At 35.4% G+C, this 57,671-nt stretch carries 58 protein-coding genes, 2 tRNA genes and 1 pseudogene (1 of these 61 running past the window's edge); 19 read left to right on the top strand and 42 right to left on the bottom strand.

The genetic code is table 11. The features are described from left to right. From A2290_05460 to A2290_05445, 4 genes are all read right to left on the bottom strand, one after another. A protein-coding gene (locus tag A2290_05460) for a hypothetical protein (GenBank protein ID OGC15768.1) crosses the window boundary here: on the bottom strand, positions 1 to 209 show its start. 424 nt of this gene lie to the left of the window's left edge; only the first 209 of its 633 coding nucleotides appear in the window; it begins with the start codon at positions 207 to 209; its stop codon lies off the left edge, out of view. 49 nt (positions 210 to 258) lie between these two features. Further along, positions 259 to 513, bottom strand: a complete 255-nt coding sequence (locus A2290_05455; GenBank protein ID OGC15767.1) for a hypothetical protein — start codon at positions 511 to 513, stop codon at positions 259 to 261. A gap of 152 nt (positions 514 to 665) precedes the next feature. Next, positions 666 to 1,169, bottom strand: a complete 504-nt coding sequence (locus tag A2290_05450) for a biotin--[acetyl-CoA-carboxylase] ligase (protein OGC15766.1) — start codon at positions 1,167 to 1,169, stop codon at positions 666 to 668. Between the two features lie 167 nt (positions 1,170 to 1,336). Continuing rightward, complete coding sequence (locus A2290_05445; protein ID OGC15765.1) at positions 1,337 to 2,755, bottom strand: hypothetical protein; 1,419 nt, start codon at positions 2,753 to 2,755, stop codon at positions 1,337 to 1,339. Positions 2,756 to 2,866: 111 nt separating this feature from the next. On the opposite strand from A2290_05445, the gene A2290_05440 reads away from it, so the two are divergent. Beyond that, positions 2,867 to 3,160 (top strand): hypothetical protein, encoded by a 294-nt coding sequence (locus A2290_05440; GenBank protein ID OGC15764.1) that lies wholly within the window; start codon positions 2,867 to 2,869, stop codon positions 3,158 to 3,160. A 2-nt stretch (positions 3,161 to 3,162) separates the two neighbouring features. Continuing rightward, positions 3,163 to 3,675: a hypothetical protein gene (locus A2290_05435; protein OGC15763.1), complete on the top strand. Its 513-nt coding sequence runs from the start codon at positions 3,163 to 3,165 to the stop codon at positions 3,673 to 3,675. Between the two features lie 23 nt (positions 3,676 to 3,698). On the opposite strand, the gene A2290_05430 is transcribed toward A2290_05435, so the two are convergent. Then, positions 3,699 to 4,571 carry a hypothetical protein gene (locus tag A2290_05430; GenBank protein OGC15762.1) on the bottom strand — a complete coding sequence of 291 codons (873 nt, stop codon included), beginning with the start codon at positions 4,569 to 4,571 and terminating at the stop codon, positions 3,699 to 3,701. 97 nt (positions 4,572 to 4,668) lie between these two features. Here A2290_05430 and A2290_05425 point away from each other — a divergent pair, with 97 nt between their 5' ends. The 3 genes from A2290_05425 to A2290_05415 all read left to right on the top strand — a co-directional run bounded on the left by A2290_05425 (position 4,669) and on the right by A2290_05415 (position 7,834). After that, positions 4,669 to 6,393: a hypothetical protein gene (locus tag A2290_05425; protein OGC15761.1), complete on the top strand. Its 1,725-nt coding sequence runs from the start codon at positions 4,669 to 4,671 to the stop codon at positions 6,391 to 6,393. A 92-nt stretch (positions 6,394 to 6,485) separates the two neighbouring features. Then, complete coding sequence (locus tag A2290_05420; protein OGC15760.1) at positions 6,486 to 6,647, top strand: rubredoxin; 162 nt, start codon at positions 6,486 to 6,488, stop codon at positions 6,645 to 6,647. Positions 6,648 to 6,649: 2 nt separating this feature from the next. Then, a complete protein-coding gene (locus A2290_05415) occupies positions 6,650 to 7,834 on the top strand; it encodes an MBL fold hydrolase (protein ID OGC15759.1) in 1,185 nt (394 codons plus the stop codon). Positions 7,835 to 8,037: 203 nt separating this feature from the next. On the opposite strand, the gene A2290_05410 is transcribed toward A2290_05415, so the two are convergent. The 11 genes from A2290_05410 to A2290_05360 form a co-directional block, all read right to left on the bottom strand. After that, the gene (locus tag A2290_05410; protein OGC15758.1) at positions 8,038 to 9,192 is read right to left on the bottom strand and encodes a hypothetical protein; all 1,155 of its coding nucleotides are present in this window, start codon (positions 9,190 to 9,192) and stop codon (positions 8,038 to 8,040) included. 62 nt (positions 9,193 to 9,254) lie between these two features. Next, positions 9,255 to 9,327, bottom strand: a tRNA-Gly gene (locus tag A2290_05405). A 168-nt stretch (positions 9,328 to 9,495) separates the two neighbouring features. Next, positions 9,496 to 9,577, bottom strand: a tRNA-Leu gene (locus tag A2290_05400). Between the two features lie 62 nt (positions 9,578 to 9,639). Continuing rightward, complete coding sequence (locus A2290_05395) at positions 9,640 to 10,224, bottom strand: flavin reductase (protein OGC15757.1); 585 nt, start codon at positions 10,222 to 10,224, stop codon at positions 9,640 to 9,642. 206 nt (positions 10,225 to 10,430) lie between these two features. Next, a complete protein-coding gene (locus A2290_05390) occupies positions 10,431 to 10,823 on the bottom strand; it encodes a hypothetical protein (GenBank protein OGC15756.1) in 393 nt (130 codons plus the stop codon). 22 nt (positions 10,824 to 10,845) lie between these two features. Further along, complete coding sequence (locus A2290_05385; GenBank protein OGC15755.1) at positions 10,846 to 14,157, bottom strand: hypothetical protein; 3,312 nt, start codon at positions 14,155 to 14,157, stop codon at positions 10,846 to 10,848. Positions 14,158 to 14,353: 196 nt separating this feature from the next. Beyond that, positions 14,354 to 16,618 (bottom strand): hypothetical protein, encoded by a 2,265-nt coding sequence (locus tag A2290_05380; protein OGC15754.1) that lies wholly within the window; start codon positions 16,616 to 16,618, stop codon positions 14,354 to 14,356. A gap of 38 nt (positions 16,619 to 16,656) precedes the next feature. After that, positions 16,657 to 17,985 carry a hypothetical protein gene (locus tag A2290_05375; GenBank protein OGC15753.1) on the bottom strand — a complete coding sequence of 443 codons (1,329 nt, stop codon included), beginning with the start codon at positions 17,983 to 17,985 and terminating at the stop codon, positions 16,657 to 16,659. Continuing rightward, entirely contained in the window at positions 17,982 to 18,557 is a 576-nt protein-coding gene (locus A2290_05370; GenBank protein ID OGC15752.1) for a hypothetical protein, read from the bottom strand. The genes A2290_05375 and A2290_05370 overlap by 4 nt, the downstream gene beginning before the upstream one ends. A 289-nt stretch (positions 18,558 to 18,846) precedes the next feature. After that, the gene (locus tag A2290_05365) at positions 18,847 to 19,566 is read right to left on the bottom strand and encodes a hypothetical protein (GenBank protein OGC15751.1); all 720 of its coding nucleotides are present in this window, start codon (positions 19,564 to 19,566) and stop codon (positions 18,847 to 18,849) included. Position 19,567: 1 nt separating this feature from the next. Then, positions 19,568 to 20,302 (bottom strand): hypothetical protein, encoded by a 735-nt coding sequence (locus A2290_05360; GenBank protein ID OGC15750.1) that lies wholly within the window; start codon positions 20,300 to 20,302, stop codon positions 19,568 to 19,570. A gap of 83 nt (positions 20,303 to 20,385) precedes the next feature. Between A2290_05360 and A2290_05355 the strand changes: the two genes are divergently transcribed. Both A2290_05355 and A2290_05350 read left to right on the top strand, forming a co-directional pair. Further along, complete coding sequence (locus A2290_05355) at positions 20,386 to 21,618, top strand: homocitrate synthase (protein ID OGC15749.1); 1,233 nt, start codon at positions 20,386 to 20,388, stop codon at positions 21,616 to 21,618. An 18-nt stretch (positions 21,619 to 21,636) separates the two neighbouring features. Beyond that, on the top strand, positions 21,637 to 22,083 hold the full coding sequence (locus A2290_05350; GenBank protein OGC15748.1) for a 5-(carboxyamino)imidazole ribonucleotide mutase: 447 nt from the start codon (positions 21,637 to 21,639) through the stop codon (positions 22,081 to 22,083). Positions 22,084 to 22,145: 62 nt separating this feature from the next. Here A2290_05350 and A2290_05345 read toward each other — a convergent pair whose 3' ends face one another. After that, complete coding sequence (locus A2290_05345) at positions 22,146 to 22,478, bottom strand: hypothetical protein (protein ID OGC15747.1); 333 nt, start codon at positions 22,476 to 22,478, stop codon at positions 22,146 to 22,148. Between the two features lie 7 nt (positions 22,479 to 22,485). On the opposite strand from A2290_05345, the gene A2290_05340 reads away from it, so the two are divergent. Beyond that, positions 22,486 to 22,743 carry a hypothetical protein gene (locus A2290_05340; GenBank protein ID OGC15746.1) on the top strand — a complete coding sequence of 86 codons (258 nt, stop codon included), beginning with the start codon at positions 22,486 to 22,488 and terminating at the stop codon, positions 22,741 to 22,743. Further along, positions 22,740 to 23,951, top strand: coding sequence for a cofactor-independent phosphoglycerate mutase (locus A2290_05335; protein OGC15745.1), 1,212 nt, complete (start codon positions 22,740 to 22,742; stop codon positions 23,949 to 23,951). Before A2290_05340 ends, A2290_05335 begins: the two co-directional genes overlap by 4 nt. A 121-nt stretch (positions 23,952 to 24,072) precedes the next feature. Here A2290_05335 and A2290_05330 read toward each other — a convergent pair whose 3' ends face one another. Next, complete coding sequence (locus A2290_05330; GenBank protein ID OGC15744.1) at positions 24,073 to 24,495, bottom strand: hypothetical protein; 423 nt, start codon at positions 24,493 to 24,495, stop codon at positions 24,073 to 24,075. 384 nt (positions 24,496 to 24,879) lie between these two features. Between A2290_05330 and A2290_05325 the strand changes: the two genes are divergently transcribed. Beyond that, complete coding sequence (locus tag A2290_05325; GenBank protein OGC15743.1) at positions 24,880 to 25,335, top strand: hypothetical protein; 456 nt, start codon at positions 24,880 to 24,882, stop codon at positions 25,333 to 25,335. Positions 25,336 to 25,357: 22 nt separating this feature from the next. Next, on the top strand, positions 25,358 to 26,290 hold the full coding sequence (locus A2290_05320; protein ID OGC15742.1) for a hypothetical protein: 933 nt from the start codon (positions 25,358 to 25,360) through the stop codon (positions 26,288 to 26,290). Here A2290_05320 and A2290_05315 read toward each other — a convergent pair. The 5 genes from A2290_05315 to A2290_05295 form a co-directional block, all read right to left on the bottom strand. After that, positions 26,277 to 27,200, bottom strand: a complete 924-nt coding sequence (locus A2290_05315) for a hypothetical protein (protein OGC15741.1) — start codon at positions 27,198 to 27,200, stop codon at positions 26,277 to 26,279. The genes A2290_05320 and A2290_05315 overlap by 14 nt on opposite strands. A gap of 83 nt (positions 27,201 to 27,283) precedes the next feature. Next, on the bottom strand, positions 27,284 to 27,571 hold the full coding sequence (locus A2290_05310; protein OGC15740.1) for a hypothetical protein: 288 nt from the start codon (positions 27,569 to 27,571) through the stop codon (positions 27,284 to 27,286). Positions 27,572 to 27,649: 78 nt separating this feature from the next. Then, positions 27,650 to 28,864, bottom strand: coding sequence for a hypothetical protein (locus A2290_05305; protein OGC15739.1), 1,215 nt, complete (start codon positions 28,862 to 28,864; stop codon positions 27,650 to 27,652). Positions 28,865 to 29,071: 207 nt separating this feature from the next. Then, complete coding sequence (locus A2290_05300; protein ID OGC15738.1) at positions 29,072 to 29,836, bottom strand: hypothetical protein; 765 nt, start codon at positions 29,834 to 29,836, stop codon at positions 29,072 to 29,074. A 31-nt stretch (positions 29,837 to 29,867) separates the two neighbouring features. Further along, positions 29,868 to 30,680, bottom strand: a complete 813-nt coding sequence (locus A2290_05295; protein ID OGC15737.1) for a hypothetical protein — start codon at positions 30,678 to 30,680, stop codon at positions 29,868 to 29,870. Between the two features lie 296 nt (positions 30,681 to 30,976). Here A2290_05295 and A2290_05290 point away from each other — a divergent pair, with 296 nt between their 5' ends. Continuing rightward, entirely contained in the window at positions 30,977 to 31,480 is a 504-nt protein-coding gene (locus A2290_05290; GenBank protein ID OGC15736.1) for a hypothetical protein, read from the top strand. 172 nt (positions 31,481 to 31,652) lie between these two features. After that, a complete protein-coding gene (locus A2290_05285) occupies positions 31,653 to 32,078 on the top strand; it encodes a hypothetical protein (GenBank protein ID OGC15735.1) in 426 nt (141 codons plus the stop codon). A gap of 22 nt (positions 32,079 to 32,100) precedes the next feature. Here A2290_05285 and A2290_05280 read toward each other — a convergent pair whose 3' ends face one another. Then, entirely contained in the window at positions 32,101 to 32,994 is an 894-nt protein-coding gene (locus tag A2290_05280; GenBank protein ID OGC15734.1) for a hypothetical protein, read from the bottom strand. Between the two features lie 163 nt (positions 32,995 to 33,157). On the opposite strand from A2290_05280, the gene A2290_05275 reads away from it, so the two are divergent. Continuing rightward, entirely contained in the window at positions 33,158 to 34,075 is a 918-nt protein-coding gene (locus A2290_05275; GenBank protein OGC15733.1) for a 16S rRNA (cytosine(1402)-N(4))-methyltransferase, read from the top strand. On the opposite strand, the gene A2290_05270 is transcribed toward A2290_05275, so the two are convergent. After that, complete coding sequence (locus A2290_05270; protein ID OGC15732.1) at positions 34,044 to 34,271, bottom strand: hypothetical protein; 228 nt, start codon at positions 34,269 to 34,271, stop codon at positions 34,044 to 34,046. The two genes, A2290_05275 and A2290_05270, sit on opposite strands and share 32 nt — an antisense overlap. A 148-nt stretch (positions 34,272 to 34,419) precedes the next feature. On the opposite strand from A2290_05270, the gene A2290_05265 reads away from it, so the two are divergent. Together A2290_05265 and A2290_05260 are read left to right on the top strand one after the other, a co-directional pair. Then, on the top strand, positions 34,420 to 36,003 hold the full coding sequence (locus A2290_05265) for an L-aspartate oxidase (protein ID OGC15731.1): 1,584 nt from the start codon (positions 34,420 to 34,422) through the stop codon (positions 36,001 to 36,003). Next, positions 36,000 to 37,037: a hypothetical protein gene (locus tag A2290_05260; protein ID OGC15730.1), complete on the top strand. Its 1,038-nt coding sequence runs from the start codon at positions 36,000 to 36,002 to the stop codon at positions 37,035 to 37,037. Before A2290_05265 ends, A2290_05260 begins: the two co-directional genes overlap by 4 nt. Here the strand turns inward: A2290_05260 and A2290_05255 are convergent. Genes A2290_05255 through A2290_05225 form a run of 7 tightly spaced genes read right to left on the bottom strand, consistent with a single transcriptional unit; the run spans position 37,025 to position 42,566 of the window. After that, positions 37,025 to 38,548: a single-stranded DNA-binding protein gene (locus A2290_05255; GenBank protein OGC15729.1), complete on the bottom strand. Its 1,524-nt coding sequence runs from the start codon at positions 38,546 to 38,548 to the stop codon at positions 37,025 to 37,027. The genes A2290_05260 and A2290_05255 overlap by 13 nt on opposite strands. A gap of 10 nt (positions 38,549 to 38,558) precedes the next feature. Further along, positions 38,559 to 38,852 (bottom strand): DNA-binding protein HU, encoded by a 294-nt coding sequence (locus A2290_05250; GenBank protein ID OGC15728.1) that lies wholly within the window; start codon positions 38,850 to 38,852, stop codon positions 38,559 to 38,561. A gap of 12 nt (positions 38,853 to 38,864) precedes the next feature. Beyond that, on the bottom strand, positions 38,865 to 39,794 hold the full coding sequence (locus tag A2290_05245) for a pyruvate ferredoxin oxidoreductase (protein ID OGC15727.1): 930 nt from the start codon (positions 39,792 to 39,794) through the stop codon (positions 38,865 to 38,867). A 3-nt stretch (positions 39,795 to 39,797) separates the two neighbouring features. Continuing rightward, complete coding sequence (porA, locus tag A2290_05240) at positions 39,798 to 40,958, bottom strand: pyruvate ferredoxin oxidoreductase (GenBank protein ID OGC15726.1); 1,161 nt, start codon at positions 40,956 to 40,958, stop codon at positions 39,798 to 39,800. Next, entirely contained in the window at positions 40,959 to 41,219 is a 261-nt protein-coding gene (locus A2290_05235; GenBank protein ID OGC15868.1) for a hypothetical protein, read from the bottom strand. A gap of 37 nt (positions 41,220 to 41,256) precedes the next feature. Beyond that, a complete protein-coding gene (locus A2290_05230) occupies positions 41,257 to 41,838 on the bottom strand; it encodes a pyruvate synthase (protein OGC15725.1) in 582 nt (193 codons plus the stop codon). Positions 41,839 to 41,882: 44 nt separating this feature from the next. Beyond that, entirely contained in the window at positions 41,883 to 42,566 is a 684-nt protein-coding gene (locus A2290_05225) for a hypothetical protein (GenBank protein OGC15724.1), read from the bottom strand. 138 nt (positions 42,567 to 42,704) lie between these two features. Between A2290_05225 and A2290_05220 the strand changes: the two genes are divergently transcribed. Beyond that, the gene (locus tag A2290_05220; protein OGC15723.1) at positions 42,705 to 43,274 is read left to right on the top strand and encodes a hypothetical protein; all 570 of its coding nucleotides are present in this window, start codon (positions 42,705 to 42,707) and stop codon (positions 43,272 to 43,274) included. 63 nt (positions 43,275 to 43,337) lie between these two features. On the opposite strand, the gene A2290_05215 is transcribed toward A2290_05220, so the two are convergent. Beyond that, the gene (locus A2290_05215; GenBank protein OGC15722.1) at positions 43,338 to 44,597 is read right to left on the bottom strand and encodes a hypothetical protein; all 1,260 of its coding nucleotides are present in this window, start codon (positions 44,595 to 44,597) and stop codon (positions 43,338 to 43,340) included. Between the two features lie 39 nt (positions 44,598 to 44,636). Further along, positions 44,637 to 45,278 carry a nicotinate (nicotinamide) nucleotide adenylyltransferase gene (locus tag A2290_05210; GenBank protein OGC15721.1) on the bottom strand — a complete coding sequence of 214 codons (642 nt, stop codon included), beginning with the start codon at positions 45,276 to 45,278 and terminating at the stop codon, positions 44,637 to 44,639. Positions 45,279 to 45,412: 134 nt separating this feature from the next. Here A2290_05210 and A2290_05205 point away from each other — a divergent pair, with 134 nt between their 5' ends. Next, a complete protein-coding gene (locus tag A2290_05205) occupies positions 45,413 to 46,192 on the top strand; it encodes a hypothetical protein (protein OGC15720.1) in 780 nt (259 codons plus the stop codon). A gap of 82 nt (positions 46,193 to 46,274) precedes the next feature. Here the strand turns inward: A2290_05205 and A2290_05200 are convergent, their stop codons facing one another. The 8 genes from A2290_05200 to A2290_05165 form a co-directional block, all read right to left on the bottom strand. Beyond that, positions 46,275 to 47,519, bottom strand: a complete 1,245-nt coding sequence (locus A2290_05200; protein ID OGC15719.1) for a glutamate-5-semialdehyde dehydrogenase — start codon at positions 47,517 to 47,519, stop codon at positions 46,275 to 46,277. Next, on the bottom strand, positions 47,516 to 48,571 hold the full coding sequence (locus tag A2290_05195) for a glutamate 5-kinase (protein ID OGC15718.1): 1,056 nt from the start codon (positions 48,569 to 48,571) through the stop codon (positions 47,516 to 47,518). The genes A2290_05200 and A2290_05195 overlap by 4 nt, the downstream gene beginning before the upstream one ends. Before the next feature lie 25 nt (positions 48,572 to 48,596). After that, complete coding sequence (locus A2290_05190) at positions 48,597 to 48,839, bottom strand: 50S ribosomal protein L27 (protein OGC15717.1); 243 nt, start codon at positions 48,837 to 48,839, stop codon at positions 48,597 to 48,599. Beyond that, entirely contained in the window at positions 48,840 to 49,148 is a 309-nt protein-coding gene (locus tag A2290_05185) for a 50S ribosomal protein L21 (protein OGC15716.1), read from the bottom strand. An 86-nt stretch (positions 49,149 to 49,234) separates the two neighbouring features. Further along, positions 49,235 to 50,896 carry a hypothetical protein gene (locus A2290_05180; protein ID OGC15715.1) on the bottom strand — a complete coding sequence of 554 codons (1,662 nt, stop codon included), beginning with the start codon at positions 50,894 to 50,896 and terminating at the stop codon, positions 49,235 to 49,237. Between the two features lie 92 nt (positions 50,897 to 50,988). Further along, complete coding sequence (locus A2290_05175; protein OGC15714.1) at positions 50,989 to 53,112, bottom strand: polyribonucleotide nucleotidyltransferase; 2,124 nt, start codon at positions 53,110 to 53,112, stop codon at positions 50,989 to 50,991. Continuing rightward, positions 53,113 to 53,379 (bottom strand): 30S ribosomal protein S15, encoded by a 267-nt coding sequence (locus tag A2290_05170; GenBank protein OGC15867.1) that lies wholly within the window; start codon positions 53,377 to 53,379, stop codon positions 53,113 to 53,115. Between the two features lie 150 nt (positions 53,380 to 53,529). Continuing rightward, complete coding sequence (locus A2290_05165; protein OGC15713.1) at positions 53,530 to 54,498, bottom strand: hypothetical protein; 969 nt, start codon at positions 54,496 to 54,498, stop codon at positions 53,530 to 53,532. An 80-nt stretch (positions 54,499 to 54,578) separates the two neighbouring features. Between A2290_05165 and A2290_05160 the strand changes: the two are divergent. Further along, a pseudogene (locus tag A2290_05160) lies at positions 54,579 to 57,671 on the top strand (hypothetical protein).

Genomic DNA, 57,671 nt, shown 5'->3' with positions numbered 1-57,671 from the left:
TTTATCTTTCCACTTCTCTCTTCTGTCATCTGGTCAATTTCTTTTAAGGTATAATTCCCCTGTCCAAATCCGGATAAAGCATAGTCAGAAAGATTAAGAACTTTAATAACATCTTCTGTAAACTTATACTCCAAAGATCCACCACCAGAACACCCAACCAACAAAGAAATAAAAAAAACAAAAAGAGACAAAAATACAATTTTCTTCATACAAACAACCCCCTATTTGCCAATTTGTTATCATTCCAAAAACTTAGGATTAACCATATTTAATTTTTAAGTAAATTAAATATCCAATCAACAATAATGTTACAGAATTTGCCAAAATTATAGGCAAAGAAAAAAGCAATATACCGTAAACCAACCAAAGAATTAAACCAACGGAAAGAACAATACACATCATAAAAGAGATATCTTTTGTATGCTTTGTTTTATAAGCCTTTATAACCTGAGGTAAAAAGGCGCTCGTTGTTAATACCGCAGCTACTATTCCTATCCAAAAAATATAATTCATAGACAAATTATTTTTTTACAAATCAGCATTTAATTTATAAATTAACATATTGTGTCAATATGTCAAGAAAAAGTTTATTAACCCCGATTATTCACCCCAGAATCAATAACCAACAAATTGTCAAACATTACTTACGGTATGAATAATCGGGGTTAATGACAGTAGGCTAAATCAAAAAGCTCTAAAAATTGGTTTAAAAAAATTTCCGGATCTATCTCTTTACCTGTCAACAATGTAACCGAAGTTGCAAGAAACCCCTCTGGAAAACTTAAAATATTTAAGTTAATGCCAACTCCTATGATAAGCCCCTCTTTTGTTTTTTCCGTCAAAATACCGCAAATTTTCATATTTGCCACAAAAACATCGTTAGGCAATTTAATCTCAGCTGTAATATTATATTTGGAAAGAAGATCAACAACAACATCCGCTACAAGTTTAGTAATAAATAAAATATCTTTAACAGGTTTTGTAGGTTTTAAAATAAGTGAAAAATAAAGCCCCCCACTAGGAGAATACCACTTATTTCCAGGTTTACCCCTCCCCATAGTCTGTTTTTCAGCCCAAACCACAGTCCCCTCATCCACTTTAAAGGCTTTGCGTTTGGCTTCATCTTGTGTTGAATCTAAAATTTTTAATTTTATAATATTGTAATTCACATCAAAAATTTTTAAAGGTAGATAACAACAAATTTTAGCGTTAAGGCCGATTAATATCTATAATCGGTTTAGATTTTGCGAAATGTCACCCTGAGCCCTTCGATAAACTCAGGGCAAGCTTTGTCGAAGGGTGCGAAAGCCTTAAAATTACAGTTTATCAAAACCGTCTAAAACTTATAAATTAACCCCATAGCAGCTAGATCTGTAGTCTCTCCGACTGTAGGATCTTGCTCAACGCGATAAAAAGTATCTAGGGTAGTTAGCGGCGCTATTTCGTATGCAAAACCGACCTGACCTGTGGCCCTGGACTTAGCTTTGTCTGATCCATACCCATAATCAGGAGAGAGTCTTAAATCGCCTTTACCTTGAAATTCAAGCTTATCCCCCAATTTTTGAGAAACCAAACCACCAAAGTTAACAGTAGAAGATTCTAATGGTCTGTTAAAGAAATCAAATCCGGCAGCATCAAAAACTTCAGCAGCAAAAGAGCTGGGTATAAATAAAGCCCCCACTTTTGATCCTTTGAACACCACATTGGTTCCACTATTTAAAACATTAGCAACTGACAATTCTCCCCCCACCATCCATCCTTTAGAATCTGTAGAAGTAAGCCCCAATTTTGTTTTTATACCAATATTATCTGAAATAGAAGTAGCAAGATCAATTATCCCTCTTGTCTCTACGCCTTCAGTTCCATGCTTTTGGAGATAATCTCCGCTGGCTTTGACCTTAAGTACTTCTAATAATGGAACACCTGTCAAATTATAAGCAATAGATCCTGTAAAATCGCTGGTTAAAGAAGCTCCGGCATTGGTTTTTAACGCCTGTTTATACCCACCTAAAACATCAAATCCCAACAAATTTGTCCCCACATACACCCCGGAATCCGGCCTCAAATATGTATATCCGGTTTCAGAAGGGATAAAACCGGTAGAATCAACGTGCCGAATATTCCCAGGCCCCATTGCAAATGTCAAATCAAGATTATTTTCAAGACCAAAATCAGAAAGGATTGTATCTACAGGATCAATTTTGACCGTCCCAACAACATCAATAATCTCTTTTGCCAAATCTCTGGTAGTTCCGTCAAACCCGGAATCCATGGTATCAAACCCAACCTTTAAATTGGTTGAATCGTTGAGATCATAATCAATATTGGTTTTTAAACGATAAACCATAATTGGCCCGCGGCCGTTGACTCCTCCGGTTGCCAAAAGATTTGACACTTTGGAAAACATTTCATACTCACCTGTAATTGGAATACTCCCACCTTTACGAACCTTTGCTATTTCATTTTTGAGGCTGTTTAATTCAGATTGAATGCTTGTAACATCCATCTCCGGAAGTTTCTCCGCAAGCTTGGCGATAAGAATTGCCGTTTCATATCTTGTAATATTGTTTTTCCCGCGAAAAGTACCGTCAGGGTAACCACTCGTTACACCTAAACGGACTAAATCATAAACAGAACTTGCCGCCCAATGATCGGCAGGAAGATCTTTAAACTTTACCTCCGCATAACAAGAACCAGAGATTAACAAAATTAAAATTAAAAGAGTAAGACCCCTTATCATTAAATTTTTTGCCATATTATCCTCCTAAATATTCAAATCCAGATTATTAGATCAGGTATAAAGGCTAACACACACTAAAACGTTTTGTCAAGACGCCGTGAATAAGGTATAATCTAATTCAAAACAATGAAACTCGCATTAGGATTTTTTTCGGCTTTTTTTGTAGGTTCAGGGCAAATATTAAAGGGGGAGACAGAAAAAGGGCTCAAATTCATGTTGACCTTTTATTTTGGTATCCCTACCCTTCTATATGTAACTCTGGCTTTTTCCGGTGAAGTTTTTCTTATCGCATTTGGTATTGCAATTATATTTATCATTCTATTTTGGGCATATAATGTATGGGACGCTACAAAAATAAACAACAAAACTCCTTTAGCAAACTTAAATCACAAACAAAAATATCAGGAAGAGACAGATTAACCATGAAACAAGCAGTTATAATTATAGCAAAACAAGGATTTAGAGACGAAGAATACAAAAACCCTAAAGAAGTATTAACAAACAATGGCATTAAAGTAATTACCGCTTCAACAGAAACAGGTCAAGCTATAGGAAAACTCGGAATGGAGACGAACGTAGATATAAATTTACAAAGTTTAAATGTCGCGGAATACGACGCTGTAATATTTGTCGGCGGCCCTGGATCATACAATCTTTTTGACAATCAGGAAGCGCACAAAATCGTAAAAGAGGCTCTGGAAAAGAATAAGGTCTTAGGAGCAATTTGCGCGGCCGTAGGAATTTTGGCAACGGCAGGAATTTTGAAAAATAAAAAGGTGACATCTTTTTCAGGTGTTGCCGATCTTATAAAGAGCAAAGGAGCAATTTATACAGGGAGAGGAGTAGAAAAAGACGGAAACATTATAACAGCCGATGGGCCACAAAGCGCCACATTATTCGGAGAAAAAATACTTAGAAAAATAAGCACTTTTTGATTTCTTATTTCCTTTTCCATCTCTTAAATATCTTCAAAGCTATACGACTGCACAGGTTCAGACCAACGATCAGTTATTCTTCTAAGCTCCTTAACCACATTAGACATCTTAGTATCCATATCTCCGCTACCTATTAAACTTTTTCCACCCTTGTTAGGATCCACCCTAAGATCTCGAAGTCTTGAAATTTCTGGAGGAATTCCTACACAGTTTCTAAACATCAAAGGAGCACAAATTGTCCCTTCAGGAAGTTGAGAGGTAAACATTGCAAGTCTAGTTCCAAATTCAGCCAGCAAATTAGAAGAAAGAACAGGAACAACAATTCTCTTGGAAAAACGGGTTGAAGTAAGATATATTGAAAAAAGAGAGTCAACAGAAAGCAATATAGAAGTTTCTTGGGAAGGATCTGATGATGATATATCAATTCTTTCAACCTGCCCTGTTACTCTATCAGGCAAATAAAATCTTAATAATTCCATATCTGTGCTAAAAGTAGAACACCTTAAAAAAGCCTTTAAATGATTTAAAGCAGAGCTATCAAAACTCTCCATATCTCTAGTTTGAATCAAAAACCATATCTGCGGAGTTTCAATCTTAGGCAAACTGCCAGCTACAGCAGATACAGGCTGGGCGCTCGCTGTTCCACTTACTGTACCCTGATTTACTGCTGATGCCTCTCTTGGCAACTGACCTTTCAATATAGATTCAATAGATCCATTATTAACTGCTTGAATAAGGCGAGTTCTTATAAGAGGAAAACCGAAATTTTGCAGTCTGCTTATTAATCCATCAGATGGATTTGCCTGTTCCCTCTTCACATCTGCCAATAATGTTCGTAAATCTTCACGAGAAACACTTTTTGATAAATTAAACGAAACAACTTTTCTTTTAAACATTTTTTAATCTCACTCCTATAGTTTTATTTCGAACAAATTTTTAATATATTTCACACTTTTTTTATCCAAATTTATGCTAATATTTTAAGCAGAATATATGCAAAACAACGAAATTGCCAAAATATTTTGGGAAATCGCTGAACTTCTTGAGTTAAAAGAGGAGAATCGTTTTAAGATCCACGCGTATCAAAACGCCGCGCGAAATATTGAGAACCTCCCCCACCATCTTGATGAAATCTACAAAAAACAAGGATTAAAAGGTCTAAAAGAACTGGAAGGTGTAGGAGAATCGATTGCGCATAAAATTGAAGAGTATATAAAACATAAGAAAGTTAAAAAACATCAGGACTTATTGAAAGAATTTCCCAAAGGATTTCTTGCTCTCATTAACATCCCCGGTATGGGACCAAAAACAGCAATGAAACTTCACAAAGAGCTCAAGATTAATTCCATGGACGATCTTGAACGTGCGATCAAAAAAGGTTTTCTGAAAGATTTGCCGGGATTTAAAGAGAAAAAACAAGAGAATATTAAAAAAGGGATAGAACTTAAAAAGAGGAGCCATGGCCGTTTTTTGATTTCAGACGCGGATGAACTCGCACAAACGCTTACCTTACAGCTTGCAAACTTAAAAGAGATAAAAAAGCTTACAGTTGCAGGCTCTCTCAGGCGAAGGGAAGAGACAATCGGAGATATAGATATTCTCGTAATTTCGGAGAGACCCAAAGCAGTGATGGATTATTTTACAAAACTTGCGCAAGTAAAAAGAATTCTGGCAAAAGGAGAGACAAAATCATCCGTAATTTTAAACAATGACATGCAGGCTGATCTGCGGGTTTTAAAGCCCGATGAATTCGGATCCGCCCTCCACTATTTTACGGGGAATAAACAGCACAATATAAAAATACGGGAGCTTGCAATAAAAAAAGGACTCAAGGTTTCAGAGTATGGCCTCTTTAAAAAAGACAAAAAGATTGCGGGAAGAACCGAGGAAGAACTCTTTGAGGCGTTGGGACTTAACTATATTCCTCCTGAACTGCGGGCGGGAGAAGATGAGCTTGAAATAGCAAAAGACAAAAAGATCCCGAGGCTGATCGAGTTATTCGATATAAAAGGCGATCTGCAGATGCATTCCAAACATTCCGACGGAAAAAACCCCATAGAAGAGATGGCAGAATACGCCAAAAAACTCGGTTATTTATATATTGCAATTACCGACCATTCAAAATCACAAAGAATAGCCCACGGACAAACAGAAAGAGAAATTTTAAAAGCTTTTAAAGAAATTGACAAGATAAATGCAAGGATTAAAGGATTAAAAGTATTAAAGGGGGTTGAAGTAGACATCCTTCCTGATGGATATCTTGATTTTAAAGACGAGATACTTAAAGAGTGTGATGTCGTTTTGGCCGCTGTCCATTCCGTCTTTAAAATGCCGCAGGATAAAATGACAAAGAGGATTATAAAAGCCATGCAGAACAGATATGTAAACATTCTGGCCCACCCCACGGGACGCCTTATCAACGAAAGAGAACCTTACAATGTTAATGTAGAAGAGATGTTAAAAGCGGCCGCTGATACGGGAACTTTTATGGAGATAAATGCCCATCCCAAAAGGCTTGATTTAAAAGATACGCATATCAAAATGGCAAAGGAGATGGGGATTTTATTCGCAATAAATACAGATTCCCATGCAACTTTTTCTCTTGAAAATATGAAGTTTGGAGTTTCGATGGCGAGGCGGGGATGGATAGAAAAAAAAGATGTTATAAACACACTTACCATAAATAAACTGATGAAGAAACTTTATCAAAAAAGATAAATTATCCTCCCAAAAAGATCATAGCGTGACGAAAAAAGATATTTAAAAAACCAATTTAATACTGTAAACTATTTAATATAGGGGTGATTTAAATGGATAAGTATGTTTGTAAAGTTTGCGGATATGTTTATGACCCTGAAAAAGGAGATCCTGATGGTGGGATATCCCCAAGAACCGCTTTTGAGCAGATTCCGGATACGTGGGTATGTCCAGTTTGCGGAGCGGATAAATCTCAATTTGAAAAGGTGATATAGAGATGAAAGAACAAGAAATAAAAAAAGATATACATTATGTAGGAGCTCCCGATTCCGAAAGAGGGCTTTTTGATGAATTAATCCCCCTCCCCGACGGGACAAGCTATAACGCTTATCTTATAAAAGGGAGTGAAAAAACAGCCCTTTTAGATACTGTCGATCCTTCAAAAGAAAAAATCTTAATAGAAAATTTAAAAAAACTAAAAATAGACCACATCGATTATATCGTCTCTCATCACTGTGAACAGGACCATTCAGGATCTATTCCGACAATCCTAGAAATTTATAAAGAGGCAAAAGTTGTAACAAATCCAAAATGCAAGGTTATGTTAATTGACCATCTATCTATTCCTGAAGAAAAATTTATTGCGATAAATGACAGAGAGACAATTTCTATCGGAGGAAAAACATTAGAGTTTATTTATATTCCTTGGGTACACTGGCCGGAAACCATGTCTACATATATAAAAGAAGATAAAATTCTGTTTTCTTGTGATTTTTTTGGTTCACACATAGGGATAGGAGATATATTCATAAACGACGAAAAACATGTATATAATTCAGCAAAAAGATATTATGCAGAAATTATGATGCCTTTTAGAACCAATATAAAAAACAACCTGGAAAAGATTAAGGATCTGGAAATAGAGATGATATGCCCAAGCCATGGGCCTGTATATACAAAGCCTTCATTTATAATCGATGCCTATAAAGACTGGATTTCCGACACAACAAAAAATGAAGTAGTTATCCCTTATGTTTCAATGCATGGGAGTACATCGATAATGGCAGATTATCTGACCGAAAATCTTGAAAAAAGAGGGATAAGAGCAAAACCCTTTGATCTTGCAAAGATGGATTTGGGAGAGCTTGCGATGGCGCTTGTTGATGCCACAACCATTATCATAGGTTCACCTACGGTTTTAGCAGGCCCCCATCCCCTGGCAATTTACGCGACATATTTAGTCAACGCATTAAGACCCAAAACCAAATTTATATCTATTATCGGCTCTTACGGGTGGGGGGGAAGAATGGTCGACCAGTTAAAAGGGATGGTTAATAATTTAAAAGTTGAAATAATAGATCCGGTCATTATAAAAGGGATTCCTAAAAAAGAAGATTTTGGAATGCTGGATGATTTGATCTCAAAGATAGAGACCAAGCATAAAGAAATACAAGTTATTTAACCACGATTATCCTAATCGGGGTTAAGATGGATCCCCGCTTTCGCGGGGATGACAAATTGCAAAAACTGTCATTACACAACAAGCCCGAGATAGAAGTTATTTAAGGGGACTGTTGCAAAATTCACCTTTAAATCTTAGAAAACCGCCCCAACTATGATAATCAGGGTTCAGTCGCAGGGTTCTTCGACAAAAACATGACAGCATCAAAAGCTAGGCTTTTTAATTATCAAAAACTTATATTGCATATACTCAACTCCCTCATCAATTTCGAAATCCAAAAACCTATAAAAAGAGTCTCTTTTCAACTTTTGTATTACAGTCTCAATCATTTCATTGCTATAATCCAGAACGCCTACACGAACCTCCCAAAAACCAGGCAAAAAATCAATTACCGAATCCCCGGGCCTAGGAACACGATTTTTAGCTTTAATCTCCATATCTATCCTTCTATAAAGTTCTTCTTCTCGCCATTCTATTAGTTCTCTTATTGCTTGAGTAGAAGGTCTCATTATTAAAAACCTTCCCTCTCTCCCACCATCTTCAATTCTAAGGAATGTCCATCCGTCAAATTCAAGTGACTGTCGCGCTAAATTTATTATACTATCAGTAGTAGTTCCTGCTGATATATATAATTCACCACCTCTCCCACGGTCTCTCTCCAATGTATTTCTAGCTTCTGCTAAGACTGTAGCAAGGTCTCTAGCCCGTTGAGCTTCGACCTCTTCCCGCGAAGGGAGAGTTTTCAGAATTTGATAGAGAGCGCTTTCAACTTGAGCACAAATCATAGGATGAAACAATCTCCGAACAACATTCAAAAATTGGGCCTCTTTACCTTTTTGCATGGCAACTGCAAGCAATTTTTTAAGCAATAAAACATATCCCTCAGCTTTAAGTTTCTTTTCTATAATTTTTTCAAAAATTATCTTATACCAGTCATTTGAATCTCTTGTAGGCATACCTCGACCATTTAAAGCATACTCTTCAAAAAATAAAACTTTGTGATACACAACTTCAAATTCATCCGGCGGGAAAATAGATCTAAATTCTGCGGCAACATTATCATCCCACCTCAATAATCTATCATCAGATAGTCCTGATGCCGCCGAAGACTGAGTAATCTGACTTCTTAATAATTTTCTAAAAGGATGTTCTGAATCTCCTACATTACTATTTAAAAGGACTTTTTTAAGCACTGTATTCGTAAAAGGAAAGCCAACTCTTTGTACATCTTGAATAAATCTATCGACAGCTGTGGGTGAAGATGTATCCAATCGTTCAAATTTAATCAGCAGAGAACTGGCAGCTTCTTTATCCACCGTAGAATTCATTGAAAATGAGACTAACTTTTTAAAAATCAATTTTGCATAACCTCTATATTTATTCTTCGAGAGAAAAATCGTGGAATTTCAGAGGAAATAAAAGCGGGAGACGAGTCTCGAACTCGCGACCTCAACCTTGGCAAGGTTGCGCTCTACCAACTGAGCTACTCCCGCTTGTATAGCTAATAGCCTATAGCTATCAATTAAACTCAAAAATATTATAGCATACAAACAATCAAGCCATAAGAGACGCCCAACAAATTCAGACAACTTTTTTAACATTAACGCCATTAGCCATAAGCCATTAGCCATAAGCTATAAGCTATAAGCTATAAGCTATTATGGGCGAGAGAGGACTTGAACCTCCAAGGGTTGCCCCGCATGATCCTAAGTCATGTGCGTCTGCCAGTTCCGCCACTCGCCCGAGTAGCTGATAGCTTATAGCTTATAGCAGGAAATACATCCTCCACCAACTCCGAATATTAGTTACCTTCTTTTTTTCTTTGTAACTGAATATCCATAAAACCCCAGATACTTGCCCAATGCGTAATAGTTGCCATGAGAATACGCAATAGGATCCGCTTTTCGCAAATCAAACTTCCCGTCACGTCTTATATATTTCTTGTCCGCATGAATACACATAACTTTTGCAATAAACATATCGTGAGTTCCAAGCTTTTTAACCTCTGTCACTTTGCATTCTATATTCACAGGAGATTCTTTGATTAAAGGGGCCTTGACATGCTCTCCTTTTACAGGTGTCAAATGAAATTCTTTAAATTTATTGATATCACGTCCCGACTTAACTCCACAAAGATCAGTAACATAAACAAGTTCTTTTGTTGTCAAATTAATTACAAACTCGCCCGTCTTCTTGATTATTCCATGAGAATGCCTGTGGGGTCGAATAGAGACATAAGTCATTGGAGGCTCCGAACAAATTGTCCCTGTCCATGCGATTGTAATTATATTATAATTATCAGGTCTATCCCCACAGGAAACCAGAACTGCAGGGACAGGATAAACCATAGTCCCGGGCTTCCAAACAACCTTATCTTTATCTTCTTGCATGACATTATTATAACATAGCCGCAACAATGTAAGCTAAACCCCGATTATTAACCCCGATTATTCATCCCTCGAGTAAATGTTTGACAATTTGTTGATTATTGATTCTGGCGTGAATAATCGGGGTTCATTATTTGTTGTCCATATGGCTCTCTTATGGCACAAAAAACAAGTTTGGTCTTATAAATAAGCTTTTGATAAAAAAATAATCATTTTTGCAACAAGGCAACAACTTTTGCTTTTGAAAATTTATCTGAGGCTTTTTTATCGTATAAATACATCAAAATAAAACTAACAATCAAAAACAGAAACGCAAAAATTATCCCACTTTCAAAAAGTTCTCCTAAAAAATATCCAAAACCAAAAAGAATTATAGGGAAAATATATATAATGGCAGAAAACCAAATAAAATTATTGTATTCAATGTCCAAAATAACATTATCGCCAATCTTTGCCCCAATACTATTAATAGCTTCAACACCAAAAAAGCCATCGGATAAAACTTTGCAAGCGCCACAACGCCCGCAACCACCACTTCTTTGAAGCGCTACTTCAACTATATCCTTAGAAACGACTCTCTTTATTATCCCTTGCTCTCTCATAGCACTTCCTATTTTCTCCGACTTACATATTGCTTTCCTGTTTTATCGGTAAATCGATAATAAATGTAGTTCCTTCTCCAACAGTAGAAACAACATCTATTGTCCCTCTATGGCTATCAATTACACAATGTGCAATAGTTAAGCCGAGTCCGGTTCCTGCATATTTTGTAGTAAAGAAAGGATCAAAAAGTTTTTTAATTATATCTTGAGGTATTCCATGCCCCGTATCAGAAATTGCGATTCTAACGGTTTCTAATATATTTTCAACTCTTCGTCCTTCTGTTGTAGAAATTGTTAGTTTTCCACCAGCATCCATAGACTGAATAGCATTTAATAAAAAATTAGAAAAAGCTTGCATAAGCTGATCAGGATCTCCGGATATCTGCGGAATCCTTCCATAATTGGTAACAATATCAATCTTTGACTCACTTACTTGTCCTTTATAAGCATCAATGTTTTGAGCTATTAATTGATTCAAATTAAGCGGAATAAATTTAGGAGATGTAGCTCGAGCAAACCCAAGCAAAGATTCAACTATTCTATCAACTCTATTTATTTCTCTAGGCATTATTTCTATAATTTTCTCTCTAAAATCGAGGTCATCATACTTTGTCGGCAAAAGTTGAGCTAAAACTTTCATAGAAGATAAAGGATTTTTTATCTCATGGGCCATTCCGGCGGCCATCGTTCCCAATGCGCTTACTTTATCAGCCTGGCGAGCCTTGTCCTGTAAAATCTTAACTTCAGTAAGGTCAGATAGTACAATAAGTACGCCAGTTTTTCTGCCTTGAGCATTTCTAAGCAAGGTGCTATTTAAAGAGACAGGAATGAGATTGCCTTCGCTGGATACCAAACTCGTCTCAAAATTACTAAAACATCTATTATGAAGAGTTGCCTCTATAGTCTGTCGCATGGCGCTTTTAGCGGAAAAAACCTCTTTAAAATCTTTATCAACGATATCCTTCCCCGACAGTTTTGTGATTTTTTCCGCCATAGGATTAAAAGTAATTATTCGACCATAAACATCAACAGTTAAAACCCCTGAGACCATTGCATCCAAAATATCCTGAATATAATTTTTAACGCTCAACACTTCTTCATAAATTGCAGTATTTTCAATGGCTATACCAACATGTCCTGCAAGAACAGTTAAAAGTTCTATATCTTCAACTGTATATATATCGCCTGATATTTTATCTCCCAGGAATATAATCCCAACCAATTCTTCTTTTAACATTATTGGAATCCAAAGTGTTCCACCAAATTTGTCAATTTCTTCTTTTAGTTTTAATAAACTTTTAAGTTTAAGCTCCCCTTCTTCATAATATGTTTTCTTCCTTGCTATTTCATCGTTAAGCTCATCCAAAGAAATAACATCTTTAACCGTCCTTAAACACTCAGCAAGAGAACTATTAACATCAATTTCAAGGTTTTTATATTTTTTTTCAGTTTTCATATAATCAAGCGGCGCCGCATAAAACTTCTTTTTGGCTTTATCCAGTAATAACAAAGAAGCTACTGAGACTTTCATATCGTCAATAAAAGTTGAAATAATCAGCTTTGTTAAATCTTCCAAACGAATTTGGGTTGTAATTTCCTGGCTGACGGTGCGAATCTTTTTCTGATAATCATAACGTCCTTTAAGAAAAAACTTGCCTGTAAAATTTTCAAGAAAGCTTATTGTCGGTTGAAACACAACAGCAATACCCAAAGCAAAAACAGCAGAAATTAAGATTGTAATAAAGCCAAACTCCTCTTCAAAAAAATTCTCTGAAATAAAAATAATCAAAGCATATATCCCCATAATGATTGACCCAACAAAACAATAAATAATGCTTTTTTGGATAATAATCTCAACGCCCATTAAGCGGTGTTTCATTATTGCATACAAGGTAAAACCAATAAAAAACAATGTAGAATACGGGCCAAAAACTGCAAAATGGGTGTAACCAAACCAAGGCAAAATAAAATTAGTAATCATAAGAAAGCCAAAGGCAAAACCTATTCCTACAAACATATATCTAATCTGGTTTTTTTCAATGCCTTTTGATGCGTTGTAACTAGTTACAAGATTATATAAACTTCCTAAGAAATAAAACAAAACAAAAAAAACAAAAACTATATAAACCCCTCCAAAAACAGGAGTAATTATGCGATTGTGCACCTCTACATACTTAATAAGCATATTAAACGTGGTAAAAAACAAAGTTATTACAGGGAAAGAAAAAACAAAAATACGTTTAACATAACTAAATTCTCGTTTAGGCGAAGGAAAGATAAAAGAAAAATACATAAAAAATGACATAAGCAAGGAAACAACAACAAAAATATACCTGTCATAAAAGCTTAATCCTGATAAATTTCTGCTTGTAACCATATAAGCAAAATAACTCAATACTGAGCAGCAAAAAACAAAAAGAGCAAAGAAAACATTAATCCTGTTTATAAAAGAAGTATTAAGTTTGCTCTTAGAATATTTAAATAAAATAATGGCGCCTAAAACAATTTGCGTTAAGATTAAATAAAAAGCCGGCAAAAAAGCAGGCCCTTCATAAAGAACGACCAAAACACTGCCTAAAGCTATGATCAATAAGGATACAAAGTATAACCATCTGGAAAGAAAGACTTCAACTCCCAAAAGTTTATGTTTTACAATTGCATAATAAATAAACCCTGCGAGAATTAAACTGAAAATAGGCCCTAAAGTAAAAAAATAGGGTATGTTTAGAAGCGGCAAGAAAAGGCTCAACACAACTCCTCCACCACCCGCAAAAGCCGTACCAAAAAGAACATACCAAAGCTGCACGCGTTCTTTGCCCACCCCTCTTATATACTTATAGGTCAACACAGATATAGCTATAATAAAATAAGCGACAAAATAAATAGCATATATTTTATACAAAAAACCAAACTCAGGCATTCCCAAAAATGGATAATTTAAATCAAAAACTCTGATAGTTTTAATCATGAAAGGAGTTAAAATCGAAAAAGTCGAAAAAACATATCCTGGCGCAAGCATTAAATATCTTTGTATTCGCGGCAATGGAACATGCCTGTTGGGAAACAAAAATGAAAAATACAAGAAATAACCGACTAAAATAGAAGATCCTATTGGGGTTAGTCTTCTAACAAAAAGAATCCAGTTTAAGTTCTTAACCAAAAGAAAAGCAAATAAACTTCCAGTCCAAAAAGCAATGCCAAAAAGCATGGCAGAAAAAGAACGATTTACCTCGTTTTTTCTATCCTTCAAGTATATGGTTAAACTTAAAGCAAGGTTTAAAAAAAAGGCAAACAATAAAAAAACGCTCTGGATACTTATTAAATATTCAAGCATGTTCTTGCCCAGTATTATACATGATCAATTTATTCTTTTATAGACTATAATGATATTATCTCTATTATGGGACTGTTGAGTAATGACAGTTTTTGCAATTTGTCATCCCCGCGAAAGCGGGGATCCAGCTTAACCCCGATTATTATAATCGGGGCTGAAAATTAGCAAAGACATGAGAAAAAAGGTATTTAGACGTTCAATTCAAACCTTTTCTGCCGATTTCTGTTTTTAAGGCCGCATTTTCTTCATGAAGCATTATATTCTCAAGGGCAATTGCAACCTGCCCTTCAATGTTATGCAAAAGAGATAAATCTTCACTTGTATAAAGTTCATTAGAAAGTTTGTGCCCCAATGCTATAATTCCTTTAAATTCATTTTTATAAATAATAGGAACAAAAACTTCTATCTCCAAGTTTTTCATGCTATCTCTTAAATCAAGAAAAAAATCTTTTCCTTTTCCAAATTCGCTAGCAAATGATTGGTTGCGCAAGATACGATCTTCCAATTCTTCAAGGGAAAGAATCCTTTTATAATCCTCCAGCCATTTCACAATAGAGCCGCTTTTTTCAATTTCAATATTCTTATAAAAATTTTCCCATTTGTCTAGTTCCATAGGGACAGAAACATATTTTTTCCTGGTTTTATCAGGCATCAACAAGGAAATCTTGGCACACCCCATAGATTCAAAAAGGATTGAAACAATAAATCGCAATAAATCCTTTAGCTCAGTTTTGCCCGTAACTGTAGAGGTAACCCTGTGCAAAATTGAGCGATAATCATATCTTGAAATAACAAAAAAACGATTACTCAAATTAAAAAACAATATGGTGAGAGGCTGGTAAACCAATGCTATAAAAACAGCAAAGAATATAGAGATTAAAATAGAATTGCTACCAAGCGCTCTCCTAAAAAAACACTCCGCCACAAAGCCTGCCAACACATAAAAACCAAACATAAGCATTGTAACAAAAGCATACGTTGTCCCTCTGCGAAGAGCCAATTCCAATCCCATAAATTTATAACGCCCAATAACATAAGCTAAAAATACAATAGGAATTAAAGTAAAATACGGCCCAAGAATAACAAAGGAAGAAATTCCAATCAAAGGTAAAACAATATTTGTTATACATGTAAAAACAAACCCTAAAGAGAACCCAAGAAACAAATATCCGATTTGCAAATGAATTACTCCTGACGAATTAAAATATTTTTTCAAAAGAAGATGCAATGCATATATTACAGAAACAATAAAATAAAAAGCAAACAACACAAACCATTTTCCTAAAACAAGGTTATATCCCCATGGACGAGTATTGACATCAACAATAAGCAACTGAGAAAAAGAGAGCATAGCAAACGTTATTGCAGGAACAAATAATGTCGTCCACTCCCAAACATTTATCTCTTCTTCTCTAGGAAAGACTCTTGCAAAACAAACAAAAAGCACAGGCAGAAAAGAGGCAGAATACAAAGAGACACGAATCCAAAACAAAGCATCCAAGGGATCGCTTGCTATCCCATACATATAAATAGAAAACGTCCAAATAGCCACACTTAAAGCAAACAAGGCAAAAGAACGATTGGATGTTCCTCTCCAATTTTTCAAAAGGATAGAAAAGACAAAAAACAGGTCTATTGCAATAATATAAAAAGTAAGCAAAAAACTAAAATTTACAGCAACTAAAGAAAAAAAAGTGGCAACAAGCAAACCTATTGCAAAAACAATGCCAAACCCTTTCAGCAAAAAATCTTCTATATCTAAAAACTGACTATTAACAACCGCATACGAAATAAAAAACAATGCAACTAAAACAAATAAAGGCTCTATTACATGTAAATCATAAACTCCAGCAACAGGAATAACTAATTTTATTAGAAATCCTCCAAGAAAAGCTATTGCCGTTCCAAATAACACATATAAAATTTGAAGTTTTTCAATTTTTTCACTCTTGAAAAACTTTAAAGCTAAATTAATCATTCCCCACATAAAATAAACAACCAAATAGAAAACATAAGAATAATACATCATTCCAAATGAAGGCAAAGGCAACGAAAAAGAATATGGGGATAAAACAAGATCTTTTATTATCCAATTAGTAAATAAAGAAGCTGAGGTAAAAAACAGAGCCGGAGATGCAATTAATACCCTTTCTAACAAAGAGATTTTCCCCGTTACCATTCCTTCCGGAAAAACAAAAGAGAAATAAACCCATAAAAAAGCTAAAAAAGCAAAAATAGAAACGGCAAACCTTTCAAAAAACAAGATAAAAAAATGATTGGGCGCAAATAAAATAAAAAGAAAACATAATATCCACAGAGAAAAAGAAAAAGTCGAAAACAATAGAAAACCGACCATTTTCGGGGAACGGTTTTTCTTGCTATAAACATAAAAAAACAAGGTTACACTTATTACAAAAATAAAAAGCAAAATTAATCGATTTAAATTCAACAAGACTTCCATTATGGCGCGATTGTACTACGATGACTTTATCTCGTCAACTACTTTGCATATTTTTCTGTGCGGTTTTTAGGAGCAAAAGAAGAAAAAGAAAAGGTCAACGCCATTAAAAACAAGCCTATGGGGAAATAAGTCAGATAATTTCTACTTAAAATAATATCATTCATAATATTTTCCCAGTTGTAAGTGAACAAATAAAGGTAGATAAAAAACAGCCATGCCAAAACAAAACAGGCCAAAATATATCTTTTTTTTGTAGCTATGACATTTCTATAATAAAAAACCAAAAAAACAATCATTGTTATTGGGAATAAGTGCCAGTTGTCCGTCAGGAAAGTTTTATAAGCTATTTTCCATATAGCCTCCTGGTGAAAATTGAAAAGTTTTTCAAATTTAAAAATAGTTTCATGCGTATTTCCCAATTCCAATCCCAAAACTTTTTTGGTCAAAGTCCAAGGAAAAATAAAAACAAAAAAAGGGATCAGATAAATCCCCAGATTCTTTAAATTCTTAAATTTATTGTATGCGAAAAAAACAAAAAAACATATAAAATAAAAAACCAATCCTTCTTCCTTTATCCATCCGCAACTCGCGGCCAACAAAGCGGAGATAAAAAGATGTTTAGTCTTTCCCTCTTTAAAAAATTCATATAAATAAATAACTGCGCCCAAAAAATAAGTCCCGACAATAAAATCCGCATACTCAATAGTCGCATGATATGTTAGCAACGGAAAAGAAGAAAGCAAAAAAGTAAAAAAGAGGCTGTGTGCCCTGTTTTTTTCCCGCAATAAAGCCTTATAAAAAATAATAAGTAGCGAACAAAAATAGAGAGGAAATATTATTTTCATTTTAACATCATCCCATGTGTTCATAGTTATATAAGTCCATGCCTCAAGCAGGGGAAGATGTGGAGGATAATTCTTCATGCCATCCCCCAAAAAATATGGATTCAGTTTAACAAATGGAATCATCTTTTCAAAAAAGAAGATTTTTGCTCTAAGTGAAAAATTCCATATGGCATCGTATCCAAAAACAGGTTTTATTAAAGCCTCAAAAAAAACATAAATGACTTTCATGGAAACAAGTAAAAGCAAAAGAAGCTCTATCTGTTTCCAGCCATTAAAGCTAAAAGAGATTTTTCTATCTGCAAATATAATTAAAGGCAAAAGAAGAAACCAAGGCAAAGAAATCCACAGCATTCCAAACTTTATTCCGACAAGAGAATAAACAAACATTTGTAAAGTCATAAATGATGTCCCTATCAAAAATCCAAGGGCAACTTTTTCAATAAAAGAAATCGATTGTTTATAAACAGCGCAAACTATTAAATAACCTATTACTGTCGGCAATAATACCGCTAAAATCATCATCTTTTTGCCACCCATCCATATGGAGTTGCTCCTAAAATATTTTTTGGCATAAAATTAACTCCGTAACCTGCTATGTATTCTGCGGCCTCCAATGATTCAACCTGGTTAAAATGTGTCGGAGCTAAATAATATTTCAGTTTTATCTTTATAAAATCATCATTGTTTAAAATAAAGAATTTTATCTTCGCCTCTTTTGGAGTTTTTTCTTCCACCAGTTTAGCAAATTTGTAAAGACCTTCGGTAGGTGTCTCCATTCTTTTTTGGTCCAATGTTTTATATGAAAAAAGCCTGAAATCGTCCTGCGCATAACTTATATAATTTAAAGTCGATTTAATTTCCATTAATGACCAAAAAACAAACATCAAAATCAACGTTTTTCTTCCTAAATCCATAAAATCAAAAGGAATCTTTTTATAAAATTCAAATAGAAGCCAGGATATGACAAGAAAAAAAATTATCACATATATATAAACATTTAAAGATAACCCGTCTATGACCACCCCATTAATATTATTAACCATCCGCGCGGTCATTTGTTCGACGGCAAAAAATTCATCCCCAAAATTTAGCATTGTCATGTGCCTAATTATAGATTAATTGCATATTTTGATCAATAAACTTTAAAGCAACTTGTCAGTTTTTCAAAATAAACAACATCGAGCTTACGCTCGGGGTATTTCGGTTGTCCAATAAAAGTTTTTGTTGTCATCCGGAAAGTTCGTAACTCGTCCCGATAGCTTCGCTATCGGGACTCAAACAGACGAACTTTCCTCCTGCCAAAAAAACTTTTACCCCAAGTATCATAATCGGGGTTTATTTTGAACGTTTGCCAAAACTGACATCGTACACTTTAAATGATAATTACTCTTTTTTAGATACAGCCAACAGGGACATTCCAAAAGAAGGAGAAAGGAAAGATTCAATTCTTGATAAAACCGGTATGAAGATCTTGTCATAAAGCAAAGTCTGCAATAAAGATAAATTTTTCTTCTTTAAAACTCTACCGTTTATATACCAACCAAATATACCGATAGAATTAAAATATTCCAAAGCGGTCATTTTAAACCCTACAGATTTTAAATGCTGTTTTAAAGAATTTCTATCATAACGCCTTACATGTCCCAAAGCCTCATCCAGCGATCCGTAAATTTGCTGCAGGGCAGGAACAATAAGAATCAAATTTCCTCCTTTTTTCAAAAGATAAAACATCTTTTTTAAGGCATCAAAATCTTTTTCTATATGTTCAAGAACATTTAAGCAGATTATTGTGTCATATTTATTTTGAGGCAAACTATTTAATACTTTTTCATCCAAAAAATCACCGCAAATGTAATTAATATTATCGCTGTTACTAAATTTTCTCCTGGATTTGGATATACACTCTTCTATCATATCCACGCAAGTCAGCTCTTTTTTCTTTATTAAAAATTTTGTAAAATTCCCTATACCACAACCTATTTCTAAGATTGTATCTCCCACATACGGCGTTATCTTCTGATATATCCAATTATTATAATTTTCAGCGGAAGACATTACATCTAAAGCTTTGGCATGTTTGTCTGGCACAATGAAATTTGTCATATCAGCTTAACATCTCTTCTAATGCAGAAAGTTCTTCTTTTGTATTAATCCCCAAAGTCTCTTTATAATTAGGCGCCAAATATGCAAAAACGGATCTGCCTTCTTTTTTAAGTATTTCAATGGTATCGGTAAGATAATATTCTCTTTGTACATTGTCAGATTTTACCCTGGATAATGCCCAAAAGAGATCACTTGAATTAAAACAAAATGTTCCAGTATTTATCTCTTTTATTTTTAACTCTTCTTCCGTCGCATCTTTTTTTTCTACAATTTTAACAATTTTACCGTCCATATCCCTTATTATTCGTCCATAATTTCCAGCATTAGGAAGTTCCGCAGTCAAATCAGTCGCAGCTGCGTTATTTTGCTCATGAAAACCTATAAGATTCCGCAAAGTATCATCAGAAAGCAAAGGGACATCCCCCGCTAAAACTAAAATCGTACCATTAAAATCTTTAAGGTAAGATTCAACGGTTTTAACGGCATCCCCCGTCCCCAACTGGTGTTCCTGCTCCACAAACTTTAACGGCCACCCATTAAAATACTCAGTTATCAGCTCTTTTTTATGGCCTACCACAATATAAATATCCAAAACACCTATTTTTTGAACAGTTTCAACAACATATTGCAAAAGAGGTTTTCCTCTCAATTTATGAAAAACTTTTGGGATATCAGACTGCATGCGAACTCCTTTTCCTGCAGCTAAAATAACGGCAACAACCTTCTTTTTTTCCATAAAAATCAGTATAACACCAGGGTTGTATTTAGTCAAAAAAACAGTTATAATTTCAAATATAATTCAAGAAAAGGAGAGTCTAAATGCCAAAAGTTTATTTAATAGACGTTACAAATAGAGACGGTGTACAAACAAGCAGAATTGGACTTGCCAAACTGGAAAAAACAATCATTAATATGTACTTGGATGAAATGGGTGTTTTTCAATCTGAGTTCGGTTTCCCGTTTACGCATCACGAGACAAACTATTTAAATGCAAACCTAGAACTTGTTGAAACAGGAGCTCTTTCAACCTTAAGGCTTGAAGGATGGGCTAGAGGAATTGTCAAAGATGTAGAGATTTCTTTTAAGCTGGTTCCAAAAATAAAACATCTGAACCTATCAATTTCAACATCCCCTCTTATGTGGGAACTTAAATTTGCAGGGAAAATAGCAGACAATGAAATAATAAAAAGCATGACAGATGCGGTAGATAAGGCTTATGCGTTGGGAGCGGAAACGGTTGCGGTAAATGCCGAAGATGCATCAAGATCTGATTTAGATTTTCTTGTAAAGTTCGGGAAAGCAGGGAAAGAGCATGGGGCAAAAAGGCTTCGTTATTGTGATACCCTAGGAGCAGATAGTCCTAACAGTATTTATGAAAGGACAAAATATTTGGCAGAAAGCATAAAAATGGATATAGAACTGCACTGCCATAACGATTTAGGAATGGCCGTAGCATGTTCCGTAGAAGGGGCAAGAGGAATTATTGAAGCAGGTCAAGATGCGTATATTAACACCACAATAAATGGCGTTGGAGAAAGAGCGGGAAACGCCGACCTTTTAGCCACAATATTAGCCTTAAAATATGCAAAAGGGCTTGGAGAAAAAAAACTTCTTCCTGAAAATATAAAGCTAAATAAAATATGGGCTTTTGCAAAATACGCATCATATGCTTTTGGAATTCCTATTCCTATAAACCAGGTAGGCGTTGGAAACAATGCCTTTGCCCACGAATCAGGCATACATGCTGACGGAGCGTTAAAAAACAGAAGAAATTACGAGCTTTATGATTTTGAAGAGCTCGGGAGGGGGGATCCGGAACTCGTAGACAGCGGCAGGTCTATAACAGTCGGGGAATATTCCGGCATTAAAGGCTTCAGAAATGTCTATGGAAAACTAGAGGTGGAATTTAAAGATGACGCCGAAGCTTCTAAGATTTTAGAGCTTGTAAGATATGCAAATGTTCATACGCAAAAACCTTTAACACGAGAAGAACTTATTTTTATTGCAAAACACCCTGACCAAGCAAAAAAAATAATGACTGTAACTCCTTAATTTAAAAAGGAAATTTCTATGAAAAAGTTAAATGTTGGAGTAATAACCGGATCAAAATCTGATATGCCTATTGTTGAAAAAGTTACTGCTATGTTATCTGAAATAGGTTTATCCTATGAAGTTTTAGTAGCATCCGCGCACAGAACCCCTGAAAAAGTAATAACTTTTGCAAAATCTTCTGAAAAAAAATATGATGTAATCATAGCGATAGCCGGAATGGCTGCAGCATTGCCCGGCATAGTAGCAGCACATACCACAATCCCCGTAATAGGAGTTCCGGTAGCCTCAAAAAATCTTCAAGGACAGGATGCTCTTTTTTCAATTGTGCAAATGCCTCCTGGTGTACCGGTCGCTTGCGTTGCAATAGATGGCGGCAAAAATGCGGCAATATTAGCAGCACAAATAATCGGACTTTCAGAACCAAAAATCAAACAGAAATTAAAAATTCTTAAGAAAATCAAATAATCACCACTTGACCCTTTTATACCTTGCCTACTATAATTAAGCAGAATGAATTCCATCGATATTTATTTTGGACTATTCGGAATAGTTTTTTTAGTTCTTGGCCTAAGAGGGGGCATTCTTAGCGCCGTCTTATCTATAATTTCCTTATATTTCAGTTTAACAATAGCATCAAATTTTGCATCAGATGTAACTGAGCTATTGAGCAAAGTCGGACTTTTAAATAATGAACTCAGCAAAATCATAATAATTTTGACTATATTTATTATATTGACTGTGATTTTTGAATTTATCTTCTGGATACTTAAAAAAATAATTACTGTTATAATATTAGGCCCTTTTGATAAAATTGGCGGGGCAATTCTCGGTTTCTTAAGGGGGTTAATCGTCGGGTACATCTTCCTTATGATCGTAGGAGTCTTCCCTCCTCTTAAGCATTATGAAAAAGAGATAAAAAGCTCCAGATTATCTGAATTGACAAATTACATTATGAACATAACTCTTCCGCACGCAGAGACAATAACAAAAAAAATTACAGAATCAATTTCAATACAGATGCCGGAAATAAAAAAAGAGATAAAGATACCATATATTAAAGAAATAAAAGACGTGACATCAAAAACATCTAAAAATACAAATAAAATAAAAAGAGTTACTCCATGAAATATTTAATATTAATTGGCGACGGGATGAGCGATCTTCCACTAAAAGAACTTAACTTCAAAACTCCTCTTGAAACAGCAAAAACACCAAACATGGATTTCTTGGCAAAAAATGGGATGTGTGGATGGGTTTCAAATGTACCAAAAGATATCTCCCCCGGCTCAGATGTAGCCGCAATGTCAATATTTGGCTATGATCCTAAAAAATACTATACGGGGCGAGGCCCACTTGAGGCTGCTTCTCTCGGGGTTAAACTTAAAGAATCAGATATTGCTTTTCGATGTAATCTTGTAACTATAAAAGATGGCCTAATGGAGAGTTTTACTGCCGATCATATATCAACAGAAGAAGCAAGAAAAATATTAACAACATTAAATCAAAAGATGGGACATAAAGGGATCCGTTTTTATACGGGTTTATCTTATAGGCATCTTCTTGTTATTAATCCAACGGTCGGAAATTTTGTTGAAAATCTTCCAAAGCTTGATTGTACCCCACCCCACGATATAACAGGAAAAAAGGTCGAACTCTATCTTCCTCAAGGACCCGGCGAACATTTAATAAAATCTTTGATGAAAGAATCTATAATGCACCTTCTTGAACATAAAGTAAACATTACACGGATAGAAAACGGCAAAAAACCCGCAACAATGATATGGTTGTGGGGGCAAGGGAAAAAACCGCAAATGCAACTTTTTAAAAAAGAATATAATAAATCCGCAGCAGTAATTACCGCTGTACATCTTCTAAAAGGCCTTGGGAAAATAATCGGAGCAGAAATACCGTACGTTAAAGGGGCCACAGGATTTATCGACACAAACTATAAAGGAAAAGCAGACGCAGCCCTAAAAATGATTAAAAGGCATGATGTTGTGTTTGTTCATGTAGAAGCTCCTGATGAATGCGGACATATGGGCGATATAAAAAGAAAAATAAAGGCTATTGAAGACTTTGATGAGAAAATAGTCGGTTATTTATTAAAAAGCATAAAAAACAGGATTAAAGATTTTAAAATAATGGTATTGCCTGATCATCCAACCCCGATAAAACTAATGACTCATACAAGTGATCCTGTCCCTTTTGTTATTTATAACAATGTTCAAAACACCGGAAATAAGACAATAACGAAATATAATGAAAAAGAGCTTAAAAAATCAAAAATTAAAATTGATTCTGGACACAAGCTTTTAAAAAAATTTTTTCAATAAGGGACTGTTGTAAAATATATAATTTCTGCCGCAATTATTAAGGCTTTCGCACCCTTCGACAAAGCTTGCCCTGAGTTTATCGAAGGGCTTAGGGTGACATTTAGCAACAGTCCCAATAAGTTTATTCAAAATAAATAACTTTTCCCTCTTTCAAAGACTTAAAAAAGTCAACTTTATTTGATTTTAAATCTGTTTCAGAAAACATTTTCATTGTATCTGCCCATTTCCTCTCATTAAATTCTATGCCTTCTTTTGCAGCTTCTTCTTTTATTAAGAAATATATATAACCGGTTTGAGTATAAAAAGTTCTTTCCCCATTTTGATAAAGCCCCCAGCCATACCCTTTTTCGTTATCATTTTTTATAGAATAATGACCAAATTTTATTTCTACGGCAGTGTTTTCTTCAACTAACTCTTTGGCATTTGTTAACCAATCCTTCTGTCCAACAATATTATAGGGCCTCTTAGCAGAAACACCATCCCCTTGAGAAATTCCATTTGAAGCAGCAGTCGAAGTCGCAAAAAAAGAAATACCAATATTCATACAAAATACCTCCTGTTTTTTAAAAGGCACTTATAAGAATATGTATATGCGGTAAGTTTAGAAAATCAGAAAAAGTATAAGTACTCTATTTTTTTATGATTATAACATATTATTACGTTTTTTTCAAATAAGAGCAGCAATTATTTTTGAGACAAGGCTCTTAGGGCGTATGAGTAAACAAAGTAAAGAATCTTATCGCCATCCGAAAACTTCTGACCCCCGATTATGATAATCGTCCCGATAGCTTAGTATCTCGGGACTCAAACAGCAGAAGTTTTCTACTGTCAAAAAATTCTTATTTGGAATAACAGTTACTTAAATTTTATTTTCCTTTCCAAAAAAATTATGATATAATTATGTCATAAATTAGTAGGAGGATAAGAGATGTTTAAAAAAATGTTTGCTGCGCTTTTTCTTTCAATGTTCATAGTTTCTGTTGGTTTTGCTGAAACATCAAGTATCGGTTATATAGATGTACAAAAGGTCTTCTCAAATTATAAAGAGACAACAAAGGCTCAAAAAGAACTTCAAAAAAAGGAAGAAGACTTTAAAAAACTATTTGAAGACAGTCAAAACAAATTAAAAGAAGCAGAAGATAAGGGAAAAAGCAAAAATGAACTCGATAAAATGACAAAAGATCTGGAGAAAAAATTAGAGCCTAAAAGGACAGAATTACTAAAACTTAACGAACAGTTAACCTCAAAACTTCAAGGCAATATTGTAGACTCGGTTGAAAATGTCGCAAAAAAATTAGGGATAGACATAGTTTTAGACAAACAGGTCCTTATCGTCGGTGGCATGGACATAACCGACATGGTAATAAAAGATCTTAATAAATAAAATATAAATTATTAATCTTTTCATGCAAAAAATAAGCGATCTCGCAGATTTAGTTTCGGGCAAAGTTATTGGCGATCCTTCTATTAAAGTCAAAACTATTTCTGAAGCATCTACATCAACAAAAGAAGATTTAGTTTTTGTTTTTGATCAAAAAAAATTAAACGAAGCTTTAAACTCCCAAGCAGTTGCAATAGTAGCCCCTATTGGATCCAAAATAACAAACAAAACAGCAATTTTAGTCAAAAATCCACGTTTAGCAATGGCAAAAATTTTAAAGCTTTTTGCAACCTCTTGTGAAATAGAAAAAGGGATACATAAAACAGCGGTGGTTCACAAATCCGCACAACTTGGAAAAGATATCGGAATTGGCCCATTAGTATATATAGGGCCTAACACTCAACTTGGAGATGGGACAATAATCCATCCAAATGTAACAATTTATGAAAGGGTAAAAATAGGAAAACGTTGTATAATACATAGTGGAGCAGTTATAGGAACATATGGCTTCGGTTTTGAACAAGATGAAAATAAAAACTGGATCAAAATACCTCAAATTGGTAATGTCATAATAGAAGATGATGTCGAAATTTTTGCAAATACATGTATTGCCCGTGGAACAATAGGAAATACTATAATTAAAAAAGGGACAAAAATTGACAATTTAAACCAAATTGCCCACAACTGCGAAATAGGAGAAAAATGCGCCATAGCAAGCCAGGTAGGGATGGCCGGAAGTGTAAAAATCGGAAACAACGTGATTATTGCGGGACAGGCCGGATTTAAGGATCACGTTTGTGTCGGTGAAAATACAATAGTAATGGGGAAATCGGGAGTTACAAAAGATATATCTCCAAATTCAATAGTTTCAGGTTTTCCCGCAATTGACCATAAAGAAGAGCTGAAATTCTCCGCAAAGTTAAAAAAACTTGCAAAAGAAACAATTAAAAAGGTTTAAAATCAAAAGAAAAAGTTGCCTCCGGAAATTCTGAAAAACCTTCTACAATTTCCACGGTTGGTATTTCTCCGTGTTTAAACCCAAAATAATTAAATGCGTATGCTGGATCTAATCTATATGTTGATATACCAAACAAAGCAGGATTATTTTGTCCCCCTTCGTAAAAATGATGCGCTGAAGCTAAATGTTCATGTAAATCTGAAAAACCAAAGATAGAGTCTGGGGATCCTTCTTTTGTAATTATGTGATTAGAAACTCCATCATATTTAATAAAACGTCCATAATGCATATCAGTTCCACTATTTGTATAAGGACAATGCTGCTTTCCATTGGTCTCTTTTACATGATGTAAATAAATTGAACCGTTAATCCGCAATTTAGCCCCTTCTTTTAGTTGAGCAAGAAAGCGTGCAAATCCTTCATGAGAGATTCCCCATTCATCAAAAACAAGTTCATCTCCTTGTCTGATTGTTAAACAGTCTTCATCATCACCTCGCATTCCAACCTCAGACATAGCCCCCCCCATCATTCTTGCATTTAAAAGGGCTCTATCACTTTCATCTTCAGGGCCAGGAAGATCCGGCACAGTGCTTTGACAAGGAGATAACTCAAAAGGAGCTTCTTCAATTTGACTATCATTCAACTCTTTTTTCAAACAAAAAACACGATCTTTTACAGCATAATTTTTATAACGAGAAAATTGTGTTTTTGATGTGTCAGCGGACACCTTAAAACCAAGGACAAACTCCTCTGCGTCTTGTCTCACTATAGATAAAAGTTCATTTAAAAAGGGTTGAGTAAACCTGTAGCCTAAAGCAGAGAGAATGCTGAGACGGCTTCTAATTTTAGGCATAAACCCTATCCTATACATCGCATCAGATGATCTTCCAGGTAATTTTGCAACTAACATACTTCATCCTCCTAATATCAAAATCTAAATGTCTTTTATTATAAAATTATCGAAAAAAACAAGGGGATAATTTCAGTATATTTTTACAAGCAACAAAGAGCGGTAGAGATAGCTCCTTCTATTGAATATTGAAAACTCTTAAGGAGCGGTTTTATATGGGGCTCTGTATTAATTTCAGAATGACTAAACAAGTATTCTCTAATTTCCAATATTACGATTTTTGCCTCATCTGAGGTATGTGTCTCTGCTATTCTAGTTATCTCTTTAATAACCTTATCTTCCAGCTGGAAAAGATGTTCAGGTTTGCTGATTTTTACATCATCGAGAAACCTTTTAAACTTTTTTATTAAAACCTCTTCTTGGGCATTCATTGTTTCTCTCCTGTTTCCTACATATATATCGTAAAAAACAGTGGGAAATTTCGCAAAATCCCAAAATTGTAGGAGGGATCAAAGCAAAGGGGAAGTATCCAACATGGTCCCATTTATATAATGTATTAAAGTGCTTGTTATCCCAACATCCGTATCATCACAAATTAAGGTTTCAAGTGTTCTACTTGAAATCCATCTTGAAGCTATAACAAAATATTTTGCTTCAGCATATGGACCTTCGGCTGCAGCCCTTGCAATCTGATCTTTTGTAGCGCCTTGATTTAAAGCGGCTTTAATAGCCTTTCTCATTACATTTTTTTCACTTCTGCTAAAGTCTGTCAGTTTTGAAGTTGTAACTAATGGATATTTTCCTCTTATCACTTTGAGGATTACTTCTTTAGGAAGAAGCCCCGACTCAATAGCCGTTATTTTCAGGTTAATATCTGGATTTTTTACGACAGCACGCATAACTTCGGTTATAGTAATTCCAAAGTCTATCAACAAGTTGTTGCGTGTCTCTGATTCTGGGCATAATAATGAGCTCAAGAAACTTTCATAAATATAATCACTATGAAATGTTCTTAAAATCCTCAAAACCGCATTGCTCCTATACTGTTGATCCTTCTCATAAGACACAAGTCTATCTTTTAACTTTGTCTCCCCTATGTTTGCTACCTCTCTCAATCCAAAATATCTACATAAAGAGAGAAAAAACAGATCCTCTCTGGATATTCTTTCAGAGTGAGCCGCTAATGCTAACAAGGATGGATAATAGATTCGATGAGGAAAACTTTCAATTAACATGTGAACATCTTCCGCTGAAAAACGCAAATTGCCTTTTTCAGAACGAGAAACAAATTCAACTAAAATTCTTTCGATATTAGGGCTTTCTTCCAGGGGCGCTCTTCTGCTTTCACTATTATAAAGATATATCAATTCTTTGGGGGTAAGCGCCATCAACTGACCTTCTTCTATCAAAGGATGTGTCTCTTTTGAAGTGATAAAAGGGTTAATATCTCCATATAACCTTCTCACTTCAAATCTAGCGCTTTTGCTAACAGCTTCTTTTATTTCTGATTGTGAAACATCTCTAGCCTTCAACATCCCAATCACTTTTAAGGCAGTAGTTGGAACAGCTCTTCTAACATATCTAAAAAGAGTTCCGTTTGTAATGTTGGGATTATCTAAGCGTGCCTCTCTAATCATACTTACTGAAGGGTTTTTCCTATGCCCAATAGCGCTAGCAACAACAACTCTTGGTGTTATAATCGGGGTTAAATTTATATGTCTCATTTAGTCCGCCTCCATTATGAAAAGGCTCGCGCGCTTTTCCATTTTTTATATCTCAGTTTTATTATCAGAATAAAAAAACCGTAATTTCAGCAAAAAACAAACAGACAGTTAGAATCCGACAATTATCTTGGCTTTATTTAACTCCGATTAGTCACTCCGATTATCATGATCGGGGTTCATGTGAGGAGAATCTAATCCTCTGATATTCTAAAACAATTCCTTTATCTTTTCTGCAATATTTCTGGCTGTAAGAAGACTCTCCCCTATCAAAACCGCCGAAAACCCTGCCGATTTAAGTTCCTTAATTTGTGAAGAGGAAGAAATTCCGCTCTCTGAAACAAGGACTTTTGATTTTAATTCAGGATATTTGGAAGATAATTTGAGTGAATTTTCAAAATCAACTCTTAAAGTATCTAGATCTCTATTATTGATTCCAATTATATCACAGTCACAAGCGAGAGCTTTTTCGATGTCTCGTTCATCGTGAGTCTCAACGAGTGTTTGAAGTTTTAGCTCTTCACACTTTTCCAACAATCTTTTTAATTGTTTTTCTTCCAGAATCCTTGCTATTAAGAGAACTGCATCAGCCCCTGAAATTCTAGATTCTATAAGTTGAGATTCATCTATTATAAAGTCTTTGCGAAAGACAGGAAGCTTTGTCGCCTCTTTCACCTGTTTCAGAAAGCCTATCTCCCCCTGAAAATAGTTTTTATCGGTAAGAACAGATATTGCGGCTACTCCTGCTTGTTCGTATTGTTTTGCAATCAAGACAGGATCAAAGTTTTTAACAATAACACCGGCAGAAGGAGACGCTTTTTTTATTTCGGCAATAAGGGAAATTTTGTCTTTCTCACAGATAGCAGATTTAAAATTCCGCAAAACATGAGAATTTTCTAAGTCTGTAGCTCTTAGCGATTTTTTTAAGGTTTCGATTTCAGATTTTTTTGTTAAAACTATTTCATCGAGAATCATTGAAAATCATTATAGCAGATATTTTGGACTCTTACTCCCCCGCCAAAGAGGAATTTCCTTCAAAAACAGCATACCTTTTGATACTTGCGGCGTTTCTTGGTTTTTCGACAATGACTGCAGAACCTTCTATTCTCACAAAAACCTCAGCCAATAACCCCGCACCGACAGATATATAAAAAGCCACATACTTATCCGCCCTTGGGAATCGTTCCACAAATTCCGGAGCGTTTCCCCTATTTTCCAATAAACCAGATAAAACATCAAAATCAATAAGAGAAAAATTGTTAAAGATTTTCAAAACACCAATCAACCACAAAACCCCCTGTAGGTCTAAAGGAAAAAACTTATCAACATTGGCTTTCATTCCGGCACAAGGGATTAACCCCAAAATAAATTTATGGATTTCCGCATTAAGATACCCGTTAAAAAGCGCAAAATTTTCTTTCGTTATAAGACCAATATCCACCGGAGAAACTAACGAAGAATGGCCATTTAATTTTTTTGCATCACCAATAACAGTTTGTCTATTATAATAAAAATCCCTGCAATCTTTATGATAGTCAATCAATTTTTGCTTATTACAACCGCTTCCATTTTCTCCCAACAGCTTTATTGTATAAAGCAAAAAATTCTTTGTAAAAGGAAAAAATGGAATTGCTGAATTTTGGCCTCGGAACAAAACTTTTGGCACATCTGGCTTGCCTTTAAACAAAATAGCCATCTCCCCACCATTTTTCCCAAAAATAATCTTATTATCAAGCACCCTAACACCAAAACCTTTACATCTTCTTTGTTGTCCTGTTGGCGTCGTAGAATTAGCACCCGCAGAAGTTATCATATTCATAAGTAACTATTTATCTTAAAAGAGCAATAAAAATTTCAAGCTAATGAAAGTTGAGAATATTCTATAACAACATATGCGTATAGTTTTTGGGCTTGTTGCGTAATTATAGTTTTTGCAATTTGTCATCCCCGCGAAAGCGGGGATCCATCTTAACCCCGATTATTATAATCGGAGTTGTTTTTTGAGAAATAGATTCCCGTTTTCACGGGAATGACCATTACACAACAGACCCTTTTTATAAAAATATTTTGTCAATAAAGGTTTAAGTGGTATAATTTTAAAAAAGGAGTTGTCATATGAATAAAGGTTTATTGATTGGCGTTATAGTTTTGGGGTTGATCGCGTCTCTGTTTATTGTTTTTAATTACAATGCAATGTTTGGTATGGTTGTGAATTTTATGACTGGGGGAGATGTCGCTTGGAACAACAACGCTATCGGAACAACCCAAGGAGGGGTAATTCATTTGGCAGCAAGACCTGGAAAAGGGATAAATCCTCCAAAACAATTCCCTAAGGATTTACCGATTTATCCAAAAGCTAACATTATTACCCTAAGCATAGATACAACACAAACACCAAACTCGATCAACACCATAATGGAATCAGATGACAACACAGATATGGTAAACAATTTTTACAAATCTGAAATGCCAAAGAACGGATGGACATTAAAAGAAGATAGCGCGGGAATGATGATGACCGACTGGACCAAAGACAACCGCAAACTTAGTATTATGATATCCAAAGGTAAACGTGGAAATCAAAATACGCCCGGTTGTACAATAATAATAACAGACTAAGCCTTATACGATATAAAACGATATAAAATAAAAAACATTAGTGGCAACTCTAATAAATCTTTGAAATTGGAATTAACCCCGATTAGGAAATCGGGGTTAAGACAGCAGTGACATAATATATTTTAGAGATATTTTAGTTGAACTTATCATTCAATGAAATAGGTGCTTTAAAATGTCAGACAAATTATTAATAATTTCAGTTATAATCGCAGGTTTAATTGTTTCTTTATTTATCGTATTTAATAACAACCCCATAAGTAAAACTGTATCCACTTTTATAACAGATATAAACAGAATAAAGATACCAAGCAGTTTCCCTAAGGATATTCCAATTTACCCAAACGCTAAAGTTGAAAGCTTATTAATTAACAAAAGCCAGATCAGTCTTGTACTTATTTCCGAAGAAAACCCAACTAAAATAAACAACTTCTATGATTTAGAAATAAAAAAATATGGTTGGACATATACATACAAAACCGTTAATCTCTATGTATCAAGCAAAGAACACCGCGAATTATCTGTTTCTATCGCCAAACTCCCTGAAGAGATAAACAAAAATGGATATTATATAGTAATCAATGAAAAAGATAAAAATTAAAACTGATTAGCTAAAATTTCTATCACATAGGCTTTTGCGTTACGCTTGTTACTGCAACCATAATGTGTGTAGGATCATCTCTATCCACTTCACAAGGATATACAGATCCAACTCTTATAACCTGTAAAGCTATATCAGGCAAAGGCATTTCTCTCTCTAAAGGATAAGGAGTTATTTCATCTCCTTTTATTTCATACTTGACAGCAAAAACCTTCTGACCATTTTTAGTTTTTCCTGTATCAGAAAGACTCACTATTTTAGCCTCCCCCTTTTTTCCGTTTACAACAGGACCCCTTTCCATGTTCCCCACAGCCCCTAAATTTTTAAAGTTTACAGGCATGCCACCTTGAAACATATTTTGAAAATTAAAACCTTGATTATTTATTGGCTCCCCTTGAAAACTTTGTGCCGAATTTTTCTTTGAAGAATTAAAACTCCAGGCATTAATTGCCACTTTTTTCGGGTTTTTAGGGTCAACTTTAACGGGGATTATAGATCCCAACTGAACAAGATGAAGGCCTATTTGAGGAACCATGAATTTATCTTCAATAATATAAGACGGCTGGCCAGATGTTGATATTTCAAGCTTAAGCCTCAAAACCGGTTGATAATTTATAAGTTCTCCCGTTTGGATAACTTCCAATATTCTTGCTTGACCGTCAATCCCTTTTTCACGAAGTTCCTGATCACTAAACACCGTTTTCAACAGAACTTTAATAGGCCCTATCATAGACGGAAGAATAAACAAAATAATTACAACAGGAAGAACAGTCGGCAAAAGATCAATCGGTCTCAAACTAAGTCCCATAGCCGCCCTACTCCTGTATACGTCCAAAAAAACCGCAGGAAGTATCCCAAAAAAAACAACAATAAAAATAAAAATAGCAAAAATAACCGCGAATTTTGCAGATTTCATATTATCACCCCTATAGGAAAGCTTAACCCCGATTATTCATAGACGAACAGAATTATAGCAGAATGTTAGAAATTTTGGTAGGTATGAACCCCGATTAGGAAATCGGGGTTAAATTAGGATAAATACTTTGTCAATAAGGGACTAAAAGCAGTATAATCTTTATATGGAGACTTTCCACCTTCCTGTAATGACAAAAGAAATAGTCGATTTTCTCTCCCCTCTTAATGAGAAGACAATCGTCGATTGTACGTTGGGTGGTGGTGGACATATTGAGAAACTAAACGGGAAGGCAATGTCCTCACCTGCCGGACAGGAAGGCAATATCCATATCATAGCTATCGACCAAGATCAGGAAGCTATTGAGTTTGCCAAGAAAAGATTAGCCAAGTATGACAACATCAAATACATCCATGACAACTTTGGCAATTTGGAAAATATTGTAAAAGATCCGGTCGACGCCTTTCTCTTTGATCTTGGAGTTTCATCTTATCAAATAGATGAGGCTTCCCGCGGATTTAGCATAAGATACGACGCCCCGCTTGATATGCGAATGGACAAAAGTAAACAGACCTCCGCTCGCGAAATAATCCACAATTCAAGTGAAGAAGAATTAATACAGATCTTCAAAGAATATGGTGAAGAGCGGTTTTCAAAAAGAGTTGCCCGCGCAATTATTTTGGAAAGGGACAAAAAAGAGATAAATACAACATTTGAGCTGAAAGACATAATAGAAAAAGCAATTCCCACATGGAAAAAGAGGGAGTCAGTTACCCGCATATTCCAGGCGCTCCGAATTGCTGCTAATTTAGAGCTTGATGTTTTAAAAAAAGCTCTGGAATCAACAATCTCCCTTCTCAATCCCGGCGGAAAAATAATTGTAATGTCGTATCATTCATTAGAAGATAGAATCGTAAAATGGTTTTTCAGAGATAAAGCTAAAAATGGTATACTTAATATACTGACAAAAAAGCCTGTTCTTGCGACAGAAGAAGAGGTTGCAATTAATCCACGGGCTAAAAGCGCAAAGCTACGGTGTGCGGAGAAAAAAACTAATAAGGAAGGGCCCACCAGTCTGGCTTAATAATTAAGATATATAAACCATATACAATAATAAAAAAAGCAATAAAAATAAATATTAAAAACTTAGCCTTTAAAGGTTCATTCCATCTCTTTTTCATATAATAAGAAAAAACCAATGCAATCCCTCCAAGAATAACAAGTCCCAAGCCTTTAAATAAATGACTAAAATTTGTAAATTCAGTTAATTTTAACCACATAATGCCTCTATTTAAGCATTATTGCGATAAAGTGTCAATCAGGCTATAATTACATCAAGGCACCAAGGTTGTAAACTTCCAAGATTTTTGAGAAGGATATCACATATAACGATTTTCCTTATAATAATAAAACCTTGAAAATTTCAAAATGCAAAAATCAGATATCCTAATAATTGGCGGAGGAATAGCAGGCCTTAGGGCTGCTTTAACAGCAAGCAAATTCGGATCAGTTATTGTAATTACAAAAAGCAAAATCGGCGATACCGCAACAGGAAAGGCACAGGGAGGAATTGCCGCTGCAATAGATGACATTTTAGATTCAACTCAATACCACTTTGAAGACACCATAAAATCCGGAGCAGGACTATGCAATAAAGAGGCCGTAAAAATACTGGTAAATGAAGGGGTATCCCGTGTAAAAGAATTAATAGAAATGGGCGCGCAATTTGATAAGGCAGAAACCGAAGGAGGGGGCAAATTCTCTCTTGCTCTTGAAGGAGCCCATAAAAGAAGAAGAATTTTACATGCCGGAGATGCAACCGGTAAAGAGATAGAAAAAACACTTGCATACGAAGTAATGAAGCAAGAGAACATAACAGTTCATTCTCAAACACTAGGAATAGATCTGATAATTGAAAAAAAAAGGTGTATAGGAACCAAAGCGTTAAACCTTAAATCCCAAAAAGTGGAAACTTTTTTTGCAAAAGCCATAATTCTTGCAACTGGGGGACTATGCCAGGTTTATCTTTATACAACAAACCCTGAAATAGCTACCGGTGACGGCATTGCTATGGCATATCGTGCAGGCGCAGATATTACAGATATGGAATTTGTTCAATTTCATCCTACATCACTCCTACAATCAAAACAGCTGGAAGACATTATCGCCCTACCACAGTTTTTAATTTCCGAAGCTGTTCGCGGGGAAGGAGGAATTCTTTTAAACAATAAAGGTGAACGCTTTATGGGAAAATACCATAAGGAAGGAGAGCTTGCTCCTCGAGACATAGTATCACGAGCGATTTTTGAGGAGATGAAACAAACAAAGGCAAACTATGTAAACTTGCAATTATCACAAATTGGAGAAGAAAAAATAAAAAGACGCTTCCCGATTATTTATAAAACATGTTTAGAAAGAGGGTTGGACATTGCAAGAGATGATATCCCTGTCGCCCCTGCCGCCCACTATGCAATGGGAGGGATAAAAACCGATTTGAATGGTCAAACGAGCATTCTTTCCCTTTTTGCCGCCGGAGAATGTTCCTCCATTGGAATCCACGGAGCAAACAGATTGGCTAGCAATTCTTTGCTTGATGGTCTCGTATTCGGCCACCGCGCGGCGCTAAAAGCTTCGGAAAGAATTAAAGAAAAAATAACAATAAAAAAAATAAAACCATCAAAACTAAATAAAAACATTGGATTACAAAACATTCAAAAATTAAAGCTTACGATCAAAAGTAATATGTGGCAAAACGTCGGAATTTTAAGGCAAGCAAAAGGCCTAAAAACTGCTTTGGAGAAAATAAAAGCCGTTGAAAAAGAAATATCAAAAAATCCATCTGCAAAAGAAGAAATCGAATTAAAAAATATGACTCAAGTCGCAAAGCTTATATGCTATGCGGCAATTAACAGAAAAGAATCTCGCGGAGCCCACTTTAGAATTGACTTTCCTCTGTCTGATGATAAGAACTGGAAAAAACATTTAGTCTATAATATAATGTCAAAACAATGAATGAGAAAATAAATGATAATAAAAAACTTTTATGGCGTTTTGTCATTGTATTATTAATACTTGCCATTCTTTATTATGTAAGTGATGTGCTAGTTCCCGTAATAATTTCTTTTATTCTCTTTTATATTTTAAATCCTATAGTTACCTTACTCTCCTGCAAAAGGCCTAAAGGCCTAAACCTCCCTGTGCAAATATCAATATTAATAGCATTTGCTTTGATTTTTTCTGTTTTTTATCTGTTTTTCAGGTTCATAATTCCTCCTTTGGCAAATGAATTCAGGCTTTTCGGCCAAAATATACCAAAATACATAAGTGAAATAAAACAACTCGTTAATAACCTCAGAATGTGGTATGCAGGACAGTCAATACCACAATCTTTGGAAAATGCGATAATTCAAAGTTTTAACAACCTTGTAAGTACTGCTGTTTCTCTTGCAGAACAAATAATCAAAAGTATATTGTCCGTAAGCAGCAGATTCATTCAACTTATTATAATCCCAATATTAACTTACTATTTACTAAAAGATAAAGATTCAATAAAAAAAGGGGTTATATCATTATTGCCATTTAAAAACCACAATAAAGTAGAAAAGGGTGTAAAAGAAGTTAATGATGTTTTGAATAATTACATAAAAGGAGTAACTATGCTCTGTTTCTTTATAGGAACAACAAGTACAATAGGTCTTTTTCTTTTAGGAGTAAAATACTACATAATATTAGGAATAATAGCAGGGATTACAGAAGCGATTCCATTTATCGGTCCATGGATTGGAGGAGTCCCGGCAGTTACAATAGCATTTTTAACTTCTCCGATCTTAGCGTTAAAAGTTTTTTTGTTCTACATGGGGTTACAGTTGCTTGAAAATTCCATTTTAGTTCCAAAAATCCTCGGGGTAAAATTAAATCTCCATCCTATTGCAATAATTATTGCAATGCTTGTTTTAGGGAAACTAATCGGGGCGTTTGGTCTGTTTTTTGCCGCGCCAATACTTGCAATACTAAGAATAATATATTTAGAAATTCAAGAGGGATAAACTCTAACTCTTCTTTCGGGTTCTTCTCCCACAGATTCAGAATGAAGTTTAACCTTCTCAACTAATTGATGCTGAATTCTTCTAATATAAGAATTTTGAGGATTAACATCTACCCTTTTTCCTGTGTTTTGTACCGTATGTATAGCTTCTTCTATTTCTTTTAATGCGGCTGCTTCCAATTCATCTGAACCACCGACATGAAAATGAAACTTTAAAAATTTCACAATTTGCGAAGATACATTCTTTTTTATAACATGCACAGGGATATTATGTTCTTCGGCAGACCGCATTATTTTAGTTCCAGGACGGGCTTTTGTCTTTATAGTTAAAATCATATCTGCTTCATCAAGATTTTTTACAGCCATCGCAGGAAGCTGCATAGACAATATATTACGTTCAACATCCTGTCTATTAACTCCAAAAGGATATATTCTTAAAAGTTCATTTTCTTTTTCAGATAAAACTCTTTCAGCCTCTTCATCTGTAGGCTCCTGCATATCTAATTCAGGCTTATCTATTTCTATTCTGCCATCTTCCGAACGAAAACGCATCTCAGGTTTTGGCAATTTTTTCCTGAGTATAAGATCAACAGCATTTGCAACATTATGGTAAACAGCAAAAGTATCTCTTTCTCTTATCTCTACCAAAATATCAAAAGTAGGAGGCGCTTTTCTTTCTAAAATAGATTTTTGAGTACGGCGACGCTTAGCCTCTTCATCTCCCAATATAACCGTTTGAATACCCCCTATAAGATCCGCAAGAGTCGGGTTAGACATTAAATTTTCCAAAACCTTACCGTGTGCCGTCGCAATCAACTGAACTCCCCGTTCCGCTATTGTCCTGCAAGCTAAAGCTTCCTCCTCCGTACCTATCTCATCAACTATAATAACCTCAGGCATATGATTTTCTACTGCCTCAATCATGATTTTATGCTGCATGTCAGGAGATGGAACTTGCATACGGCGCGCTTTTCCTATGCCTAAATGCGGAATATCACCATCGCCCGCGATTTCGTTGCTTGTATCCACAACTACAACCCGTTTATCAAACTGGTCAGATAATATACGAGCAGCTTCTCTAAGTTTTGTAGTCTTTCCAATTCCAGGGGGACCTAAAAATAAGATGTTTTTTTCAGATTCTATTATGTCACGAATAATATCATTAGTTCCATATATTGCCCGCCCCACCCTACAAGTCAAACCAACAACCCTACCCATCCTATTTTTTATAGCAGATATCCTGTGAAGAGTCCTTTCAATCCCCGCCCGATTATCAGAAGTAAAGTGACTTATCTTACCCGTGACAAAATTAATATCTTCTTGAGTTATAACCTTATCCTGAAAATAAAAAGGAAATTCACCGGAAAAACGGGCTTCCGGATGTTTTCCAAGATCCAATACAACTTCTATCAGACTGTTTATATTGGCATGATTTTCAAGATAAATTTTTATAAGAGGAGGCAGCACATCCAACAACTTGGAAATTTCCTCTTGATGTTTTTTATCAATCATTTAAATAAGTTTAAGGTGTAATCGTCGATTTATTTTTAACAGCCTTCTTAAGATTAAATCCTGGCACAAAAGCAGGTGATTTAGAAGAGGATATATCTATTTTCTGACCGGTTTGAGGATTTCTTCCAATTCTTCCGGCTCTTGTCCTTACAACAAAATTTCCAAATCCAACCAAACGAACTTTTTCCTGATTAACCAACGACTCTGTAATACTATTAAGTGTAGAATCAATTACCTGTTCCGCCTTACTTTTTGTTATACCAACTTGATTCGCGACCTTCTGTGCAAGTTCTTTTTTATTCATATCTTACCCCCCTTAAAATATTTGTTTACCATCTTTGGAAAGTAAAACATCCCAACGCCTGTCAACCTCATCTTGGATATCTTTCAATATCTGCTCATTCCCTGGTTTAAACAAATGGCGAAAACGCCCTTGCTTTTTAAGGAAAAAGTCTACAGGCTTTTTTTCTCTCGGTTTTTTTGTAATCTTAAGAATCCCCTTTTCCACTTCATATAAAGGCCAAATGCAGGCATCAAAAGCATCTCTTCCCAACTGACAGGTCTCTTCTTCTTTATAAGCCCATCCCAATCTGCAAGGCTGAAGAACATTAAGAAATTTTGCGCCTTCTATAGAAAATGCTTTTTCTGCTTTCTTTGTTAAATCTATAAAATCCCCTACTATAGATTGAGCAACATAAGGAATATTATGCGCGGCAATAATTTGGGTTAAATCTTTTGAAAATTTCACTTTACCTTGGCGAACTTTACCTGCAGGCTCAGTAGTTGTATTAGATCCTTTAGGCGTGGCGCCCGAACGCTGTATGCCAGTATTCATATAACCTTCATTATTATAACAAACATAAAGAAGATTATGACCTCTCTCCATAGCGCCAGACAAAGACTGAAAACCTATGTCATAAGTCCCGCCATCTCCGCCAAAAGCAACAAAATTTATTTTTCCTTCAATCTTTTTCTTCTTTTTAAAAGCTTCATATGCAGCGACAACTCCTGACATTGTAGCAGCTGAATTTTCAAAAGCATTATGTAAAAACGGGACATTCCATGCAGTATACGGAAAAATAGTCGTTGTAACCTCAAGACATCCCGTAGCAGAAACAACAACAACAGGATCAGGAGAAGCTAAAAGAACTTGTCGAGCAACTATTGGAGCCCCGCATCCGGCACAAGCTCTGTGCCCACCGCATAAAGCTTCCGGTCTATCTATTAATTCTTTAATGCTAACCATTATTTACATCCTCACTCCAAGATAATTTTTATCTTTTAAATCCTCGACCTTTTTTAAATTTTCAAAAACAGATTTTATATCATTCGTATTTATATCTCTTCCCCCCAACCCATATACATAATTTACAACTTTAGGCTTGGATGGGGAATTAAATAATGCAGAAAGAACTTCAGTGTAAACAGGGGAACCTTGTCCTGAGTAAGAATCAGACCTGTCCAAAACAGCAACAACCAAGGCTTTTGATAGCGCTTTTGCTATTTCCTCCGCGGGAAACGGCCTAAAAACCCTAATCTTTAACAAGCCAACCTTTTCTCCCTTATCCCTTAGCTCATCAACAACAACTTTGGTAGTTCCGCAGGTTGATCCCAAAGCAATGATAACTCTTTCCGCATCCTCCATTTTATACTCTTCTATAACCCCATACTGCCTGCCAAACTTATCACCAAATTCTTTTGCAACCTCAAGAATTATATTTTTAGAAGCCGTCATAGCCTCCGCCGTTTGATAACGGTGTTCAAAATAATAATCTTGAAGATCAAGGGCTCCTCTTGTTGTTGGCGCATTTATATCCAAAACAGATTTATTTAATTTATACTCTCCGATAAAATTTTTAACATCTTTATCTTCAAGCATTTCTATCTTCTCCATACAATGGCTTATAATAAAACCGTCAGTTGTAACCATTGTAGGAAGAGAAGCTTTTTCCGCTATTTTTATAGCTTGAATTGTTCCGTCATAACCTTCCTGTGAATTTTCAGCAAAAATCTGTATCCAGCCAAAATCTCTGGCTGACATTGTATCTGAATGGTCACAATGAATATTAATAGGACCAGATAAAGCTCGATTAACCTCACACATAACAACTGGAAGTCTAAGCGCCGATACAATAGGTAAAATTTCATACATTAAAGCAAGCCCTTGAGAAGATGTCCCCGTCATAACACGAGCCCCAGCCGCAGCCGCCCCCAAACAAGCAGACATAGCAGAATGCTCCGATTCTACAGGAACATATTCTGTGTCAACAAGCCCGTCCGCCAAAAATTGCGCAAAAATCATAACAATTTCAGTTGCTGGCGTAATAGGATATGCGGCTACTACATCAGGGTTTATTTGTCTCATGGCCTCAGCCATTGCTTCATTTCCGGTTTTTGCTGCAACTGTCATTTATTTCACTTCCTTTTCCAAGGTTATTGCCTTTTCTGGTTTTGTGGGGCATTCATATGAACAGATGCCACAGCCTTTGCAATGTTTATAATCTATGCCTGAAACTTTTTTATTTTCATCTAAAAGAATCGCAATGTCAGGACAATACAACCAACATCTTTTGCAATCAATACATATATCTTTATGAAAAACAGGTCTTCTTGATCTCCAATCACCCGTTTCAAATTGAATAGCAGTTCCAGCGTCCAAAACATCACCCATTTGAAGTTCTTTAACTCCTAATAATTTTTTACTCACTTTAAGATGTTACCTCCTCATAAGCACGCTTAATAGCCTTAATGTTTCCTTCTATTATTTCCGGTTTATTGGCAAACTTCTTTTTTAATTTTAATTCAATCCCTTTTATTGTTTTGTCAAAGTCAAGTAGCCCCGAAACTTTAAGCATAGCTCCCAACATAGGAGTATTTGGTATATCTTGCCCAATTTCAGTTTTTGAAATTCCTGACGCATCCACGACAAAAACATTGATTTTGTTTTTGTTATTAAGATTTTTACTAACCTCTTCTGCGGTTAACGATGTATTTACAATTAAATTTCCATTTTCAAGCAGGCCATCTGTCACATCAACTTTCCCCATTAAAGTGGGATCTAAAACTACAACCAAATCCGGACTACTTATAGAACAATGAACATTTATAGGCTTTTTGGATAAACGGTTAAAAGAAGCGACAGGCGCTCCCATTCTTTCAGGTCCATACTCGGGAAAAGCTTGAATATACATGCCAGAATCCAAAGCAGCATCCCCAAATAAAAGTGAAGCAGTTTTAGCTCCCTGCCCCCCCCTACCATGCCATCTTACTTCAAACAAATCTTTACTCATTACATAAACTCCTCTCAATAATAAAAAAACAAATGTTTATATTTCTAGGTAATCCATGGACTGATCTTGGTCAAAACTATTTTATCCACCAAAATACCCACAATAATCAAAAACAAGAAAGGTAAAAGCGCTACAATAAATGCTTTCCACTTTCTAAGCCCATGGACTTTACGGGCTATGATAGCTTGTAAGCCATAGAGGAATAAGACAGTAAAACCGTATATCATATTATACCCTATTCTAAAATTTGTAAAGTCCATAGCCCCATTTTTTACTAAAAGAACAAAGATAATCGGCGCTGCAAGGACCAAGGTAACACCTGAAGAATAAAAAGACGCCTTAATATCTTTTATAAAAGCTCCCTTCCCCCCTAAAATATTTCCTCCCCAAAAAATTAAAACACCAAGAAAAGAAAACATTGCTAAAATAGCCGCAAGAAAAAAGATAAAAAAAGAAGAAAAAGTTATAACAAAAAAAACAAAAATTAAAACAAAAACAATGGGAGAAACAATTAATATTTTAAAGCCAGAAACTTCTTCTAAAAGGGTTCCTCCTATTGGAAAATATTGAGTTATAAAAACAACAAAAGTCGCAAGCAAAGACAAAATCATCGAGGTAATTCCTACAAATGTTACCGCCCCTTCATACCATTCCCCCTCAGGCATTTTTGTAAAAAACAAAATCGGCTGTACAAGCAATTTTTTTAATTCTATAAAATAATCTGTCAAAATTTAATCCCTTCTCCAGGTCATATCTTTAACTTAAATAATTCTACCATATTATAGTACCAAATTAGAAGTGAAACAAAATATATTATTCTTCCGACTGAAATTCCTCTTGGAAAATTAAGATAATAAATAAATATAATGTTAAACTTCAAATTAATATCTTTTAATATAAAAACAGTCACAGAAAAAGAATCGATAGACAGTTTACTTAATTCTTTAGAAGAATTACATAAACCAAAATCAACTGAAGAACTAATTGCATCTCTAAAAACAGTTGATGGAATCACATCTCTTCAAGATTACAACAAAATTGATGAAGTGGCGCTTACCAGTTTAGCTGATAGGGTTAAAAAATGGGGGATGCCAGTTACAAAAAACCACCTGATAAAACTCATAGAAAACAGAAAAGAGTTAAAAGCATATTTAGAAGAGATAAATCCTAATCAAAAATCTCGCATATTAAGAAAAAACGCGGAAGAGGTAAGACAAAGATGTCTTTCTTATCGCGAAAGTTTACACAAATTATTGCCAACTGAAAGATTTACTAAACTTAACATAGTCATTCCAGAAGAACCAAATACTGGAGGGCTAGATGAAGATGCTATGGCAGAAATCATGAGAAGATATCGATCAAAACTTGAATCAATTGCTTATGGATTGTCTATGATATTAAGAGAAGAAATGGGTTATGGTCTTTATCTAAGATAAGTTTCATATCCTAAAGTTTCAACAATTTATAACCCCTATCATAATCAGGGTGAATTTCTGATTTTACCGTAAATAATCGGGATGAACATCAGAAACATCTCCAATCACAGCCAATGTTAAATATTTATCATCAAAAATCTTTTGCGCTAACCTAATTATATCTTTCTGTGAAATTTTATCGATCTTATTAAAAATCTCTTCAATAAAAATCGTCTTTTTATGGAAAAATTCAGATTTTGCAATATAACTCATCCTAGCAGAGCTTGATTCAAGCCCCAAAACAAGCCCGCCCTTTAAATGCTCTTTTGCGCGGGAAAGCTCTTCCTCCGAGATCCCATCTTGTTTCATCTTTTTAAACTGTTCGAGAGTTAAATCAATGACCTGCTTAACATTCTTCTTTTCAGTCCCCGCGTAAACATAAAAAATACCAAAATCCCTAAATGGCTGAGCAGTTGAATAAATTGAATAGGCAAGCCCCCTTTTCTCTCTAACCTCCTGAAACAACCAGGAACTCATTGATCCCCCTAAAATTGTGTCAAGGACAGAGAGGGTATATCTATCATCATCTAGCTGGGATACCCCTTTTGTTCCCAGACACAAATGGACCTGTTCCGTATCTTTCTTTTTGATTTTTATATCTCTTTTTATATCAGGAAGGACATTTTCTTTTGATTTTTTTTCCCCCTGGAAATTTTCAAAAGCTTTTTCAAGCATTGAAACTAAATTTTTATGATCAACATCACCGGCCCCAGAAATAATTACATTGTCCGGCTTATACAATCGATCACGATATTTTATGAATGAGTTTTTTTCAAACCCAGAAACAGTCTCTTTTGTTCCAAGTGTTGACTTCCCAATTGGATGGCCATGCAAAATTGCATTATAAAAAAGATCATGGACCAATTCGTCAGGGGTATCTTCATACATATTTATCTCTTCTAAGATTACCCCTTTTTCCATCTGAATGTCTTCTTCTTTTAACAGAGGATTCAAAAAGATATCACTTATAACATCAACTGCAACACTCAGGTGTGTACTTAACACTACCGAATAATAAAGAGTATACTCTTTGCTCGTATAAGCATTCATTTTTCCGCCAACCGCATCAAGTTCGGAAGCAATTTGAAAAGCAGAACGCCTGTCAGTCCCTTTAAACGCCATATGCTCTATAAAATGAGTCAGCCCTTCTTCATTTTTAAGTTCATCGCCAGACCCGGCACCGACAACTATTCCAAAAGCAGCGGATCGGAGACTTGGTATACTTTCAGTAATAACTGTCAAGCCATTATTTAATATCGTCTTTTCCGAATTTGGTATTTTCATTTCATCCTCCCAGGTTAATTCCGATTAGGATAATCGGGATTAATTATACAATTCTTTTTCTCTTATATACTTTAAAACATTTCTCGGCACAAGCCTTGCAACAGATTTTCCGGTTTTAAGCTTTGAGCGAATATTCGATGAAGAAATGTCCTCCTTAAGCTCCATAAGATGAATTTTGTCTATCTCTTTTTGCAGCGGTGGAAATTTAAGTAGTCTTTTAAATGTCCGGATTTTTGCTCCTTGTCTTGTCCCAACGATAAATTCACAAAGAGTAAAAAGTTCAAGTGGCTTTTTCCAGTCTAAAATTTCAAGAATAGAATCCATCCCCATGATATAAAATAATTTGGTATTACTGCCATATTTTCTTTTTAACTCATTAAAAGTATCAACAGCGTAACAAACCCCTTGTCGATCCATTTCAAGTCTTGATAAAAAGAAACTTTTATATTTCTTGATTGTTATTTGAACCATTTGGTAGCGATCTTCTTTATCTGTAACTTTAGATATATCTTTGTGTGGCGGATTTCCGGAAGGCATAAAAACTATTCCGTCAAGAATAAATTCTCTTTTTGCCGCTTTTGCCAATGCGATATGTCCTTTATGAATAGGATCAAATGTCCCTCCCATAATGCCAAGTCTTTTAATTTTTTTTTGTCTCCCCACGTTTGTAGTATACAACATCTTTTTTCTTCATGCTTGATTTTATTAAAATTAGTAGTATAGTTATGAAAAAATAGCAGTATCGATCTCCCTTGATAAAGTGAAATTTTTTAGCAAAAGAGCAGATAATATAGTATAGAGGGGAGTGATAGAAAATGACAGTAAGTTTTCCTGTACATTTACCTCAAGCAACAGAATTATTATTTACAAAAAGATTTCAGGGTGCCCCACGAAGAACCGGAACTATTATCCCGATAAATATAAGACAGTTAGAAACATCTCATGCTACTTCTTCTTTTTTCAGCGAACTTATAAATCATTTAATAGATCCTCCTATAAGAGAGCTACGCATTCTAAACGGAACAGGCCATTTTAGTCGTCACTACAGCCTTTTCCCTTCTCCTGAATGTGAAGCATTACATATTCAAAATGAGGCTGATTATAATACGTTAGGAAGAGCTATTAAAAAAATCAAACCTCTTTTAAGACAAGCTGAAAATTATACCAATCCTTTTTCTTTTTTATCAGAATTAGATTATCAAGAACAAGTTGTTTTTATTGGAGAAATATTAAAACATGCAAGCAAACTGGATCATTCCTTATCACAAAGCAGACATGGAAAAGATTTGGGGGCAGAATCTCTAAAATTTTTATTCCAAAATTCCATTCCAATAATTCATATTAATATAAAAGACCATGAAGATATTAATCGCTTACAACTGCAGGGGAAATTTTTAGCGCAAGCCATTGAATCTCTGTTAAAACAGGGTTCTTTAAAAAAGCTAAACGTGCGAAATATCGCAAGAGACATAGCCGCCTACATTTATCCTTGGAATGAAAAAACAGCAAAAATGCTTGTAGATCAAATAACATATATAGAAAGAAAATCAAGTCCGTATGGAAAGCTTGACCAGGCCAATCATCTAATATGGTAAACCATCACACCCAAAACACTAAATGAACCTCGATTATCATAATCGGAGTAAACACAATACATCAGTCATTAAATCGATAAGTTTATCTAATCTGCCCATCTCCATACACAACATACTTATAAGAAGTAAGCTCTGGCAAACCCATAGGCCCCCTGGCATGAAGTTTTTGTGTTGATATCCCAATCTCCGAACCAAAACCAAACTCCCCTCCATCTGTAAACCGCGTCGAAGCGTTCACATAAACAGAAGAAGCGTCAACATATGATAAGAAATAATTCTCAGCCTCTTTATCCTTTGTAATAATAGTCTCCGAATGCTTTGTTCCGTATCTATTAATATGATCAACAGCTTCTTTATAATCTTTAACCACTTTTACCGCCAAAATAAGCGATAAAAACTCCGTAGTCCAATCTTCATCGGTTGCTTTTTTTATACTTGAATCGATAGCTAAAACTTTTTTATCTCCTCTTACCTCAACATTTGCCTCTTTTAATTCTGAAAAGATCATAGGAAGAAATTTAGCGGCAATTTCCTCATCAACAAGAAGAGTTTCTATAGCATTGCAAACAGAAGGACGTGAAACTTTTGAGTTATAAACAATTTCAAGCGCCATTTTAAGATCGGCAGTCTTTTCAACATAAGCATGACAGTTCCCTTCCCCAGTTTCAATTGTTGGAACTTTTGCCTTCTGAATAACTGTCTGGATTAAATTCTTACCCCCTCGAGGAATTAAGACATCAAGATATCCCCTCATCCCCATAAGTTCCTCTGAAGATTTGCGGGAAGTATCTTCAATTAAGCAAATAGATCCATCAGGGATCCCAACTTTATAGGCTGCACAACTTATAATCTCCGCAAGAATTTTATTTGAATTTATCGCGTCAGATCCTCCGCGCAAAACTGTTGCATTCCCGGATTTCATGCATAAAGAGGCAGAATCGACAGTCACGTTTGGACGTGCTTCATAAATTATTCCGATTACCCCAAGAGGAACCCTCCTCTTTTGAATTCTAAGCCCGTTAGGCCTTGTCCATTCCGAAATTACCTCAAAAACAGGATCTTTCAATTTTTTCACAACATCAAGAGAATCAATAATCCCTAAAATTCTCTTTTCATTAAGCATCAATCTATCAAGAAGAGCTAGAGATAAGCCTTTTTTCTCTCCGGCTCGAAGATCTTTTTTATTGGCGTCAATTATATTTTTTGAGTTTTCTCCCAAAGCATCAGCCATAGCATCCAAAGCTTTATTTTTTATCTCCGTAGAAATATTACCAAGCTTAATCGCCGCAGCTTTTGCCTTTTTACATTTATCTAAAATTTCTGTCATAACAATACAAGGTTATCTCTATGAATAACCTCACGTTCTCCTTTTTTCCCTAAAACTTTTTTAAGCTCTTCGGAACTTAATGTAACCAATCCCCTGGCTATCTCTTCTTTTTTTTCGCCAACAACAGATATAAGGGCTCCGGCGCCAAAACATCCATTAACTTCTTTTATGCCGACCGGCAAAAGGCTTGTCCCCCGGATCTTCAAAGCCAAAACAGCTCCATCATCAACAACTATCACTCCCTCAACTTTTAATCCGTGCGCTAACCAACGCTTACGGGATTCCAGCTTAGAAATCTTTGTCTTAAAAAGAGTCCCCTCCTTATCTCCCGAAACAATCTTTGATAAAACATTTTCTTCTCTTCCATATGCTATAACAACATAAACTCCCGCATCCATGCAAATCTTTATTGCTTCAAGCTTTGTTGCCATCCCACCCGTCCCGAGTTGAGTAGATGAATGTCCGGCAGCTTGTTTTATCTCTTCTGTAATTTCACTGATTTCGTCTACTTTATAAGAGACTCCTTCAGGTGTCTCCATGTAAAATCCATCAACATCTGTCAACATAATAAGAAGATCTGCGCCAATAAGGGAAGCAACAAGAGCAGCTAAATTATCGTTATCTCCAACCTTTATTTCATCAATTGCAACCGTATCATTTTCATTGACAATTGGAATAACTCCTTCATTAAGCAAAGTTGTCATAGTATTTCTGACATTAAGATAACGCTCTCTGTTTTCAATCGCATCACGAGTTAATAAAACCTGCGCGGTTGTAATTCCATATTTCTCAAAAGCTTTCTCATATTGACGCATTAAAACCGACTGGCCAATAGCTGCCGCAGCCTGTTTTTGGGGGATAGTTTTTGGTTTTGTCGTAAATCCAAGTTTCTGGGAACCGGTAACTATAGCTCCCGAAGTAACTATAATTATCCTCTTTTTTAAGGATGAGATTTCCTCTACTATTCTTTCGAGGTTTTTTACATCAAGTTTGTTTTCTAACGTAAGAGTAGAGCTTCCAATTTTTATGACAATTGTTTCATATCCAGACATAATGGGTTATTTTAACACAGAATAATTATTGGGGCAAAACAGAAACTTTTTTACCTGATTCAAAAGTAACAACACCAGGAGCAGTTGCAAATATTGTATGGTCACATCCCATTCCAACATTTTTTCCTGGATAGTATTTTGTTCCACGTTGACGTAATATTATATTGCCTGACTTTACAATTTGTCCGCCATAAACCTTAACACCTAATCGTTGGCCATTAGAATCGCGGCCGTTTTTAGAGGTACCGCCCCCTTTTTTATGTGCCATTTACAAAGATACCTCCGTTATTTCAACTTTCAACAAATTCTGACGATGCCCTTTTTTGCGATGATAATTTGATTTTGATTTATATTTATAATTTATCACTTTATCTCCCTGAAAAGAACCTAAAACTTTACCTAAAACCTTGGCAGATGAAACATAAGGAGTGCCAACTTCAATTTTTGTTTCATTAGAAACAAGAAGGACTTTATCAAACTTGACCTCACCTTCATTTTGACCGAGGAGTTCAATATTTATAATATCCCCCGTTTGAACTTTATATTGTTTATTCCCTGTCTCAATTATTGCATACATAACTTAGTAATTATAGCATAATATAAGGATTTTTGTCAAAAAAAGACAAAAAAGAACTCAGTTTTTTTCAAATAACTGTAACAAAACTAAATCGCATCGGGAGGAGCGTTAATAATGACAAAAGCATTTATTAAATCGCTGACATTTGTCCCCCCAACCCAAGAAACCGCGTTAAAAGGGGTAGAAACAATACTATTTATGGCATTATTCAATGCCGTTTTAAATTTCTCTGTACGAGCCGCTATCTCTTCCCCTGTTGGACGGCTTTCCCAAAAACTGGGACCCATATAATACACTGACTGCGAATCTTCATAACGACTCTGAAAAATAGGCTGCAATGTCTGTCCCATGGATTGGAAAATAGTCCCCCGTTGCTCCGTTGTAAAGAAATTCATAAAATATACCATAATTCTGGTGTTAGCATAAGCTTGCATTATTGCTTCCATATCTTCCGGATTATCTTTAGAAAATTTAATTTTAACAGCTTTTTTATCTCTTACACCACTTGACTGCGCCTGTTCCAAGGGCGGAAAAAGAAATGCATCAAAAAATTCTGTCCTTAAATAATCACCAATCGCCCGAGGATCAGTAATTGTTGTGTCATTCATCTTTTCTTTTAAAGCGGTTATAACAGTATCTTTTTTGGCCAAAAATTCAGCGTATTTAGCGGGATTTGCATTTTTAAAGCTCTGCTTTGAAGCAGTCGACGCTTGAGCAAAAGTATCCGCAGCATCAAATTGCGCGATAAAAAGATCTATCATTTTATTTCCTTCATCACGTCTCTTCATGTCTTTAAAATCCGTATCATTTGCTCCAAGCTGTTCTTGCATATATCCCTGCATATTTTTATCATTCATAGCCCTTAAATCGACAAATTGTTGTTCCGTTATACCAAGCGATACCGCATAATCTTTCATAACTTCATCCATTTGGGCAAATGCGGCATCAAGCGTTTCTCTGTCAGGAGGTATCCCGTTTTCAAAGGCTTGTCTAAATATCGGTTCAATATAAGTATCATGGTAAGTCCTTGCCCTTTCATCCAAGAGCGCTAATTTACTTACATCTATCCCTAAAGACTCCGCAATTTGTGCCCTCATATCTTCGGCAGCTTTAATCGCTTCTGCCATTTCCTCAAATTTTTCTCCACTGATATCAGAGAATTTTCTGTCGACATTGTCAACAAAGTTAAAGTCTTTAGGATCGCTCCCCTTTTTAAAAACTTTTCTAGCAATCATCTGCTTTTTATACCCTGACGGATTTGCTGTGGGAGCAAAGGCTGTTTTTGTGGTTAAATCTGTTGTTGGAAGAGTAGAACCGACTATAACACCATCTTTTTCAATTATAACCATAAGATTGCTAACTTTGTTATCTGTAACATCGCTTCTAAGATCAGAAACATCTATCTCTATACTATATTTTCCTAAAGAATCTGTTCTTCCTGTAGCTATTTCAACTATATCTTCACTATCTTTAGCTCCTTCCCCAATCGTGACATTTGCATCTGCCAAGGCGGAAGATGCCTGTATCCTTACATTTTTTATTGAACTTGCAAATATATTTGCAGACGTCGCCAGTCCTTTAACAGTTATAGCCCTTTCTAAAGAAGGAGTTACCCCTCCGCCACTGGAACTTCCACCAGAAGATGCACTTTTTCCACAATGGGTAGCAATAAATGGTAAGAACAAAACAAAAGCAAGAAATACAATCCAAAACATTCTTTTTTTCGGTGAGTCAAACATTAATCTCATTATATCCATCTCCTTATATCCAATGTGGATTTACACAAGTTGAATAAAAAATACACCTAAATAAAAAACATGTCAAGGAGAAATAAGAAAACTTAGTGGACCTTTTGGTTATCTTCTGAGGTAACACCTTTAATAGTAAGATTAATACGCCCTTCTCTATCAATTTCCATAACCTTAACAACTACTTCATCTCCAACATTCACCACATCTTCAACTTTAGCAACTCGTTTTTTATCAAGTTGGCTTATATGAACAAGCCCGTCTTTTCCGCCAGGTAATTCAACAAAAGCCCCAAATTGCATAATTCTTACAACCTTAGACTTGAAAACATCCCCTTCTTTCGGTTCAAAAGTCATTTCATCAATTCTACGCTTAGCTTCCTTCGCCCCCTCAGAATCTGAAGTTGTAATTAAAACTGTCCCATCATCTTCAATATCAACCTGAACCCCGGTCTCTTCAATAATTCTCCTAATATTCTTTCCTCCAGGCCCTATTACTAATCCTATTTTTTCAGGATTTATTTTAAATGAAATAACTCTGGGAGCATATTCTGAAAGTTCTTCTCTTGGAACCTTAATGGCTTCTTCAATCTTATCTAATATAGAAATTCTTCCTTCTTTGGCCTGATTAAGAGCCACTTCCAAAATTTCATATGTTAAACCTTTAATTTTTATATCAACCTGAATCGCCGTAACCCCTTTTCTTGTCCCTGTAACCTTAAAATCCATATCCCCCAAATGATCCTCAAGACCTTGAATGTCTGTTATTGTTACCCATTTATCATTATCCGTTATTAACCCTATAGATATCCCGGCAACTGGAGAAGAAATTTTAACCCCCGCATCCATAAGAGCAAGAGTTGAACCGCAAGTAGAAGCCATGGAAGTAGAACCATTTGAGCCTAATGCCTCAGAAACAAGTCTCAAAGCATAAGGAAATTTCTCTTTGGATGGAATAACAGGCAAAAGCGCTTTCTCAGCAAGGCTACCATGGCCAATCTCTCTACGCCCAGGACCTCGCAAAGGCCTTACTTCCCCAACAGAAAATGCTGGGAAATTATAATGATGCATATAACGCTTTTCCGTATCTTCAAGATCAAGCCCTTCAATCATCTGGGCATCTCCGGCTGCCCCCAAAGTTGCTATCGTCAACACTTGAGTTTGGCCTCGCGTAAAAAGAGCCGAACCATGAGCTCTCGGCACAACGCCAATTTCACAGGTCACTTTGCGAATCTCTTTTAACCCGCGGCCATCTAAACGTTTTTTCTTCTCCAAAATCATATTTCGCATAAAATCATATTCTATGTTTTCTATAATTTTTGACACATCTTTTGGCTTTTTTTCCAAAACACTTTTTATGTCATCATTTTTTTCCAATTCTTCTTTTATCTTTTCCTGAATTAAGGAAAGTTCATTCATCTGCTCTTTTTTATCGGTTATTATAATAGCCTTTTCTATCTTCTCTTTATAATTTTTATTAATAAAATCTTCTATTTTTTTGTCTATAGAAACAGCCGAAACCTCGATTTTTTTCTTTCCGAATTTCGCAATCAATTCTTCCTGAAGAGAAACAACCTTTTTTATAAAATCATGCCCTTTTTTAATCGCAGCCAAAATTTCTTCTTCCGGCAATTCTTTTGCGCCGGCTTCTATCATTAAAATCTTATCTTTTGTCCCCGCAACCACAATGTCCATATCAGATTCACGCATCTGTGACATAGTAGGATTGACAATTAAATCTCTTCCTATTTTTCCAATGCGCGCAGCCCCTATCGGCCCTTCAAATGGAATTTCAGAAATCGAAAGAGCGGCTGAAGCGCCTATAATCCCAAGAATATCAGGCGGATTTTCCTGATCAACAGAAAGGGGAGTTACAACAATTTGAACATCATTAATATATCCTTCAGGAAAAAGGGGGCGTATAGGCCTATCAATCTTACGCGCGTTAAGGATTGCTTTTTCAGAAGGTTTTCCCTCTCTCCTAAAAAAACCACCGGGAATTTTGCCCACAGAATAAAGTTTTTCTTCAAAATCAACAATAAGCGGGAAAAAATCTATCCCCTCACGAGGTTTTGATGATGCCGTAGCAACTGCAAGTATCATAGTATCACCAAGTCTTACGGTAACCGAACCAGATGCTTCAAGCGCCATATGACCGGTTTCAATAGTAAGTACTTTTCCAGAATCCAAATCTAACTCAGCTTTTTTTAATGTCATTTATTTTAATCCGAGGCTTGCAGTGAGGGTAGCATATCTTTTTGCGTCAACACGCCCAAGATAATTAAGCAGTCTTCTCCTCTGTCCGACTAAAATTAAAAGCCCCCTACGACTACTTTGATCTTTTTTATTACTTTTTATGTGTTCAACCAACTGGGTTATACGTTCGGTAATAAGGGCTATTTGCACTTCTGGAGATCCAGTGTCACCTTCACATGTTGCATATTTTTTTATTACTTTATCCTTAACGACTTTATTAAGTGGCATTACTTTTTTATTATAACACAAAGTATAAATACTTAGCAATAGAAAGATTTGTGAGTTGGTGAGTTCACCCCGATTATTCATAGACGAACAGAATTCTAGCAGAGTGTTGGAAATTTCCCCAGGTATGAACCCCGATTTCCTAATCGGGGTTCAGTTAGCGTTCTGACTGTGACGGCAAACAATCTCCTGCAAATCTTTTATTATAGAATTCCAGTACTTGGAAGTTCCCGCCTCTGGAAAATGTTTTTTAAAATCTGGTTCTCCGCTTTGAATGGCAAGCCACGCAACATAATGAATGATCCTCATCCCTCGAAGCGGTTCTGCCAACTCAAAAGATTTTTTATTAAATGACCTAAAAGTTTCATATCCTTTAAAAAACCATTCAAGTTCCCGTTTTGAATTGTAAATGGTATCAGGCAAAAGCATCCACAGGTCTTGAACAGGCGGCCCCAGGCAAATATCGTCAAAATCGATTACAAATATACCTTCATTTGGCCGATGTATTAAATTCCCCTTATGACAATCGCCATGTATTAAAATAAATTCTTGATCATCAAACAAAGAGTCAAACCTATCAATAAAAAGATCCGCGGCGGTTTTAAATGAATTTCTAAAATCAGGCAGCAAATAATCTGTACCAAGCAAAACTTCTAAATGATGTTTTGTTGCGACAGAAGGCCGCCATTTTATACGAATTGATTCTTTATGCCTCTCCCCCACCTTATGAATTTTTGCAAGCATTCTACCGACTGTTTCCCACCCTTCTTGATTAAATTCATCAATAGCCCGCCCCCCTTTTTTAGAAAATATCGCATAAGATATATCTCCAAAAGAAAAAAGAGTTTTATTGTTTATTTCAATGGGAGGGATTACTGAAACTTCGTCAGCAGACAATTTTTTCAAAAAGAGATGTTCTTCCTGTATCATCTGAGACGTCCATCTCTTCGGCCTGTAAAATTTGACGATAAACCTTTTTTGAGAATCAAATTCTTCAAGCTCATAAACGCGATTTATGTAGCTATTTCTCTTGATACAGATATTTGAGAGTTTAACCTGAAGGGTCTCTTCCAGAGAGCTAAAAATCGCATCGTAAGTTAAGTTTTGCCAGAGGTTTTCCATTTATCTAATAATAGCACAGAAATAGAAGGCAGATTGTTTCTTCTGCAATTTAATTTATTTATTGTCGAGAAGAAAAAAACATGTCAACAATATCTTCGAAAGTTCAACCAAATCCTGGGCTAAAAACAATTACTCCCCGCAAATCGCAACCACATAACTTAACTCCTAAAAATTTAAGACTTGATATTCCTCTTATAAATATTAATTGCGCCAATTGCATTCCCATTAAATATTCCAATCATCAGTATAATGAATTGTTGGCAAAAATGGCAGCCCGTCATTGCTACTCTGTTGACAGAAATATTCCCAAAGAGACAAGAACTACTCATCCGTCAATTCCAGGCATAACTATCTATTCAACCCGCAGCCTTTATAATAATCCATATAATATAGAAGGAGAAGCTGCATGGAAACCCTCAGGAGGAAGCCCTGCAGTCATTATGATGAAAGAAGATCAATTTGCTCAAATTGATCTTTCATCTGCGGAAGAAACACTGCTTATCGGATTTAAACATAATGAAAACAATTTAGCTGTTGCAATAAAAACGGAAAAATCCATTATACTCATACAATTTAGGAGACACACGTTATCAATGGAGGCAATTCACAAGTGGCTTGAAAGACAAAATATTAAGATCGAACAAATTATCTTTTTAAGTCCTGTTGATAAAAAACATCTCTTTCAAGAGATTCCTACCCTCACATTGGATCCTTTTTCAAAACTAGGGGATCATTCCGATTATCGCAGTCCATATATAATGGCAGGAAAAGCGGGGCTTATATTTTTAAATAACAGCGAAACAACAAATAATTTTTACCGCTGGGAAAAAGCAATAACCGAAGAAGGAAACAGAACAGCAGAAATAGATAAAGAGAAATGTAAAGCAGAAGAGATGTTGGGAGCTGTGTTAATAGACTCTATAGAAGGGCTTTTGTTGGAATATGCAAGTCAAACGGGACAAGGATGTTTAACTCCTATTAAACTTGGCCAATTATACGAAAGTGTTTTGCAGGATAAATCTTTTGATTTTTTAAGATATTTTTTTATTAAAACATATGACAAGAAAACAGACAAACCATCAAACTGGACAGCTCTTTTTTCTCTCTATTTAGCAAAAAGGGCGATGCCAGTTATTGCTCCAAGTATCGTTGATGTTGATTCCAGGATAACAACCCTACGCTCTCTTTATTATGGGTGTTCCAGACTTTCAAGATTTTTCAACCGTATCGAAGCCATGGAGCTAAACATTTTATTTGACAAGTTGCTTGTGGAAGCCAAACAAAAAAGAGTTTTAGACAATGCGGATTTTATTTTTATAGAGAAGAACCTTAATGCCAGAAAAATGCTAAGTTATTACGAAGGATTGCAGGATAACGATGTATTGATGGTTGTCCACTGGAATTTCCCCCAATGGAGCGCATTCCCATTCTGGATGCTTCAAAATGAGGGGATAAACATTCTTTCAATTGTCGGAGGATATGAATATGCTCGTGATGATGAATTATTAAGGCTTGTTATTGAAAAGGGATGGGGAAGTGTTGCTATTGCAACATATTTAAAAAGAGAAAAAGATTCTTCATTAAGCGAATGGGATGGGTTGACAGATCTTAAAGCAAGTTCAACTTTAGTAAAAAAATTTGGGGCTGAACCGGTCGGCCAGGTCATTGCTATTGAAAATAAAAACTCCGAAGATTTTTTTAGATATCTTTTGCCAGCTATAACTGATCTAATTCAAAGTAGAGCCGATTTTAATGCAGACAATCCGTCCTCCCTGGTTTGCAAATTTATCAGTGTAGGCAGACAATTGTTTCTGGCAGCTCCCTTAACAGTTAAAGCGCTCCCTGCTTTAGTTCGTTTTATAAAAACAAGCGAAGATATTTCGCCACATTGTGAAGGACGCTTAGGTTATAAGTTGGTTGGTCTTTCCAATGCGGCAAAAAGAGGAAAACTTACTGAAGATTTTTTTGAATATGCCCTGCCAAATCTTGCACATCTTATAACAACCCTCGATGAACTTGATCCCCAAAAAAAGGGTTCGCTGACAAACATGTTATTTACAAAAGGAGCTTTTTTGTCAGCAAATACGCGATTAAGAGAAAGACTTACATGGGTAACAATTAAAAATCTTCTGCCTCACATCAAATCAAAAAATGAATTAGATGAATTTTTAGAAAAGCTCCCATCATGGAAAGATAGCCTTGAAAATTTAAATCATTTGATGTCCCTGCTTGGCAATAAGCCCAAGGCATTCCCCCTACCACCTAAAGAGACAGGACATTTAATACTGGAAGTTGTAACAGCGCAAAGTCCGACTTATTCGGTTATTTTAAGAGGAGCCTTAGCTTCTCCTTCAATAAGCAAGGCAAGATACCAGCCGATAAAAGATTTTTTAGCCTCAAAGCAAATTGATCTGCGGCTAAAAATGAACGTTCTGGCAGACTACACGGAACTGCTGCAAATGGATGAACTTTTCTTCCCCGACAAGGAAAGTCTTCTTCAAAATAATCCATTTATACAACCACATGCATCGCAAGACAAAGAAAAAGATAAAATAGAAAAAACATTTGGACATCTTGCGGAAAAAATCAACGCTATCATCCAAGGAATAATGGAAACTCCGCCAGAAAAAAAAGCCAAAGCAAGACGATTGCAGGAAAGAATATCTTCCCAAATGAATGCTTTCAGGGAATCATTTTTAACAAATGTACTTGGGCGCCCAATAACAGATACCGAAATCGGTTTTATCTCTAAATCTGAAAATTACGAGAAAATCCTTCGTCTTGTCGCGTTGGTTTTTACAATTGACAGGGGTGAAAGCTTTCGAGAGCCCCTCTTGGCGCGAGTCTTACTCACAAAATTATTAAACGTCTTCTTTTTAAATTATGATCCAACCGCAGCCGATCCTCAAGCCAAAGCAAACGCAGAAATGAATACATGGCTATATTCTTTGAGCCTGGAAGATTTCAAATCAATCGCAAAAGAGGCTTTTGGGCAAAATACAGAAAGAATACTTAAAGATAGAAAATGCAATAAAGAGATAAGAGCACAACTTATGGCAAAAGGCTACAACAATCGACTCTGGAGTTACGGGATTGATTTTAAAGCTCATGCCAAGGAAGGATTAAATCAGGAAGAAAAAAGAGGACAGATACTATCCGCAACATTTGAATTG

The sequence above is a fragment of the candidate division WOR-1 bacterium RIFOXYB2_FULL_36_35 genome (genome assembly GCA_001771505.1).
Taxonomy (GTDB): Bacteria; Margulisbacteria; WOR-1; order XYC2-FULL-46-14; family XYC2-FULL-37-10; genus XYB2-FULL-36-35.
The sequence above is the reverse complement of the archived record's forward strand: the minus strand, read 5'-3'. Positions and strand labels throughout refer to the sequence as shown.

Coding starts and splice junctions, on each gene's coding strand:
- A2290_05220 (OGC15723.1), top strand. CDS start 42,705: ATGTTAAACTTCAAATTAATATCTTTTAATATAAAAACAGTCACAGAA.
- A2290_05260 (OGC15730.1), top strand. CDS start 36,000: ATGAATGAGAAAATAAATGATAATAAAAAACTTTTATGGCGTTTTGTC.
- A2290_05345 (OGC15747.1), bottom strand. CDS start 22,478: ATGTACCCGACGATTAACCCCCTTAAGAAACCGAGAATTGCCCCGCCA.
- A2290_05170 (OGC15867.1), bottom strand. CDS start 53,379: ATGCCACTTAATAAAGTCGTTAAGGATAAAGTAATAAAAAAATATGCA.
- A2290_05365 (OGC15751.1), bottom strand. CDS start 19,566: ATGACAAATTTCATTGTGCCAGACAAACATGCCAAAGCTTTAGATGTA.
- A2290_05420 (OGC15760.1), top strand. CDS start 6,486: ATGGATAAGTATGTTTGTAAAGTTTGCGGATATGTTTATGACCCTGAA.
- A2290_05330 (OGC15744.1), bottom strand. CDS start 24,495: ATGAATATTGGTATTTCTTTTTTTGCGACTTCGACTGCTGCTTCAAAT.
- A2290_05295 (OGC15737.1), bottom strand. CDS start 30,680: ATGAATATGATAACTTCTGCGGGTGCTAATTCTACGACGCCAACAGGA.
- A2290_05235 (OGC15868.1), bottom strand. CDS start 41,219: ATGGGTGATGTTTTGGACGCTGGAACTGCTATTCAATTTGAAACGGGT.
- A2290_05250 (OGC15728.1), bottom strand. CDS start 38,852: ATGAATAAAAAAGAACTTGCACAGAAGGTCGCGAATCAAGTTGGTATA.
- A2290_05205 (OGC15720.1), top strand. CDS start 45,413: ATGACAGTAAGTTTTCCTGTACATTTACCTCAAGCAACAGAATTATTA.
- A2290_05385 (OGC15755.1), bottom strand. CDS start 14,157: ATGCTTGAATATTTAATAAGTATCCAGAGCGTTTTTTTATTGTTTGCC.
- A2290_05335 (OGC15745.1), top strand. CDS start 22,740: ATGAAATATTTAATATTAATTGGCGACGGGATGAGCGATCTTCCACTA.
- A2290_05195 (OGC15718.1), bottom strand. CDS start 48,571: ATGTCTGGATATGAAACAATTGTCATAAAAATTGGAAGCTCTACTCTT.
- A2290_05285 (OGC15735.1), top strand. CDS start 31,653: ATGTCAGACAAATTATTAATAATTTCAGTTATAATCGCAGGTTTAATT.
- A2290_05435 (OGC15763.1), top strand. CDS start 3,163: ATGAAACAAGCAGTTATAATTATAGCAAAACAAGGATTTAGAGACGAA.
- A2290_05415 (OGC15759.1), top strand. CDS start 6,650: ATGAAAGAACAAGAAATAAAAAAAGATATACATTATGTAGGAGCTCCC.
- A2290_05210 (OGC15721.1), bottom strand. CDS start 45,278: ATGTTGTATACTACAAACGTGGGGAGACAAAAAAAAATTAAAAGACTT.
- A2290_05275 (OGC15733.1), top strand. CDS start 33,158: ATGGAGACTTTCCACCTTCCTGTAATGACAAAAGAAATAGTCGATTTT.
- A2290_05380 (OGC15754.1), bottom strand. CDS start 16,618: ATGGAAGTCTTGTTGAATTTAAATCGATTAATTTTGCTTTTTATTTTT.
- A2290_05425 (OGC15761.1), top strand. CDS start 4,669: ATGCAAAACAACGAAATTGCCAAAATATTTTGGGAAATCGCTGAACTT.
- A2290_05370 (OGC15752.1), bottom strand. CDS start 18,557: ATGCTAAATTTTGGGGATGAATTTTTTGCCGTCGAACAAATGACCGCG.
- A2290_05265 (OGC15731.1), top strand. CDS start 34,420: ATGCAAAAATCAGATATCCTAATAATTGGCGGAGGAATAGCAGGCCTT.
- A2290_05280 (OGC15734.1), bottom strand. CDS start 32,994: ATGAAATCTGCAAAATTCGCGGTTATTTTTGCTATTTTTATTTTTATT.
- A2290_05270 (OGC15732.1), bottom strand. CDS start 34,271: ATGTGGTTAAAATTAACTGAATTTACAAATTTTAGTCATTTATTTAAA.
- A2290_05430 (OGC15762.1), bottom strand. CDS start 4,571: ATGTTTAAAAGAAAAGTTGTTTCGTTTAATTTATCAAAAAGTGTTTCT.
- A2290_05325 (OGC15743.1), top strand. CDS start 24,880: ATGTTTAAAAAAATGTTTGCTGCGCTTTTTCTTTCAATGTTCATAGTT.
- porA (OGC15726.1), bottom strand. CDS start 40,958: ATGACAGTTGCAGCAAAAACCGGAAATGAAGCAATGGCTGAGGCCATG.
- A2290_05440 (OGC15764.1), top strand. CDS start 2,867: ATGAAACTCGCATTAGGATTTTTTTCGGCTTTTTTTGTAGGTTCAGGG.
- A2290_05245 (OGC15727.1), bottom strand. CDS start 39,794: ATGGTTAGCATTAAAGAATTAATAGATAGACCGGAAGCTTTATGCGGT.
- A2290_05190 (OGC15717.1), bottom strand. CDS start 48,839: ATGGCACATAAAAAAGGGGGCGGTACCTCTAAAAACGGCCGCGATTCT.
- A2290_05355 (OGC15749.1), top strand. CDS start 20,386: ATGCCAAAAGTTTATTTAATAGACGTTACAAATAGAGACGGTGTACAA.
- A2290_05445 (OGC15765.1), bottom strand. CDS start 2,755: ATGGCAAAAAATTTAATGATAAGGGGTCTTACTCTTTTAATTTTAATT.
- A2290_05310 (OGC15740.1), bottom strand. CDS start 27,571: ATGAATGCCCAAGAAGAGGTTTTAATAAAAAAGTTTAAAAGGTTTCTC.
- A2290_05215 (OGC15722.1), bottom strand. CDS start 44,597: ATGAAAATACCAAATTCGGAAAAGACGATATTAAATAATGGCTTGACA.
- A2290_05305 (OGC15739.1), bottom strand. CDS start 28,864: ATGAGACATATAAATTTAACCCCGATTATAACACCAAGAGTTGTTGTT.
- A2290_05395 (OGC15757.1), bottom strand. CDS start 10,224: ATGCAAGAAGATAAAGATAAGGTTGTTTGGAAGCCCGGGACTATGGTT.
- A2290_05390 (OGC15756.1), bottom strand. CDS start 10,823: ATGAGAGAGCAAGGGATAATAAAGAGAGTCGTTTCTAAGGATATAGTT.
- A2290_05290 (OGC15736.1), top strand. CDS start 30,977: ATGAATAAAGGTTTATTGATTGGCGTTATAGTTTTGGGGTTGATCGCG.
- A2290_05255 (OGC15729.1), bottom strand. CDS start 38,548: ATGATTGATAAAAAACATCAAGAGGAAATTTCCAAGTTGTTGGATGTG.
- A2290_05200 (OGC15719.1), bottom strand. CDS start 47,519: ATGACAGAAATTTTAGATAAATGTAAAAAGGCAAAAGCTGCGGCGATT.
- A2290_05340 (OGC15746.1), top strand. CDS start 22,486: ATGATCGTAGGAGTCTTCCCTCCTCTTAAGCATTATGAAAAAGAGATA.
- A2290_05175 (OGC15714.1), bottom strand. CDS start 53,112: ATGACATTAAAAAAAGCTGAGTTAGATTTGGATTCTGGAAAAGTACTT.
- A2290_05455 (OGC15767.1), bottom strand. CDS start 513: ATGAATTATATTTTTTGGATAGGAATAGTAGCTGCGGTATTAACAACG.
- A2290_05180 (OGC15715.1), bottom strand. CDS start 50,896: ATGAGATTAATGTTTGACTCACCGAAAAAAAGAATGTTTTGGATTGTA.
- A2290_05165 (OGC15713.1), bottom strand. CDS start 54,498: ATGGAAAACCTCTGGCAAAACTTAACTTACGATGCGATTTTTAGCTCT.
- A2290_05185 (OGC15716.1), bottom strand. CDS start 49,148: ATGTATGCAATAATTGAGACAGGGAATAAACAATATAAAGTTCAAACG.
- A2290_05315 (OGC15741.1), bottom strand. CDS start 27,200: ATGTTAGTTGCAAAATTACCTGGAAGATCATCTGATGCGATGTATAGG.
- A2290_05320 (OGC15742.1), top strand. CDS start 25,358: ATGCAAAAAATAAGCGATCTCGCAGATTTAGTTTCGGGCAAAGTTATT.
- A2290_05230 (OGC15725.1), bottom strand. CDS start 41,838: ATGAGTAAAGATTTGTTTGAAGTAAGATGGCATGGTAGGGGGGGGCAG.
- A2290_05350 (OGC15748.1), top strand. CDS start 21,637: ATGAAAAAGTTAAATGTTGGAGTAATAACCGGATCAAAATCTGATATG.
- A2290_05300 (OGC15738.1), bottom strand. CDS start 29,836: ATGATTCTCGATGAAATAGTTTTAACAAAAAAATCTGAAATCGAAACC.
- A2290_05360 (OGC15750.1), bottom strand. CDS start 20,302: ATGGAAAAAAAGAAGGTTGTTGCCGTTATTTTAGCTGCAGGAAAAGGA.
- A2290_05375 (OGC15753.1), bottom strand. CDS start 17,985: ATGATGATTTTAGCGGTATTATTGCCGACAGTAATAGGTTATTTAATA.